The sequence below is a fragment of the Kluyvera sp. EC_51 genome (assembly GCF_019584505.1).
GTDB lineage: Bacteria > Pseudomonadota > Gammaproteobacteria > Enterobacterales > Enterobacteriaceae > Kluyvera > Kluyvera sichuanensis.
The window spans coordinates 56,043-99,341 of record NZ_VDAG01000097.1 but is presented as its reverse complement, the minus strand read 5'-3'; the positions used below and the strand labels follow the sequence as shown (position 1 = coordinate 99,341).

49 protein-coding genes (1 of these 49 cut by a window edge) are annotated in these 43,299 nt (G+C 54.3%); 4 read left to right on the top strand and 45 right to left on the bottom strand.

Features of this window, described 5'->3' with window-relative positions; genetic code table 11:
• Window positions 1-199: 199 nt before the first annotated feature.
• Window positions 200-727 carry a single-stranded DNA-binding protein SSB1 gene (gene ssb1, locus FHC49_RS18260; RefSeq protein ID WP_035896752.1) on the bottom strand — a complete coding sequence of 176 codons (528 nt, stop codon included), beginning with the start codon at window positions 725-727 and terminating at the stop codon, window positions 200-202.
• 254 nt (window positions 728-981) lie between these two features.
• Here ssb1 and uvrA point away from each other — a divergent pair, with 254 nt between their 5' ends.
• Window positions 982-3,807, top strand: coding sequence for an excinuclease ABC subunit UvrA (gene uvrA / locus FHC49_RS18255; RefSeq protein WP_185668459.1), 2,826 nt, complete (start codon window positions 982-984; stop codon window positions 3,805-3,807).
• Here the strand turns inward: uvrA and FHC49_RS18250 are convergent, their stop codons facing one another.
• The 5 genes from FHC49_RS18250 to dnaB form a co-directional block, all read right to left on the bottom strand.
• The gene (locus FHC49_RS18250; RefSeq protein WP_185668508.1) at window positions 3,808-4,161 is read right to left on the bottom strand and encodes an MmcQ/YjbR family DNA-binding protein; all 354 of its coding nucleotides are present in this window, start codon (window positions 4,159-4,161) and stop codon (window positions 3,808-3,810) included. It abuts the gene before it with no gap.
• Window positions 4,162-4,293: 132 nt separating this feature from the next.
• Window positions 4,294-5,007 (bottom strand): acid phosphatase AphA, encoded by a 714-nt coding sequence (gene aphA / locus FHC49_RS18245; protein WP_185668458.1) that lies wholly within the window; start codon window positions 5,005-5,007, stop codon window positions 4,294-4,296.
• 199 nt (window positions 5,008-5,206) lie between these two features.
• The gene (tyrB, locus tag FHC49_RS18240) at window positions 5,207-6,400 is read right to left on the bottom strand and encodes an aromatic amino acid transaminase (protein WP_220440510.1); all 1,194 of its coding nucleotides are present in this window, start codon (window positions 6,398-6,400) and stop codon (window positions 5,207-5,209) included.
• 170 nt (window positions 6,401-6,570) lie between these two features.
• Entirely contained in the window at window positions 6,571-7,650 is a 1,080-nt protein-coding gene (gene alr, locus FHC49_RS18235) for an alanine racemase (protein ID WP_185668456.1), read from the bottom strand.
• A gap of 37 nt (window positions 7,651-7,687) precedes the next feature.
• A complete protein-coding gene (gene dnaB, locus FHC49_RS18230) occupies window positions 7,688-9,103 on the bottom strand; it encodes a replicative DNA helicase (protein ID WP_035896759.1) in 1,416 nt (471 codons plus the stop codon).
• A gap of 66 nt (window positions 9,104-9,169) precedes the next feature.
• On the opposite strand from dnaB, the gene FHC49_RS18225 reads away from it, so the two are divergent.
• Window positions 9,170-10,153 carry a quinone oxidoreductase gene (locus FHC49_RS18225; protein WP_185668455.1) on the top strand — a complete coding sequence of 328 codons (984 nt, stop codon included), beginning with the start codon at window positions 9,170-9,172 and terminating at the stop codon, window positions 10,151-10,153.
• A 172-nt stretch (window positions 10,154-10,325) separates the two neighbouring features.
• Here FHC49_RS18225 and pspG read toward each other — a convergent pair whose 3' ends face one another.
• Both pspG and dusA read right to left on the bottom strand, forming a co-directional pair.
• Complete coding sequence (gene pspG, locus FHC49_RS18220) at window positions 10,326-10,565, bottom strand: envelope stress response protein PspG (protein WP_185668454.1); 240 nt, start codon at window positions 10,563-10,565, stop codon at window positions 10,326-10,328.
• 139 nt (window positions 10,566-10,704) lie between these two features.
• Window positions 10,705-11,742 carry a tRNA dihydrouridine(20/20a) synthase DusA gene (dusA, locus tag FHC49_RS18215; protein ID WP_220440509.1) on the bottom strand — a complete coding sequence of 346 codons (1,038 nt, stop codon included), beginning with the start codon at window positions 11,740-11,742 and terminating at the stop codon, window positions 10,705-10,707.
• Between the two features lie 87 nt (window positions 11,743-11,829).
• Between dusA and FHC49_RS18210 the strand changes: the two genes are divergently transcribed.
• Window positions 11,830-12,924 carry a site-specific integrase gene (locus tag FHC49_RS18210; RefSeq protein ID WP_149911819.1) on the top strand — a complete coding sequence of 365 codons (1,095 nt, stop codon included), beginning with the start codon at window positions 11,830-11,832 and terminating at the stop codon, window positions 12,922-12,924.
• Between the two features lie 32 nt (window positions 12,925-12,956).
• Here FHC49_RS18210 and FHC49_RS18205 read toward each other — a convergent pair whose 3' ends face one another.
• The 24 genes from FHC49_RS18205 to FHC49_RS18090 all read right to left on the bottom strand — a co-directional run bounded on the left by FHC49_RS18205 (window position 12,957) and on the right by FHC49_RS18090 (window position 34,339).
• Complete coding sequence (locus FHC49_RS18205) at window positions 12,957-13,346, bottom strand: S24 family peptidase (protein ID WP_118263062.1); 390 nt, start codon at window positions 13,344-13,346, stop codon at window positions 12,957-12,959.
• A gap of 215 nt (window positions 13,347-13,561) precedes the next feature.
• On the bottom strand, window positions 13,562-13,930 hold the full coding sequence (locus FHC49_RS18200) for a hypothetical protein (RefSeq protein ID WP_220440508.1): 369 nt from the start codon (window positions 13,928-13,930) through the stop codon (window positions 13,562-13,564).
• A gap of 20 nt (window positions 13,931-13,950) precedes the next feature.
• On the bottom strand, window positions 13,951-16,209 hold the full coding sequence (locus FHC49_RS18195; RefSeq protein WP_220440507.1) for a tail fiber domain-containing protein: 2,259 nt from the start codon (window positions 16,207-16,209) through the stop codon (window positions 13,951-13,953).
• 54 nt (window positions 16,210-16,263) lie between these two features.
• Window positions 16,264-19,356 carry a host specificity factor TipJ family phage tail protein gene (locus FHC49_RS18190; RefSeq protein ID WP_220440506.1) on the bottom strand — a complete coding sequence of 1,031 codons (3,093 nt, stop codon included), beginning with the start codon at window positions 19,354-19,356 and terminating at the stop codon, window positions 16,264-16,266.
• Window positions 19,353-19,907, bottom strand: a complete 555-nt coding sequence (locus tag FHC49_RS18185; RefSeq protein WP_370631773.1) for a hypothetical protein — start codon at window positions 19,905-19,907, stop codon at window positions 19,353-19,355. Before FHC49_RS18185 ends, FHC49_RS18190 begins: the two co-directional genes overlap by 4 nt.
• 9 nt (window positions 19,908-19,916) lie before the next feature.
• Complete coding sequence (locus FHC49_RS18180; RefSeq protein ID WP_137503528.1) at window positions 19,917-20,399, bottom strand: DUF1833 family protein; 483 nt, start codon at window positions 20,397-20,399, stop codon at window positions 19,917-19,919.
• Complete coding sequence (locus tag FHC49_RS18175; RefSeq protein WP_220440505.1) at window positions 20,396-20,863, bottom strand: hypothetical protein; 468 nt, start codon at window positions 20,861-20,863, stop codon at window positions 20,396-20,398. The genes FHC49_RS18180 and FHC49_RS18175 overlap by 4 nt, the downstream gene beginning before the upstream one ends.
• Window positions 20,863-24,144 (bottom strand): phage tail tape measure protein, encoded by a 3,282-nt coding sequence (locus FHC49_RS18170; protein WP_220440504.1) that lies wholly within the window; start codon window positions 24,142-24,144, stop codon window positions 20,863-20,865. Before FHC49_RS18170 ends, FHC49_RS18175 begins: the two co-directional genes overlap by 1 nt.
• 59 nt (window positions 24,145-24,203) lie before the next feature.
• Entirely contained in the window at window positions 24,204-24,806 is a 603-nt protein-coding gene (locus tag FHC49_RS18165; protein WP_220440503.1) for a hypothetical protein, read from the bottom strand.
• A 55-nt stretch (window positions 24,807-24,861) separates the two neighbouring features.
• Window positions 24,862-25,152 (bottom strand): DUF4035 domain-containing protein, encoded by a 291-nt coding sequence (locus FHC49_RS18160; RefSeq protein ID WP_220440502.1) that lies wholly within the window; start codon window positions 25,150-25,152, stop codon window positions 24,862-24,864.
• A gap of 11 nt (window positions 25,153-25,163) precedes the next feature.
• Window positions 25,164-25,529 (bottom strand): phage tail assembly chaperone, encoded by a 366-nt coding sequence (locus FHC49_RS18155; protein WP_220440501.1) that lies wholly within the window; start codon window positions 25,527-25,529, stop codon window positions 25,164-25,166.
• A 31-nt stretch (window positions 25,530-25,560) separates the two neighbouring features.
• Window positions 25,561-26,274: a phage tail protein gene (locus FHC49_RS18150; protein WP_220440500.1), complete on the bottom strand. Its 714-nt coding sequence runs from the start codon at window positions 26,272-26,274 to the stop codon at window positions 25,561-25,563.
• A gap of 57 nt (window positions 26,275-26,331) precedes the next feature.
• Window positions 26,332-26,661: a DUF3168 domain-containing protein gene (locus FHC49_RS18145; RefSeq protein ID WP_220440499.1), complete on the bottom strand. Its 330-nt coding sequence runs from the start codon at window positions 26,659-26,661 to the stop codon at window positions 26,332-26,334.
• Window positions 26,658-27,107 (bottom strand): HK97-gp10 family putative phage morphogenesis protein, encoded by a 450-nt coding sequence (locus FHC49_RS18140; RefSeq protein WP_097496087.1) that lies wholly within the window; start codon window positions 27,105-27,107, stop codon window positions 26,658-26,660. Before FHC49_RS18140 ends, FHC49_RS18145 begins: the two co-directional genes overlap by 4 nt.
• Window positions 27,104-27,445: a phage head closure protein gene (locus FHC49_RS18135; protein ID WP_220440498.1), complete on the bottom strand. Its 342-nt coding sequence runs from the start codon at window positions 27,443-27,445 to the stop codon at window positions 27,104-27,106. The genes FHC49_RS18140 and FHC49_RS18135 overlap by 4 nt, the downstream gene beginning before the upstream one ends.
• Entirely contained in the window at window positions 27,442-27,768 is a 327-nt protein-coding gene (locus FHC49_RS18130) for a head-tail connector protein (RefSeq protein ID WP_097455186.1), read from the bottom strand. Before FHC49_RS18130 ends, FHC49_RS18135 begins: the two co-directional genes overlap by 4 nt.
• A gap of 9 nt (window positions 27,769-27,777) precedes the next feature.
• Window positions 27,778-27,963 (bottom strand): hypothetical protein, encoded by a 186-nt coding sequence (locus tag FHC49_RS18125; protein ID WP_097455187.1) that lies wholly within the window; start codon window positions 27,961-27,963, stop codon window positions 27,778-27,780.
• Window positions 27,964-28,015: 52 nt separating this feature from the next.
• Window positions 28,016-29,236 (bottom strand): phage major capsid protein, encoded by a 1,221-nt coding sequence (locus tag FHC49_RS18120; protein WP_220440497.1) that lies wholly within the window; start codon window positions 29,234-29,236, stop codon window positions 28,016-28,018.
• A 12-nt stretch (window positions 29,237-29,248) separates the two neighbouring features.
• On the bottom strand, window positions 29,249-30,103 hold the full coding sequence (locus FHC49_RS18115; RefSeq protein WP_220440496.1) for a head maturation protease, ClpP-related: 855 nt from the start codon (window positions 30,101-30,103) through the stop codon (window positions 29,249-29,251).
• Window positions 30,104-30,111: 8 nt separating this feature from the next.
• The gene (locus FHC49_RS18110) at window positions 30,112-31,416 is read right to left on the bottom strand and encodes a phage portal protein (protein WP_220440495.1); all 1,305 of its coding nucleotides are present in this window, start codon (window positions 31,414-31,416) and stop codon (window positions 30,112-30,114) included.
• On the bottom strand, window positions 31,416-33,146 hold the full coding sequence (locus FHC49_RS18105) for a terminase large subunit (protein ID WP_220440494.1): 1,731 nt from the start codon (window positions 33,144-33,146) through the stop codon (window positions 31,416-31,418). The genes FHC49_RS18110 and FHC49_RS18105 overlap by 1 nt, the downstream gene beginning before the upstream one ends.
• Entirely contained in the window at window positions 33,143-33,613 is a 471-nt protein-coding gene (locus tag FHC49_RS18100) for a phage terminase small subunit P27 family (protein WP_220440493.1), read from the bottom strand. Before FHC49_RS18100 ends, FHC49_RS18105 begins: the two co-directional genes overlap by 4 nt.
• Window positions 33,614-33,776: 163 nt before the next feature.
• On the bottom strand, window positions 33,777-33,992 hold the full coding sequence (locus FHC49_RS18095) for a hypothetical protein (protein ID WP_097455193.1): 216 nt from the start codon (window positions 33,990-33,992) through the stop codon (window positions 33,777-33,779).
• Window positions 33,989-34,339 carry an HNH endonuclease gene (locus FHC49_RS18090; RefSeq protein WP_220440492.1) on the bottom strand — a complete coding sequence of 117 codons (351 nt, stop codon included), beginning with the start codon at window positions 34,337-34,339 and terminating at the stop codon, window positions 33,989-33,991. Before FHC49_RS18090 ends, FHC49_RS18095 begins: the two co-directional genes overlap by 4 nt.
• Window positions 34,340-34,749: 410 nt before the next feature.
• Here FHC49_RS18090 and FHC49_RS18085 point away from each other — a divergent pair, with 410 nt between their 5' ends.
• Window positions 34,750-35,295: a YkgJ family cysteine cluster protein gene (locus FHC49_RS18085; protein WP_220425242.1), complete on the top strand. Its 546-nt coding sequence runs from the start codon at window positions 34,750-34,752 to the stop codon at window positions 35,293-35,295.
• A gap of 342 nt (window positions 35,296-35,637) precedes the next feature.
• On the opposite strand, the gene FHC49_RS18080 is transcribed toward FHC49_RS18085, so the two are convergent.
• The 13 genes from FHC49_RS18080 to FHC49_RS24465 all read right to left on the bottom strand — a co-directional run.
• Entirely contained in the window at window positions 35,638-35,988 is a 351-nt protein-coding gene (locus FHC49_RS18080; RefSeq protein WP_220440491.1) for a hypothetical protein, read from the bottom strand.
• Window positions 35,985-36,599: a glycoside hydrolase family 19 protein gene (locus FHC49_RS18075; RefSeq protein ID WP_220440490.1), complete on the bottom strand. Its 615-nt coding sequence runs from the start codon at window positions 36,597-36,599 to the stop codon at window positions 35,985-35,987. The genes FHC49_RS18080 and FHC49_RS18075 overlap by 4 nt, the downstream gene beginning before the upstream one ends.
• Window positions 36,599-36,880 (bottom strand): phage holin family protein, encoded by a 282-nt coding sequence (locus tag FHC49_RS18070; RefSeq protein WP_220440489.1) that lies wholly within the window; start codon window positions 36,878-36,880, stop codon window positions 36,599-36,601. The genes FHC49_RS18075 and FHC49_RS18070 overlap by 1 nt, the downstream gene beginning before the upstream one ends.
• Window positions 36,867-37,253: a phage holin family protein gene (locus tag FHC49_RS18065; RefSeq protein WP_220440488.1), complete on the bottom strand. Its 387-nt coding sequence runs from the start codon at window positions 37,251-37,253 to the stop codon at window positions 36,867-36,869. Before FHC49_RS18065 ends, FHC49_RS18070 begins: the two co-directional genes overlap by 14 nt.
• A 146-nt stretch (window positions 37,254-37,399) precedes the next feature.
• A complete protein-coding gene (locus tag FHC49_RS18060) occupies window positions 37,400-38,452 on the bottom strand; it encodes a site-specific DNA-methyltransferase (RefSeq protein WP_069325202.1) in 1,053 nt (350 codons plus the stop codon).
• Window positions 38,453-38,602: 150 nt separating this feature from the next.
• Window positions 38,603-38,794: a TrmB family transcriptional regulator gene (locus FHC49_RS24780; RefSeq protein WP_049281727.1), complete on the bottom strand. Its 192-nt coding sequence runs from the start codon at window positions 38,792-38,794 to the stop codon at window positions 38,603-38,605.
• A complete protein-coding gene (locus tag FHC49_RS18050) occupies window positions 38,745-38,960 on the bottom strand; it encodes a hypothetical protein (protein WP_220440512.1) in 216 nt (71 codons plus the stop codon). The genes FHC49_RS24780 and FHC49_RS18050 overlap by 50 nt, the downstream gene beginning before the upstream one ends.
• 74 nt (window positions 38,961-39,034) lie before the next feature.
• Window positions 39,035-39,724 (bottom strand): bacteriophage antitermination protein Q, encoded by a 690-nt coding sequence (locus FHC49_RS18045; protein WP_220440487.1) that lies wholly within the window; start codon window positions 39,722-39,724, stop codon window positions 39,035-39,037.
• 21 nt (window positions 39,725-39,745) lie between these two features.
• The gene (locus FHC49_RS18040; RefSeq protein ID WP_220440486.1) at window positions 39,746-40,741 is read right to left on the bottom strand and encodes a DUF968 domain-containing protein; all 996 of its coding nucleotides are present in this window, start codon (window positions 40,739-40,741) and stop codon (window positions 39,746-39,748) included.
• A complete protein-coding gene (locus tag FHC49_RS18035) occupies window positions 40,738-41,424 on the bottom strand; it encodes a phage antirepressor KilAC domain-containing protein (protein ID WP_220440485.1) in 687 nt (228 codons plus the stop codon). The genes FHC49_RS18040 and FHC49_RS18035 overlap by 4 nt, the downstream gene beginning before the upstream one ends.
• A 13-nt stretch (window positions 41,425-41,437) precedes the next feature.
• A complete protein-coding gene (locus FHC49_RS18030; protein ID WP_000767088.1) occupies window positions 41,438-41,824 on the bottom strand; it encodes a RusA family crossover junction endodeoxyribonuclease in 387 nt (128 codons plus the stop codon).
• Window positions 41,821-43,140: a phage N-6-adenine-methyltransferase gene (locus FHC49_RS18025; RefSeq protein WP_220440484.1), complete on the bottom strand. Its 1,320-nt coding sequence runs from the start codon at window positions 43,138-43,140 to the stop codon at window positions 41,821-41,823. The genes FHC49_RS18030 and FHC49_RS18025 overlap by 4 nt, the downstream gene beginning before the upstream one ends.
• Window positions 43,137-43,299, bottom strand: partial view of a hypothetical protein gene (locus FHC49_RS24465; protein WP_255581406.1) — the end only. 860 nt of this gene lie beyond the right edge of the window; the window shows 163 of its 1,023 coding nt (coding positions 861-1,023); its start codon lies beyond the right edge, outside the window; the stop codon is at window positions 43,137-43,139. The genes FHC49_RS18025 and FHC49_RS24465 overlap by 4 nt, the downstream gene beginning before the upstream one ends.

Genomic DNA, 43,299 nt, shown 5'->3' with positions numbered 1-43,299 from the left:
CATAGGTCGGGTCTCAGTCCAGGGCATAGCGAGTCTCCTCTTCTATGCCAGTTATAACTGTTACCCATGTATCCGGTCTAAAGTGTTACCTATGTTTCCGGTTTGTACCGCAGCGCCGCCGGGATCGGCTCCGACCCAACAGACATAAAAAAACCCCGACGAATCGGGGCTTTTTTTTCAGACGGTTATCTGCCGTTTATCAGAACGGGATATCGTCATCGAAGTCCATTGGCGGTTCGTTAGACGGTGCCGGGGCGGACTGCTGCTGCGGGCGAGACTGTGCGCCGCCGCTGAACTGGTTGCCGCCCTGTGGCTGCTGAGGCTGACCCCAACCGCCCTGCTGCTGCTGGCCGCCACCTGCTGGTGCACCGCCGCCCTGGCGTCCACCCAGCATCTGCATGGTGCCGCCAACGTTAACCACGACTTCGGTGGTGTATTTTTCAGCGCCGGACTGATCGGTCCATTTGCGGGTACGCAGCTGGCCTTCAATGTAGACCTGAGAGCCTTTACGCAGGTATTCGCCTGCTACTTCCGCCAGCTTGCCGAACAGCACAACGCGGTGCCATTCAGTCTGCTCTTTCATTTCACCGGTCGCTTTGTCGCGCCAGGATTCGGAAGTCGCCAGCGTAATGTTGGCAACTGCGCCACCATTCGGCATGTAGCGTACTTCCGGGTCCTGGCCCAGGTTACCGACGAGAATCACCTTGTTTACGCCTCTGCTGGCCATGTTTGTCTCTCCTGAAATATGAATCTTGATTAAGTGTAAACGCGCCAGTGTATCATTTCCAGACGGTATTTTGGTAGCTGGGAGACAGATTCCACTAAACATCTTATCCCGCTGCAATTTTCATCAGCATCCGGAATCGGCATTCCAATACTGTATATTCATTCAGGTTAAGTTGTGTCATAATTAGCCGTTTCTGCCGTTTGTCCTTCTAACAAACCAGGCAATCCGTGTATCTCCTCTACCGGGAAAGGTGAATGGATAAGATCGAAGTTCGGGGCGCCCGCACCCATAATCTCAAAAATATCAACCTCGTCATCCCTCGCGACAAACTGATTGTTGTGACCGGGCTGTCCGGGTCTGGCAAATCCTCACTGGCTTTTGACACCCTCTACGCCGAGGGGCAGCGTCGCTATGTAGAATCGCTTTCTGCCTATGCGCGCCAGTTCCTGTCGCTGATGGAAAAGCCGGATGTCGATCATATTGAAGGGCTGTCGCCTGCGATTTCTATCGAGCAGAAGTCGACGTCACACAACCCGCGTTCGACGGTCGGTACCATTACCGAAATTCACGACTACCTGCGTCTGCTTTACGCTCGCGTAGGCGAGCCACGCTGCCCGGATCACGATGTGCCGCTGGCGGCGCAAACCGTCAGCCAGATGGTCGATAACGTGCTGTCGCAGCCGGAAGGTAAACGCCTGATGCTGCTGGCCCCGATCATTAAAGAACGTAAGGGCGAGCACACCAAAACGCTGGAAAACCTGGCAAGCCAGGGCTATATCCGCGCACGTATCGACGGTGAAGTCTGCGATCTGTCCGATCCGCCGAAGCTCGAACTGCAGAAGAAACACACCATCGAAGTGGTGATTGACCGCTTTAAAGTACGCGATGACCTGACGCAGCGTCTGGCGGAATCGTTTGAAACCGCGCTGGAGCTTTCCGGCGGCACGGCGGTAGTCGCCGATATGGATGACCCGAAAGCGGAAGAGCTGCTGTTCTCCGCCAACTTCGCCTGCCCAATCTGCGGCTACAGCATGCGCGAGCTTGAACCACGCCTGTTCTCGTTCAACAACCCGGCGGGCGCGTGCCCAACCTGTGACGGCCTGGGCGTGCAGCAGTATTTCGACCCTGACCGCGTGATCCAGAATCCAGAGCTGTCGCTGGCTGGCGGCGCGATTCGCGGCTGGGATCGTCGTAACTTCTATTACTTCCAGATGCTCAAATCGCTGGCAGAACACTACGAATTCGACGTTGAAGCGCCGTGGGAAAGCCTTGATGCCGCCGCGCAGAAAGCGATTCTCTACGGCTCCGGCAAAGAGTCGATTGAATTCAAATACATCAACGACCGTGGCGATACGTCCGTGCGTCGCCATCCGTTCGAAGGCGTGCTACACAACATGGAGCGCCGCTATAAAGAGACGGAATCCAGCGCGGTGCGCGAGGAGCTGGCGAAGTTCATCAGCAACCGTCCGTGCGCCAGCTGTGACGGCACCCGCCTGCGTCGCGAAGCGCGCCACGTCTACGTTGAAAATACACCGCTGCCGACGATCTCAGATATGAGCATCGGTCACGCGATGGACTTCTTCAATAACCTGAAGCTCTCCGGCCAGCGTGCGCAAATTGCGGAAAAAGTGCTGAAAGAGATCGGCGACCGTCTGAAGTTCCTGGTCAACGTCGGCCTGAACTACCTGACGCTTTCCCGCTCCGCAGAGACCCTCTCCGGCGGCGAGGCGCAGCGTATCCGTCTGGCAAGCCAGATTGGCGCGGGGCTGGTTGGCGTGATGTACGTGCTGGATGAGCCGTCTATCGGCCTGCACCAGCGCGACAACGAACGTCTACTCGGCACGCTGATTCACCTGCGTAACCTTGGCAATACGGTGATTGTGGTAGAGCACGACGAAGACGCGATTCGCGCCGCCGACCACGTTATCGACATTGGCCCTGGCGCCGGTGTCCACGGCGGTCAGGTAGTGGCTGAAGGGACGCTGGACGACATTATGGCGGTGCCAGAGTCGTTAACCGGGCAGTTCATGAGCGGAAAACGCAAAATTGAAGTGCCGAAAAACCGCGTGCCGGCAAACCCGGAAAAAGTCCTCAAGCTGACGGGCGCCACAGGTAACAACCTGAAAGACGTCACCCTGACGCTGCCGGTCGGCCTGTTTACCTGCATCACCGGCGTCTCCGGTTCTGGTAAATCGACGTTGATTAACGACACGCTGTTCCCGATTGCCCAGACCCAGTTAAACGGCGCCACCATCGCTGAACCGGCACCGTACCGCGACGTTCAGGGGCTGGAACATTTCGATAAAGTTATCGATATCGACCAGAGCCCGATTGGCCGTACCCCGCGTTCCAACCCGGCTACCTACACCGGCGTCTTTACGCCAGTACGTGAGCTGTTTGCCGGCGTGCCGGAATCGCGTTCACGCGGCTATACGCCAGGCCGTTTCAGCTTTAACGTCCGCGGCGGTCGCTGCGAAGCCTGTCAGGGCGATGGCGTCATCAAAGTCGAAATGCACTTCCTGCCGGATATCTACGTGCCGTGCGACCAGTGCAAAGGCAAACGCTATAACCGCGAAACGCTGGAGATTAAGTACAAGGGCAAGACTATCCACGAAGTGCTGGATATGACCATTGAAGAGGCACGTGAGTTCTTCGATGCCGTTCCGGCGCTGGCGCGTAAGCTGCAAACGCTGATGGACGTTGGCCTGACCTACATCCGTCTCGGCCAGTCGGCCACCACGCTCTCCGGCGGTGAAGCACAGCGCGTGAAGCTGGCGCGCGAGCTGTCAAAACGCGGCACCGGTCAAACGCTCTATATTCTGGACGAACCGACCACCGGCCTGCACTTTGCCGACATCCAGCAACTGCTGGAAGTGCTGCATCAGCTCAGAGATCAGGGCAACACCATTGTGGTTATCGAGCACAACCTGGACGTGATTAAGACCGCGGACTGGATTGTCGATCTCGGTCCGGAAGGCGGTAGCGGCGGCGGTGAAATCCTCGTTTCCGGTACGCCAGAAACGGTGGCGAACTGCGAAGCCTCGCATACGGCACGTTTCCTGAAGCCTCTGCTGGGTTAATCACGAGTACATCTGCTGTCGGAGCGTTTCCGGCAGCAGATCCACCGCCAGCTGATACGACGCATCCACCAGATAGTAAATTTGTGAGCTTGGCAGCGAACCGTCCAGGTAGATGGTGCTCCAGTGCGCTTTGTTGAGATGGCGACTTGGGCGAACGTCTTTATGCTGCTGGCGCAGCAGTTCTGCCAGTTCGGGGCTGGTTTTCAGCGACACCGCCGGGCGGTCTTCCACATCCTTCACCATCGCAAACAGCACGTCGGCCACTTTAATTTGTGTTGCTTTCCAGTCGCTGTGTACGCTCTGTTCCGCGCCACGCTTTGCCATGCAGTACTGCAGAAGATCCGAACTGGTCATCATTTTATACTCCTCAGTCTCGCAAACCACGTTGTGCAAAAAAGCATCACCTCAGTGTGCAACAAGACGCCGAAAGGATAAACCTTTCAGCGCCTGATTTTGACTAAAAAAGCATCATTTATTGGTAGGGCGTTAGTACTCGGAGTTAACAATCACTTCTTCGTTAAACGCACCGGCCTGCGGCAGCGGGCGGTAGGTCGAGTTAGAGGCGCGCAGGACGCGGATACCGCGGGCTCCCACTTCACGCGCGGCGGTGATGTCGTTATCGGAATCACCGTAGAACACCCTGATGTTCTTCTCTTTCAGCCACTGGGTCTTGGTGTTCTGGCCCGGTTCATCACCGGCAAAAATCACCGGGTTCATGTTCGCGCCAGGGATCAGGAAATCATCCTGCAGCGTTTTGGAGACGGTTTCGGTTTTGGTCTGGCTACGACCGGTGACGAAGTAAATGCTGTCGCCGCGCTTCACGTGCATCGCAATCAGCGAACGCGCCACTTCTTTCGGGATGCTGAACGCGTCCCAGCCGTTATTCATTTTCTCCCAGAACTCCGGGTTCTTCAGGTAGTCCTGGCTGTCCGGGGAGTAGGTTCTTTGCCCGCGCCAGAAGCCTGGGCTTGAGAACAGGACGGTGTCGTCGATATCAAAACCGACCGCCATTGGCGGATGGCCCATCAGGCTGTTTTCAATTTGCGCCACGGAAACCCAGTGGATAGGAGCCTGTTCGGCCAGCTTCGCAACGTCGGTGCCTGGATAGATTGGAGAAGGTGACGAGGCGTGAGCCGTCACCGAAGCATTCAGTGCAAATAACAAGCAGACGGCACTGAGAGCTTGCGTGATCTTGCGCATGTTTTCCCTTAATTCGTCGAGTCGTTATTGTAATAAAGTGAGTGTTGCTTCAAATAAAAGCACTGCGACCTTACCGTCTGAGGGATACGATTGAAAGGTTTATCTCAGAATAATCCTGAAAAAAGTAAGGGGATCACAGTTTAGTGCTTTGAAAGGACGCTGGCTCAGAATATACCTCCGAGCCAGCGTAAGCACTTACTTACATCACCGCAGCAAATGCTTTTGCCACACGCTGTACGTTACGGCTGTTAAGGCCCGCCACGCACATACGACCGCTGGCAATCAGGTAGACACCAAACTCATCGCGCAGACGATCGACCTGTGCAACGCTCAGGCCGGTGTAGCTGAACATCCCGCGTTGTTTGAGCAGATAGTCAAAGTTACCGTTCGGCATCTCTTCTTTCAGCACGTTCACCAGCGCCTGACGCATGTCCAGAATGCGGGTGCGCATCCCTTCCACTTCCGCCAGCCAGTTGGCTTTCAGCTCGGCATCACCGAGCACGGCAGCCACAATCTGCGCGCCGAAGTTCGGCGGACTGGAGTAGTTGCGGCGTACGGTCGCTTTCAACTGACCCAGTACGCGCAGCGCGGTGTCGTTATCTTCACAGATAATCGACAAGCCGCCGACGCGTTCACCGTACAGGGAGAAAATTTTGGAGAACGAGTTGCTGACCAGCGCCGGCAGGCCTGCGTCGGCAATCGCGCGGATCGCGTAGGCATCGTCGTCCATGCCCGCGCCAAAGCCCTGGTAGGCGATATCGAGGAACGGAATCAGATCGCGGGCTTTCAGCACTTCCACCACGCCGTCCCACTGATCATGCGTCAGATCTGCGCCGGTTGGGTTGTGGCAGCATGGATGCAGCAGCACGATACTGCGCGCTGGCAGCGTGTTCAGCGTTTCGAGCAGCGCGTCGTAGCGCACGCCGTTGGTGTCGTTGTCGAACCACGGATAAGTGCCGACCTTTAAGCCTGCGCCTTCAAAAATCGCGATATGGTTTTCCCAGGTTGGATCGCTGACCCAGACACCGGAATCCGGGAAGTAACGCTTGAGGAAATCTGCACCCACCTTCAGCGCGCCGGAGCCGCCCAGCGTCTGGATGGTTGCCACACGCTGCTGCTGGAGAACCGGGTGATCGGCGCCAAACAGCAGCGGAGCCACGGTATGGCGATAGCTGTTCAGCCCTTCCATCGGCAGATACAGCGACGCGCCGTGCGGCTGCGCGTTAAGGCGCGCTTCGGCCTCGGCCACCGCCTGAAGCTGCGGAATAATGCCGTCTTCGTTGTAGTACAGGCCGATGCTGAGGTTAACTTTGTCGCTGCGCGGATCTTCTTTAAAGCGTTCCATTAAAGAAAGGATAGGGTCGCCCGCATAGGCGTCAACTTTTTGAAACACGCGATGGTTCTCCAGGTTTACAGAAGGCAGGAAATAACACAATAAACCGGATGGGGAGGAAGGTCGAGCGGTAGTTGGTGGGTTTTTCCCGGCGTCACTGCGTTCGGCCGGGCTACGTTAGCATTGTAGCCCGGCCGAGCAACGCGACGCCGGGGAATAGCGGCGTAAAACTAATCGATATACTTCATCGCCACCCGCGACGTCAGGCGCGTAATAAGTTCGTAAGCACTCACTTTTGTGATTTCAGCAATGCGTTCAACCGGCAGGCCATCGCCCCACATAATCACTTCATCACCGGTTTTATCCTCGGCGTTCGGGCCCAGATCGACGCAGACCATATCCATCGCCACGCGGCCGACAATCGGCACTTCACGGCCGTTGACCAACACAGGCGTGCCGGACGGTGCCGCGCGCGGGTAACCATCGCCGTAGCCCATTGCCACCACACCGAGGCGGGTATCGCGTTCACTAACCCAGGTGCCGCCATAGCCAACCGGTTCACCGGCTTTATGCTCGCGCACGGCAATCAGGCTAGAGGTCAGCGACATCACCGGCTGCATGCCGAAGTCCGGGCCCCACGGTTTCTGCTCCAGCGGAGAGACGCCGTAGAGAATGATGCCAGGGCGCGCCCAGTCGAAGTGCGACTGCGGCCACAGCAGAATGCCGCCGGATGCCGCGATAGAACGCAGGCCCGGCTTGCCGTCGGTAAAGGCGGTGAAAATGGCGAGCTGTTTTTCCGTTGCGCCGCATTCCGGTTCATCGGCGCGGGCAAAGTGGCTGACCACGTTAACCGGCTGGCGCACGTTTTTGCACTGGCTCAGACGCTGATAGAACGCATCGGCATCTTCCGGGAGTACGCCCAGACGGTGCATGCCAGTGTCGAGCTTCATCCACACGGTGACCGGTTCGCTGATGTCGGCAGTTTCCAGCGCTTCAAGCTGTTCGATGTTATGTACGGCGGTATGCAGATGCTGCGCGGCAATCGTCGGCAGGTCGGTCGCATTGAAGAAGCCTTCCAACAGCAGGATCGGCTGGGTAATGCCGCCCTCGCGCAGGCGCAGCGCTTCTTCAAGACGGGCAACGCCAAAAGCATCGGCGTCGGGGAGCGTTCGCGCGGTCTCGAGGAGGCCGTGTCCGTAAGCGTTCGCTTTCACCACCGCAACCAGCTTGCTGGCAGGTGCCAGTTCACGCAGACGTTGCAGGTTGTGTCGCAGAGCGCGGCGGTTAATGACTACAGTTGCCGCTTGCATTTGTGTTCCTTGGTATGTGTTTGCTGATTCAGCGTTGTTATTCGTCGTCGTATTGCGGGCCAGCGTAGTTATCGAAGCGCGACCATTGACCGTTAAACGTCAGGCGTACCGTGCCGATGGGGCCGTTACGCTGTTTACCGATAATTATCTCGGCGATGCCTTTTAAGTCACTGTTTTCGTGATAAACCTCATCACGATAGATGAACATGATTAAGTCGGCATCCTGCTCGATGGAGCCGGATTCACGCAGGTCGGAGTTGACCGGGCGTTTATCCGCACGCTGTTCCAGAGAGCGGTTAAGCTGCGACAGCGCCACTACCGGCACGTGCAGCTCTTTGGCTAACGCTTTGAGCGAGCGGGAAATTTCGGCGATCTCCAGCGTACGGTTGTCGGAAAGCGACGGCACGCGCATCAGCTGAAGGTAGTCGATCATGATAAGGCCGATGCCGCCGTGTTCGCGGGCGATACGGCGCGCACGAGAGCGCACTTCCGTCGGCGTCAGGCCGGAGGAGTCATCGATATAGATGTTTCGTTTTTCCAGCAGAATGCCCATAGTGCCGGAGATACGTGCCCAGTCCTCGTCATCGAGCTGGCCGGTACGAATACGGGTCTGGTCAACGCGCGATAGCGATGCCAGAGAACGCATCATAATCTGTTCGGAGGGCATCTCGAGACTGAAGATCAGTACCGGTTTATCCTGCAACATCGCCGCGTTTTCGACGAGGTTCATCGCAAAGGTGGTTTTACCCATCGACGGACGCGCTGCCACGATGATCAGATCCGACGGCTGCAGGCCCGCTGTTTTCTTGTTGAGGTCGTCATAGCCGGTGTTCACCCCGGTGACGCCGTCATGCGGTTGCTGGAAAAGCTGTTCGATGCGCGCGACGGTAGCGTCGAGCACTTCGGTAATATTTTTTGGGCCTTCGTCTTTGTTGGCGCGGCTTTCGGCGATTTTAAAGACGCGGGACTCGGCGAGATCCAGCAAATCTTCACTGGTGCGCCCCTGCGGGTCAAAGCCGGCTTCGGCAATCTCGTTGGCCACCGCAATCATTTCACGGACAACGGCACGTTCGCGGACGATGTCAGCGTAAGCGCTAATGTTTGCCGCACTTGGCGTATTTTTGGAGAGTTCTGCCAGATAGGCAAACCCGCCGACGCTATCCAGTTGCCCCTGGCGCTCCAGCGATTCCGCGAGCGTAATCAGGTCAATCGGGCTACCGCCTTCCTGCAAACGCCCCATCTCCGTAAAGATGTGGCGGTGCGGACGGGTATAAAAATCTTCCGCCACTACGCGCTCGGCAACGTCGTCCCAGCGCTCGTTGTCCAGCATTAGACCGCCCAACACCGATTGTTCCGCTTCAATCGAGTGCGGCGGTACTTTCAGCCCGTCTACCTGAAAATCGCGGACGCGAGGTTCGGTTTGCGGTTTGTTGAAGGGTTTATTTGCTGCCATAGTGAATGGTATTACCGAGATAAAGAGTGGGTCGAAAGATTACCACATAATCGTTCTGGAGGAAGCATGGCAACCCGTATTGAATTTAGCAAACATGGCGGCCCGGAAGTGCTGAACGCCGTTGAATTCACCCCATCCGCCCCTGGCGAAAACGAAGTCCAGGTGGAAAACAAAGCCATCGGTATCAACTATATCGACACCTACATTCGCAGCGGGCTGTACCCACCGCCGTCAATGCCGAGCGGTTTAGGCACCGAAGCGGCGGGCGTGGTCAGCCAGGTCGGCAGCAACGTGAAGCACATCAAGGCGGGCGATCGCGTGGTCTATGCGCAGTCCGGGCTTGGCGCTTACAGTTCGGTGCATAACGTCCCGGCGGATAAGGTCGCCCTGCTTCCAGCGGCAATCTCCTATGAGCAGGCCGCCGCCTCGTTCCTCAAGGGCTTAACCGTCTTCTATCTGCTGCGCAAAACCTACGAAATCAAACCCGGCGAAGCGTTCCTGTTCCATGCCGCCGCAGGCGGCGTAGGGCTGATTGCCTGCCAGTGGGCGAAAGCATTAGGGGCGAAGCTTATCGGTACCGTCGGCAGCGCGGAGAAAGCACAGCGTGCGCTCGCGGCCGGTGCCTGGCAGGTGATTAACTATCGCGATGAGAATATTGCCGAGCGCGTCAAAGAGCTAACCGGTGGGAAAAAGCTGTCGGTGGTGTACGACTCGGTGGGGAAAGACACCTGGGAAGCGTCGCTGGACTGCCTGAAGCGCCGCGGGCTGATGGTCAGCTTCGGGAACTCTTCCGGCCCGGTCACCGGGGTTAACCTCGGCATTCTTAATCAAAAAGGCTCACTGTTCGCCACCCGCCCTTCCCTGAACGGCTACATCACCAACTATGACGAGCTGAAAGAGGCCAGCCACGAGCTGTTCTCGCTGATTGCGAGCGGCATTATCAAAGTGGACGTGGCGGAGAGTCAGAAGTACCCGCTGAAGGACGCGCGACGCGCGCATGAGATTCTGGAGAGCCGGGCAACGCAGGGTTCAAGCCTGCTGATTCCATAACGGTTGTATCGCACAAAAGACTAGGGCTTCCCGTAGGAAGCCCTTTCTTTTTTTAGTTCGGCTGTATGTAGGGTACAGCTCGATGAATTCGTTAACGACGGCAATAGTGACAGATTTATTACGCAAATCCTATGGGGTTTTATGCAAAATTATTGAGGTTGTGACGAGTACCTCAATACCTCCGATAATTGCCGCGATACGGCCGTTCTTTCGGTGAATTAATCGCCCGGATAATCCACACCACCGCGACGGCAAGGATTAGCCACGGCAGTAATTTAATCATAATCGCAAACAACCCGCCGACGAACATTAATACGGTGGCCACCACCAACGCGGCAATAATGCCGAGCAGTGAAATCCCGGTGACCAGCAGCATCACAAAAAATCCAATTACAAATAACAGTTCCAGCATGGTGGTTCTCCCAGAATTCATACCTATCTGTCTGAACTATTACAAAAATCGTGCCAAAACTAACTTATTGATTATCAATAAAAACGCCCCGCAACGTTGTGCAGGGCGTGGTGAATTTGACCAGAAATTAGCGAAACAATTAACGCTTATTGGCCACCAGCTGTAACGCGTGTTCCAGCACGTTGATATCGGCACCGGCTTTATGGGCGTTCTCACTCAGATAGCGACGCCACTGGCGCGCGCCCGGAATCCCCTGGAACAGGCCCAGCATATGACGGGTGATATGGCCCAGATAGGTGCCGTTACTCAGCTCACGCTCGATGTACGGATACATGGCGCGCACCACCGCGATAGGGTCAGCGTCAACGTCGGTAGCGCCAAAGATTTCGCGGTCAACCGAAGCCAGAATGCCAGGGTTCTGATAGGCTTCGCGGCCCACCATCACGCCGTCCATATGTTCCAGATGCGCTTTGGCTTCTTCCAGCGACTTAATGCCGCCGTTGATGGACATGGTCAGGTGTGGGAAATCACGCTTGAGCTGGTAGACGCGCGGGTAGTCCAGCGGCGGAATTTCGCGGTTCTCTTTCGGGCTTAAACCGGAGAGCCAGGCTTTGCGGGCATGAATAATAAACATCTCGCACTCGCCGCGGCCGGAGACCGTGTCGATAAAATCGCAGAGGAATTCGTAGCTGTCCTGGTCGTCGATGCCGATGCGGGTTTTCACCGTCACCGGAATGGAGACCACGTCACGCATCGCCTTGACGCAATCCGCCACCAGCTGCGCATTGCCCATCAGGCAGGCGCCAAACATGCCGTTCTGCACGCGGTCGGACGGGCAGCCAACGTTGAGGTTAATTTCATCGTAGCCGCGCTCCTGGGCAAGCGCGGCGCAGTGCGCCAGTGCCGCCGGGTCGCTGCCACCAAGCTGCAGCGCAATCGGATGCTCTTCTTCGCTATAGGCCAGATAGTCGCCCTTGCCATGAATAATCGCCCCGGTGGTCACCATTTCGGTATACAGCAGCGTGTGCTGCGACAGCAGGCGCAGGAAGTAGCGGCAGTGTCTGTCGGTCCAGTCGAGCATAGGAGCAACACTAAACCGACCATTCCAGTGATTGTCAGTATTTTCAGGCATTGCGCTGGTTTGGCTGGTTTTTATCATTTCAAGATTACCGTGCATTTTTTGACATTTAAGTATATTTTTCTCTTATCAGGTTCCCACTCAGGCCCCCATACGTATGGGAACCTGAAATGATGAGACAGAGTAATGGCATACTATAACATAGAGAAACGACTAAAATCTGATGGCACTCCACGCTACCGCTGTACTGTGCTAATTAAGGAAAAAGGCGTTATCACATTCAGAGAAAGTAAAACCTTCCCAAAACAGGCGCATGCTAAAACATGGGGATCCCAGAGGGTTATGGAACTGGATCTTTATGGTCTCCCATCATCTGATGATGCAACCGGAATAACAGTCCGTGATTTGTTGCAAAAATACATCAATGATCCAAACGCTGGTGGCAAAGCGGGGCGAACAAAAAGCTATGTTCTTAATATGCTAGTTGACTGCGACATTGCAGCTATCCCCCTGCTGTCTTTAACCGCAAATGACGTCATAGAGCACTGTCGATTGCGAAATAATGCAGGCGCCGGGCCAGCGACCGTAAGCCACGACGTCAGCTATCTTGGAAGCGTGCTTGATTGTGCAAAGCCAGTGTATGGCATCAACTATACTAGCAATCCGGCAAAAGAGGCACGCCCTCACCTCCTCAAATTGGGGCTAATTGGAAAATCAAATCGCCGTAGTCGTCGACCAGCATCTGAAGAATTAGACATGCTGATCGAAGGCCTGAAGCAACGTTCACAAAGGCGGGGATCAAAAATCCCATTCGTCGATATTCTGATGTTTTCGGTTTTATCGTGCATGCGCATTGGCGAGGTTTGTCGTCTGCGATGGGATGATATCGATGAAAAACAAAAATCAGTGCTGGTGAGAGATAGGAAGGATCCACGTAAAAAAGAAGGGAACCACATGAATGTAGCTTTACTCGGAGAAGCATGGGATATAGTCCAGCGCCAGCCGCGTAAGTCAGAGCTAATATTCCCTTATATAAGCAGTTCCGTAACGGCAGGATTCCAAAGGGTAAGAAGTGCTCTTGGAATTGAGGATCTAAGATATCATGACCTTAGAAGGGAAGGCGCAAGCAGACTTTTTGAAGCTGGATTCAGTATAGAGGAAGTGGCCCAAGTTACTGGCCACAGGTCGCTGAATGTACTGTGGCAAGTTTACACAGAGCTATTCCCTAAATCACTTCATGTAAGGCTTGAACAATTGCAAAAGTCCAGAAAAAATGACTAAACAAAAGCCCGTATAAACGGGCTTTTTTTTCATTACATAACTGGGCAATCGTCGAACTCTCCATTCCTGGCATCATTAATGATGTACGTGATCACCCCGAATATAGCGGGTGCAGAACTGTAAGCGTCATCATCTACCGGCAGCGCTTCCCTTCTCCCGTTCTCCAGATTTATCAGATGGGGCTGAGGGTGAGTTCGGTATCGTTTGATCCTGAATTCCCCGTCGATTGCACATATCAGCAGTGAACCATCGCAGGCAGTAAGTGACGCATCCACAACAAGCAACGCTCCCTGGATTATCCCTTCCCTGAAATGTGAACGCGATGCCCGCATGAAATAAGTCGCTGCAGGCTGGCTGATTAACTGCTGATCGAGGGAGATTCGTGTTTCAACATAATCTGCCGCAGGTGAAGGAAATCCCATGATCTGCACTCCTTTTACTGTTTTTATATACAGTAGTTTTAAAGGGCGTGCAGATCAAGTAGCAATGCAACTGTCATATCCGTGCACTACTTTGTACTGAGAAGGCCAACATCAGGAGAACGTATGTTAACTGCACTGTTGATAGGCGGCGTCCTTGCCGTGAGCGTTTTAAGCCTGATTATCCTTTCTGCTGTGCAGGATGTGGCGGATGATTATTAACGCGGGCCCCAGAGTTTCGTGAACAGTCCAGGAGTTCTCAGAGCTTCAAGGTCGCCTGTTTTGCAAATGGCAAATGCATGGCCTGGCATCGGCTTTATTGTAAAGCCAGGATTATCAGGCGACTGCCATTGGGGTTGAGCGGAATCTTGCTTTTCTCTGGCTTCTTTTGTCCCATTTCCGGATTTATACAGGATTAATTCTTTCAGTATCAAACCAAGTAAGTCACCCTCAATCTGGACATCGACTTTCTTTTCTTCTGCTACTGCTGCCAATCTTAATAGGTCGAGCAAAGCTGCTGTGGGGATTGGCTTGTCAGTATCAAAAATAATTGGCTTAGTCATTTTTCCATTGTCAGTAACATTCATATTCACTCCTGTTTAGTTTCTTAAATTGCAGCGATGATGAAGCACAGCAGCTCTTCATAGCGGATGCCATAGCGATTCCCGGCGACCAGTGTCTGAATGGTTTCCTCTGGCTTAACCACCTCTTCCCATGCCTCCCTGAGCACCAGAGGATTTCCATTCCCGTCAACGAGGGTGCTGTATTCTGCCGGGTGAGATATCGTTTCTGCCGGAATGGTCTCATACTGGTCATCCCACTCGTCATAGCAGAGGATGCCGTATTGCTCAGCAACCAGCCCCTCGGACTCGAACGCGGCTTTGACTTCCTGAGCAATTACGCCAAAGTGAAGGCGGGCATCCCCACCTTTTGTCTCAATAGCATCTTTATAACGGTAACGGCGAATGAGAGACTTTAGAGTAATAGCGACGCGCTTTTCCGCTGCATTAATACTAACGACCTTATCCTTCAGTCTTCCATCTGATGTATTGATTGCCCCGGTTCCGGCGTAAACGACAGACGCTCTGTTGGATGGTTTGCCTATTGATAATGTATTGTCGGTTGCCGGATAGAGCGCGGCACTGTCAATGTAAAACTTATCCGCTCCGCTTACACGAAAGTTCATTGTGTCAGTGGCGTGGTTGTAAATGATACCCGCACGGTTTTGCACTGCCGGATTTGCAAACAGTATCGACCCAAAGTTCCCGGCACCCGACCGAATCGTCATCCCCGCATTGCCGCTCATTTCTACAATGAGGTCATCACCATTAAAATGCGCAGGAGTTGCAGGACCAAAATCTGAGGTACGAATGTGGAACGTACCCATGAGATTATCTGGAACAGTGTTAACCCCCAGTCTGCGGGTGTCCATCTTGCCAGCAATAAGAGAGCCTGCAACACCTGAGATATCATGACCGATCGCCAGGCAGTAGCTCGGTGTAAGCGTTGTCGTCGAAATGTTATTCCCGGCCCCCACACCGAGGAATATGTTGAAGTTTGAATCGGTAAAGTTGCTCCCGGCAAACGCCCCAAGATGAATACTGCTATTACCCCGCACAACTTTTACAGCAGACTGGTTGCCTGCAACCAGATTTCGCTGACCTTCCTGCCAGTTTGTTGCAGCAAGATACCCAATCGCCTCCGAAGTATTGACGAATATGGCACTGCGGAAAGCATCCGCGCCATATGCTGTTAATCCATCAACGGCATATGCGCTTGCAGCGGCCCGATAACCTGCCGCCGTCGAGTTTGTTGCCAGAACGGTGCCGTTGAACGTATTTCGCCCGACGCCGACCACGCGCCCGCAATCGGTGGTTTTCGTTGCGAAGTTGTTGAAAGCTGCGATCTTCGCGCCGATCCCTGGGTTGGCCGTTTCAAACCCGCCGTAGTCCCAGCCAGGCTGGCCAGGAAAGAACCCGCCGCTTTCAACTGTGCCGAACCAGTTGTGCCCGTCGCCTTCGGGATCGTTTGTCCCGAGATATTGACAAGAAGTCGTTCCGATAGCAGTGGTTCGTTCACCGTAGCGCATGTGCTGTAGAGAGGTGTTACCGAAGGCCTCACAACGGTCGATTTGTATCGGGTGGACGAGGTTATTTGTGCCGAACAGCGTTGAGCGGTTAATGCTCGTGGCCGCTTCAGGATGCGAACCGATGGAGAGGATAACGTTGAAGTTGCCGTTCCCCCCAACAGGGAAGCCGAGCCCTGCGCCGTAGATCGCATCCTCAGGGGTCATGTAGATGCTGGAGTGGAGGATATCAAGCCCAGGGGTAAAATACGTAAACACCTTGCCACTGAGAGTTACCTTCCCTGGGCCATACACAAGCTCAGCAGGTGCGGTAAGCAGATTGTTCGAGCCAGTAATAAGCTGATATTTATCAGACGACATATCCGCGCGCAGGGCCGCGTCACCCACGCTGACAAAATGCGCCTTGTCATTACCCCAAGAGGTCGTGTCATTACCGGTTGTCGTGAACGGGAGAGCCGTTGCCGCGGTTAACTTCCAGAGCTCATTATCATAATGAATAATCTGGTTGTACTCGGTGATCGTAAGCGGGCCCGCACTGTATTCACCGATAACCTTGTAGCCTGAATCCTGAATAAAAAGGTTAAACCGCTGCTTCTGGGATAAAAGCTGGGTAATGAACTCCTGCTCCATGCCCCACAGGGTTTTCCTGTCACGCCCAAACCGGTCAGTCCATATAGCTGCGGTAATACTGTTTACGGCAAAGTCTGCGTTCTGCGCATTATCGAACAGGTCTTTGGGGTCGGTTGATCCCAGCGGATTTTTTGTGGCGTATTTAGTCATGCTCGCTCCGGGCATAAAAAAACCCGCCGAAGCGGGTTGAGTTTTTTTTGAGGGTTATGCGACATCGCCGGGATAACTGGCATCGTCGAACTGATATTTTCCGGGGTGATACTGGATGGCAGTCACGCTGCTGGTCCCGTCGCTGCCGGGGGTTATTTCCCCAATCAGCGCGTCATATCCCACCCGGGACGACGAACAGAACAGCAGGCGCGGTGGCTCAATGTACGGGCTGTTCATCTCCCATTCATCCGGGGCCAGCGCCGCGCTGTACGGAATGCTCAGGGTGTAATCATCGATGCGGGTCGGCACCTGCAGCGCGGAAGCCCGGCCATCCTGGTGACGGATTACCACACGGGGATTCTGGAAGCTCCAGTCCGGCGGCTCGCTGAGCGTCAGGGTGATGCTGCTGCTGTCATACGTCATATCGGTGATCAGGCAGCTCAGCGTCTGGCTGCCCGGGATGTCGTCGGCCAGAACAATGCGGTCCATATACTGGTAGCAGAGCGCATCCATTTCGGTTGAGGTGGTGTGCTGCAGGCGCTGCAGCTGGTAGCCCAGCAACCGGCGCATCCCGATACGATATGCCCGGTCCTGATCCACCACTCCTTCCAGTTTGTAATTTTCCACTTTCATGGGTGTGGGATTCCCGGCCTGGCGGCACTGAACCGTCTCCTCCGCCCAGGTCGTTCCGTTGACGTAGGTGACATCAACCCCGTCATAATCGTCCTGACTCGGGGCCTTAAACGCGGTCTGCAGCTCTTCGGTAGTCTCCTGGGGGGTGATCATCCCGGTCCAGTTCTTCACCCCCTCCCGTCCGGCAGAAACAAGTCCATCCGACAGCAGGAAGTACCCCATCCCCGCCCCGGTGATGATTTTCAGCACTTCGAGTGCCGACTTGCTGTCGCCTGTCGCCCAGTCGAAAGTCTCCCCGCGGGGCGTCCACCAGGTCTGCTCGAGCGTATCAATCGCGGCGTGGTCAATCTGATCTGAACGAAACCCAAGGGATTCAAGAACGTGATACAGCGCCCCGCTGATGCTGCGCGAAGGGTGTCCGTTATAGAGCCGGGTCGGGATGACGTTAACGCGGCGATCAGACTGGGCCGCCAGGCGGTTGCCGGTACGCACCGTCATCGCAAGGGTGGTTACACCTGCATAGCTGCCCGGGCGCTTACTCAGACGCGAGCGCATCGCCTGCCAGTAAAGGTTATTGACCGTTCTCGACCCGCCAATTTTCGTGGTGCGCCGCACGCGTACTTCATACTGGGCCGCCGCCAGCCCGCTGATACGCCGTGTATAACCGTGTCCGTCTGCGGTTTTGTTGGTGAAGTTATACACCACCTGCGACCAGGCGCCCGCTGAGGCGGCATTGCGGTACTGAACCAGAACCCGCACGGTGTGCGACTGCGGATCCCCGTTCTTTTTGTACTGGATGTGACCATTGGGGAAAATGAAGTTATTTTCGATGGCGGTCGTGGTCTCTCCGTCGGGGCAGGCAAGGAACGGGCCGAGCCAGGCGTAATCATCATTCACGCCGGTGACCTGGGCATCGAGTAGCGTACGCTCGCTAAACCCCGGCCATGCCGGATCCACGGTGACAATATCATCACCACTGGAGTCCTGGGTGACGACCACCCGCTCAATCGTGATGGTCTGATCATCGATATCCGTAATGCGGAACTGGTCGTCAGCGTAGCCGATACCGATCCGCTGGACTCCGTCCGGGATGCCCGTGAACGGCTTACCCGTGGCGCTGTCGTATGCCAGCGTGATATGTGCCTCCACCGCCGCGGTGCCGCCTGTCGATGCCACACCGGTCACATCAACCGGAGCGCTGCCGAAAACGGAGACCGGAAGCGCGCTGTGGCTGATAGTGCCCCCGGCAAACGGGCTGCTCTCCTCGGCAATCTGCAGCTGGCCACCAGTATCGCGCGCGATCAGACCGGAGCCGGTGAGCTGGTTTGAGATGGTGTTAAGCAACCCTGACATGGTGACGTAGTTAGTGATGAGTGACACCGCATAGGTGGTGCCTTTCCAGCCGATCGTGAACGTGACCGGCGTGGCAGTAAAATCATAGGTGATGGGCGCGGCGCTGGCGGTTATGCTTGCCGTCGAGCCACCCACACCCGGCACAGCCGGAACGCCGGGAGCGTAACTGGCAACGGTAAGGTCGTACCCTGACTCATTGAATGTCACCGAAACGGGCATGCCCACGACAGGCAGCAGCTCAGCGACATTGCCATAGATGACACTGTATCCCCCGGTATTGACCACCCGGAACGAATCCGGTGCGACAACCGTGATAACGGTACCCACAACCCAGGAAGCCGGGATCTCAGCCTCCCCGTCGCTGGCTGTAGCCGCAATCAGGGAGATGGTGTTACCGCTCACCAGAATGGCATCAGAGATGATGCTGACCGTCTGTGGGCCGGTTGACCCGAGGTCGAGGCCTGCGGTACCCGAAGTGGTGTTCCCGACCTCGCCGCTGTTGAACCAGTTCTCGGAGCGACTATCTGCCGCAACGCTGGCACCCGGTGGATAGATGGTGGCACTGACATCACTGCCGAACGCGGATGCTGGCGTGGAGCCAATGCGTATCGCCGACGCGGGAAGCGCCATGTCGCCCACGCCAACACATAAAAACATGCTGGTCACGTATTTTTTGGGATCGGCAGAATCGAAGCGAGAAACCGGCTGAACGACGTAATCCGGCCACACCTTATAGCGACCAAAAATCTCGCGGATGGGATCGCCCAGTTTTGCCATATTGGCTTTGGCCGGGTTCAGCTCCAGCTGGTCACCACTGGAAGGCTGGCTGGCACCGCCGGTCTGCATCGTGCTCATCATGTAGATAGAGTACGCTGCCGACGCGACGGCGATAGCTACTGCGGTCCATACCAGCCAGGCGGGAGCTGCCGGCCCGAACGGAACGGGATAAAGTCGCACGTCATCATCCGGGGCAATGATCTGCTTATCCCACTCTCCAGGAGGAATCGATACACCATTCAAATCGAGCGCCACCGGGTGAGTCATATCCGGGCGCCAGCCCTGCACGTTTCTGCAAAACCAGTCAGCTATGGTAGTGCGTGCGTGCTGATGAATCTCCAGCGGTTCGCCTTCAAGCCGGGATGGGTAAATTCGGATCGTCACTTATAGAACTCCACTTTGACGTACTGCCGGATAAAACGCGCCAGCGGCAGGATGGTCACGTTGCGTTTGGGGTTTGCCTCCAGGATATGCAACGCCCCGTTCACGTTGACAGCGATCCCCAGATGCGTGACTAGACCAGCGGTATAACAGGCCGCGACAGCACCCTCTTCCGGCTCGCATTTCTGAACCCTGCTTCGGAAGCTATTGCAGGTGTCATTCATCTGACAGCCTTCGTTAATAACACCCTCAAAAACAGGCCAGTCCGGCAGACCTAGATCGCGCCTCACCTCATGAATTACGCCATAACAGTCGAGAACCGGGTAAGCTCGGCCGCCCATCTGCCATGTAACCGAGAGGTATTTTTCAGGATTAAACCGACCTTCTCTGGAAGATGAATTCTTTTTTGAGGTGTTTGATAAGCTCATCATTAGGCCCCTTAATCTCTTTTCTTCCTCTGCTCGTGTGATTAGATCTGGCTGGTCGTGACATTCATGGTGGATATTACGAGGATTTTCTGACAGCAGCGGATTTCCGGTATTGTATTTAGCCATAATGGTTTCCTACTGGAGGTAACGGAGGCCCGGGAAGTCCGGCAGCGTATAGCGGTAGCGGGGCCACGCCGTATCCAGAATATTCATGTAGCCAGCGGTGATTTGCACCTCCGTCGCCGTCCAGTACCCCTCTTTTATCGCGAGAGCAAAGGGCGGTGTTGCCGGAGATGACAGGTCTGTAGATAAATAGCGCCGAAAGGTCAGCCGGGCATTGCTAAGATTATCCAGCGCATCGCGGATAGCTGTTGAAACAACTCCCTCAATATTGCTGATTGCGAATTTCAGATCCTGTGTGCCATCTGCATTGCGTGCCGGTAAAGCCACATCAATGGCTGATGCCAGGAATGTGGCCTGAGAACCATTCTCCAGGGTGACGGTTACATCATCCCATCCCCGCGTCAGCCAGTAGTCGTGGCCACCGACAGTTATCTGCAACGTATCAATGATGACCTCATCCCCACCACTGGCATAAAGCCGGTTAAGTATTGTCATGCTTCAGGCCACTCCTTATTCAATGCCAGATCGATAATATCCGACCCCGCCACCAGTTCAGGGAACAAACCCCATCCAGGCGGAAGCAGTGGCCGCTCCCACAATTCAAGCTGCGCGCTGTATCGCCAGTACTTAGGTGAAACCAGCGTTGGTCCCTCGTATATGTCGGTGAACCTGCATTTGTAAGATTGCTGACAACCCATCGGCGTTTGCAGCCTCATAAAAAACCAGGCTGCACCATCCGTAAGTGCATCACGAAACCAGGCTTCAAACAGCTGAGCCTGGTTGTGCTTCGTGAAAATCCAGTTCACAGTTGCGATAGTTGGTGTTGACGTATATTTGCGGCGTTGCCGGGCGCGGCCGGATGTAGTTTCAGTTCGCTGTAGGGGGCTGACAGGTTTGAAGCCATATCCATCCTGCAGCGGCATTGGCAGGTAATCATGTGGGTAGACAATAACTGCCATTATCCTCTTCTCCGGTTCGGGTAAACAGACTGCAGCGCCCTGCCGAAATCATTGTCGGGTTTAACAACCTGAGCGGCCATTTCTTTGCGAATCGAAACCACCAGTTGACGGTTTCGCTGGTCGATTGCCTCAAGCGTTGCATCATCAGGTTTTCCGGTAAATGAGTTCTGAATGTTGAAAGTGCCACCGGCATTGGCCTGCCGGGACTGTTGCACCCTCTCCAGGGTCGCATCAAGCTTGGCCGAGGTGCTGGCGGTAACCACTCGCTCTCCTTTTTGCAGCAGCCAGGTTCCTGTTTCCGGCACCCGGTCAATTCCATCGTGCGCCATCCCGGCGAGTGACTGACCTGCTATCAACGCCACTGACGCATAACCAACGGCGCGGATTGCTGTGGCTGCAGGGATCCCCATAATGAGCCCACCTTCCGCCATAGCCTTGGTTGCTGCAAGCTCAGTGTTGATCACTGCCTGCGCCATTGCTGCCGCCTTACTGGCAATAAATAGTGTCTTATAGGCAAGACTACCTTCCTGTCCGATACCCTGCAGCAGCTGCGCCGACTGCCCTGCAAGATCAGAGAACATGGCCAGGCTGGCAGATGTATATCCCGCCTGGATATCCTCTAATTGCGAAGCATTCGTCTTGTTGATTTCAGCAACACGATCCGCATAGGTTTGCTCGTTAATCTCCTTCTGATCGAGCAACTCCTTCTGCATTTCAAGCTGTGTTTCGTACCACTTTTCCAGTTCTTTTTGCGCATCAGCGACTCGAACAAGTTCGCCGCTGGCACCGCCGACGGATGAATCGATACCGCCAAATTTCGGGGCGTCCTGAACCGAAGCTTTCGATATGCGCTCCATCGTTTCGCGATATTGTTCAGTCGCAGGTGCTGCTTCGCGTAACAATTTAATGCGCTCGCGAGTGGTTTTTAGCAGAGCCTCCTCGGGCTTCAGCAGTTCTTGATTCAGGGATTTAAGGCGTTCGACAGCATTAAGATGATCAAGCGCGGCGGAGTTGCGCAGAAGCTCTGTCTTCTGAGTTTCAGATAAAGCCCCCAGTTCACCCTGGGTTACCTGATATTTGGTTTTAGCGAGCTCTGTACTCTGGCCAGCAAGCGCGAGCTGTTCCTGCTGCTGGCTGATGAGGCGCTTGTAAGACTCCTCGAGTTTCTCCGATGTCTTTTGCTCATCAGATTTGGGCGTTTTTTTCTGAGGCTTGCTGGCCTCGTTATTCCGCCAGGCTTCCAGGCTTGTGCCGATGTAATTCTGTCGAGCAGTCTGGAACTCGGGATCGTTGGTGAGGCCAAGAGCGTCAGCAGAAAAACCAAGACGCGCTCGCTCGCGCGCTTCGCCTTTTAGTTTTGATAGCTCCAAGTCCTGCCTTGCCTTCTCTAAAGCATCAGCCTGCTTGCCGCTAATTTCAGCCTGTGGCATTCGCATCGGAGCGGCGGCAAGCCCCTGTCGCGCTATCAGTAAACTATTGCCCAGCCCCAGCAGGCGGTTAAATTCCGTATGCTGGCCATTCATTATCAGCAGTGACTGATAGGCTGCATTCTGCTCGGCGGCCTGCTGGCGAATTAAAGCAACCCTGCGGTTTTCAAGACCCTCAAGCACACTTTGAATGTCCTGAGATTTTGCCTGCATCTGGCCCAGCCGCTCTTGCTCGACTGCCAAAGCCGCGGTGGCATTTTCTAACCCCCGTGTGGCTGTTTCTACAGAGGTTAAGTGGTTGATCATGAAACCACCGCTGGTTGTCGGCCCAGGGTTTGCTAGCACGTACTGATAACCAGCAATTTCTTCTTTAAGACGGTTTACCTTCGATGACTGAACATCCACTAACCGGTTTTGCTCATCAAGAGCCTGCCGGGTTTTAGCCTGATTGTCCGTGGTTTCAGAAAGGCTGAGGTTTTTTGTGCTGGAACGAACCTCTTCGATAGTGGACGCGTATTCCTGCGCGGATCGTCGAGCCTGCTCCTGATTTTGGTACATGGTGTACCATGCACCAGCGCCAAGCATGACCAGACCGGGCACTCCACCGATCAGCCCCAGCGCGCCACCCATCAGTCGCGACCCAACTGCCGTCACGTTATTCAAAGCTCCTTGGGCGGCTGTTCTGGCGGCAATATTACGCCCCAAAGATTGCTGGGCTGCTGAAAGACGCTTTTCCGCTGCAGCTTGAGCATCGGTGCCGCGCGCAGCAGCCACAGCCTGTTGTGCGCGATAGACCGCGGCACGAGCACGTGCTGTAGAGATCTGCGTGCCGCGTACTTGGGCTTCGGCCAAAGCTACTTCGCTTTTTGCCGCGTTCAACACGCCAGCTGTCGCTGACGCGGTACCGGATACTATGCCGCCAAGGTATCTCGCCAGACCAACGGCAACCAGAGCCCCAGCCGCCGATGCGACAGAATCAATATTTTCAGCCAATGAGTCGAGCCCGCCGGCAAGAGAACTGGTCGCACCGCTCGCCTGGTTGGCACCACCGACCCAGGCCATGAAGGCGTTTTCCACACGCTGCGCAGAAGCCGCGACGGTAGCGCCCATCTGGGCACCTTCAGCTCGGACCCTGGATAGCTGACCGAGCAAAGCCGGCATCACAGTGTTTGCCGTAAGCTGTCCGGCCTCCGCCATTGCGCGCAACTGCCCGACGTTAACGCCAAGGCCATCAGCCAGCGCCTGGGCGAACCGCCCACCATTTTCCATGATGGAGTTGAACTCATCGCCGCGCAAAACACCGGAAGCCATGGACTGGCCAAACTGAGTGATCACCGCGGAGGCCTCGCTCGCACCAGCGCCAGAGAGACGGAGCGTTGTGGCCACCAGCTCAGTTACTTTCGCTGTGTCCGCCGCTGTATAGCCCAGTTGCCGCAAAGACGATGACATACGCGAAAACATGTTGGTGTTCGCCTCAACGCTCGTTCCCGTGCGCTGGCTGATATCCATCAGGACCCGCTGGTTCTGAGTGAACTCATCGGCACTGCCCGAGGCAAGTTTCAGGCGGCTATTAAGTTGCGTCCAGGTATCGGCATAGTTGATCAGCTGTTGGGTTGCGAACGCACCAGCAAAAGCCCCACCCAGGCCCATCGCTGCAGATTTTGTTTCATTAAGCTGGGCTGATACTTCTGCCAGCGCACGACGGGTATCTCTCGAAGCTGACGCGGCCTGTCGCCCGCCATTTTGCATGGTTTTGTAGTAATCAGCCCCCATGCGCGAGGCGCGCGCAACCTCCGACTGGAATGACTGAGAGTTGGCAGAGATTTTAATTATTAGCTCACGCAGGGTTGCCATGCGGCCCTCCAATAAAAAAGCCACCTAATGAGGTGGCTTGATTTGCTATGTTGAGTAATTTATTTGATGCACTCGGAGATAGAGCTAACAATATTATCCAATGACATAATTGCTTGATATGGCCCCGCCCCCTCCCAAGTTCCTATATCAAAGAATCCTGTGTTGGGAAAAGCCCCTGTTTCAGTTTGTGCCTGCTGGATATTGCTGAATGTCAAATCAATCTGCTCTGATCGAGGTATTGCATCAAGAGTAAATCGAACAACTCTTTTTATTTGAACAATTCCCGAATCGAATGAGTAGGAAGTATTTCCTTGAACAATAATAGCGCCGGCATCACCCACAGATTCAACAACACCACCGCCATTAACAACTGTCTTACTACCAATATTGTAATAATTACCTGTATATGCGCCAACAAAACTTTTTGATGCATCAGATAAAATTACATCTCGATTAGATACATTCCGAAGAACACATATTTTTATTTTATCCATTGAGGCTTTATTAGTGTTTATTTTAGTGGTGTATTCCTTCAGAAATTCACGTTGCCCATTGTGTTGAGTTTTTAAACCAGTGACGCTGTTTAGCTTAGCATCTCTTTGCTGACCCGCAGAGCAGCCCGCCAAAAACAAAACGGCTATGATACATATGCATTTTTTCATTTAAAAATCCCTATCAATAAAAATGCAATAATAATTGGAACGTGAATTATTGTCACTAAGTAGCGCTTAGAAGTGCCTTTTCCAAAGCCTCAAATGGATCTTGTTTGTCATTTTCGTCCACCGAGCCTGACCACTGGATGACCGCCTCGTCTATCGGAACTTTAACGCCCTGCGCCCCATAGATTGCCGAAACGAGCTGGGCATTATGAATGTCGCCCCGGACATCCCCGACCGGGCTGGTACGATCGTATTCAGCCCACATAAGTAATTCACTTGGAGCCATGGTTTGGCGCAGCTCCGCCAGGGTACGCCCCATCCTCAGAGCCAGCGCCATCAGAAACTTCATGCCCGGCGTTGCTACTTTTTTTTGGCGTCGTCACTGCTGGTTATCAGATCCAGAGCCTGCTTCAGCAGTCTGGAGTGAACCGGACCGTATACGTCCTGCACCTCTTCGGCATCTTCAGGCGTAAAAACAGGCTCCTGATTTTCGTCACAGACCACATCGATAAACAGCGTCACGTCGGCGCGCAGGTTACGCATGGCCTTCTCGGAGACGGAAAGCTCTTCATCGCTCTCTTTAACGATCTCCTGCCAGCGCAGCCAGGCTTCTGCTGATGGTTCACGCAAAATTACCCCGACGCCGCCCCACTCTTTGACGACTTCAGTTTTGTTGCGGAACCCGGACAGTCTGGCCAGCGCCAGCTCGCGAATATTTTTACCCATGTAATTTATCGCCGGTTACCCGGCGCTCCGGTTAACTAATTTCGACGTCACAAACGGTAGACACGATGGTCGTGCCGACAGCATCGGTTACGATCACCTGTCGGTGTCCGCTTTCTTCCGCCTGAGCGTTATTAAAATCAATGGAGGTTGTGGTATTACCCAGACCGGAATGAGCGCCATTTTCATACCAGTCGAGTCGGTACGGCGGCACGCCCCCGGTAACCGCTACGCTAATAGAAAAGTTATCGCCAACCTCCGCAATTTTTGTCGCTGGAAGATCGGTAGTAAACGCCAGAGCAACAGCGGGCGGGGCCGTAATTCGGGTGAGTTTACCTTTCAGGCGTAGCGCGAATGTAGCGGCAACCACACCGTTGGTACCGGAAGACCACGTGTGCTGGCGAACCTCAGCAAAAAACTGAAAACCAACACCGGATGGAAAAATGATGCGAAAGCCATACACAGTGTCATTATCGTAAGCGTCACGCAGTGCTGCCTGCCCTGGACTTTCTTTGAAGTTCCCTGAGAGGGATATCTCGGAAGCTGCCGCCAGCCCGTTGATGTTCTCCTGCTCATCGGAACAAAGCACAGTAACATCAATATCCTGTTTCTGCCCCGCAGTGAACTGCGCCTCCTTAAGCGTGCATTCCAGCGGGAGGAAGGTGGCTGTGCCTACCGTAGTAGGAGTTGCAGGTACCGAAGTGATTTGTATCTTCGTGCCCTGCGATTTTTCGTACTGAGAGCTCATCAGCTTTCTCCTGAAATAAAAAATCCCGCCGTAGCGGGTGGGTATGTTTAGGTCCGATCAGACGGTGATCTGAAATTCAAGCGTGGCCCGATAAAGCGCCGCATCAGGTTCAAAACCGTTAATTTCGTTCAGCCCGACAGGATGCAGATCGGCAAGAGCTGCTTTAACCTGGTCGCGTAAAGTCCGGGCATCATCAATCGACCTGGCCCAGGCATCAATCTGTACCGTGCAGGCTGTCTCGGCCGGACCGGCAAATACGTCCTCACTGGCTGAAGAGGGCAGCAGGTAGATCACCCACGGTGCGGATGTTCCCTGCGGTGCCACGTATGGAAACACGTTGCCACCTGCCAGCGCGCTGAGGCGTGGATAGATATCGGCTTCGGTCATTTCGACAGTACCTCGTCGATAGCCTGATTCATTCGCGCCAGCGCCGCCTGCGTAGCTTCCTCCTGCCGGGTGTCAAACGCAGGACGAACAAAGGGGTGCGCTGGCATACTCGATGTCCCCAGCTCCACAAACCGCCAGTAAAACGCGTTGCGCGGATTGTCGGCCTTCATTGTATTATCGCTGTTGCCAGTGTCCGGATTGACTCCCCGGATATGTACGCCGGAAGTGATTTCGCCGCGGCGGCGTCCTTTCTGGGTCACCACCACCACGTTTTTTTTCATTTTGCCGGTTTTGACTGGCGCGAGATTTTCTACTTCTTCTTTCAGAACCTGAGCGCCCGCTCGGGTGGCATCACGCAAAACCTTGTTATTTTCTGCCCGGCTGAGCGTTTCCAGATCCTTAGCGATGTCGGCCAGGCCGGAGAAATCAAGACTTGTTGAGATCACTGCTTCACCCCCTTCTCACAAAGCAACTCCAGGCGTGTCCCGTTTTCGGCAGAAATAGCCGACTGAATGTCGTATATCTCGCCGTTACCGGTTGGTGGCAGATGAACGGCGCGCCAGCCTGTGGATACCGGAATGCCGGGATAGCGACGCATCCAGATCCGTGTTGTGGTGCTGCTTACCTCAGCCCCACCCTCTATCCTCTCTCGGCCGGACACGTCCGCGACCTCAGCACGTACTGAAGCCACATCCACCCAGCCAGTGGCAGGCTGCCCGGAAGGCAGGCGCCCAGACGCTGGCTTTTGTAACGTAACCCGGTGTCGTAGCCATCCCGCTTTCATACGCCATATATCCGGTAGGGTTGAAGAAGCGCTTCGGTGGAGAACGCAAGCGCAGAAGTTACGTTACCTACGTTTACAGCTTCACGGTTTGCGTACCAGTGACCGATAAGCAGCAGCATAGCCATTTCGATATCTTCGCCATAAAGCAACCGATCTGGGTCAGCAAGATAGTCAGGATCATCGGCAGTGTCATAAAGCCGGCGGCGGGTCCACGTTTCGACGTACCGCGCCGCAGCCTTAATACTGGTAGCGATCCAGATATCGTCTTCCGTGAAATCCTGCTCAATGTTGCAGTGGCGCTTAACCTGCTCTTTGGTCAGCATGCGCGCCCCTTACTTGCCTTTACCCTTGCCTTTCGGCTCAGGGTCTTTTTCCGGATCCGGCTTCCTGGCGCCGGGCTCTTCGGCGTAACCGCGGTTTACAAGCTCGCGGCCGTGCTGCTCCAGCGTCTCGAACTCGGTGCCTTCGGTAAGCACGTTGCCTTCAAAGTAGATGGGCTTGATAGCAATCAGCTTCATGGCTGTCTCCTTTAAGGAAAAAGAAAAGCGGCCCGCAGGCCGCCATTAAGGTTTACGCACCGCCACCAGCAGCAGGCGCAGTGAAGGATCCGTAGATGAACGCTTCCGGCCGTTTCACGGCCAGCGCCAGACGCTCTTCGCAACGAATCGAGATCATGTTTTTCTCGAAGTCGTCGGCGTTCTCAGTGGAGATCACAACGTTAGCATCCTCACGGTCGAACAGCTGGGCCGCGGCGTTAAACGCACCGGTCAGGAACTTGCCCTGGAATGCTGCGGCCTCAGTGGCCACAACCGGCAGGCCCCACAGGGTAGGACCGGTCAGCGCCGCCGGGTTCGCCAGAATGTAGCGACCCAGCGTGTCTTTGGTGAGCTCAATCTTCGCCCAGTCAATGAAGTGCAGGACGTGGCCGGAAGCCGGGAAGCGCGCCAGCTGCGCCTGAAGCATCGCGAGACGGAGATCATCAATACCGTTCTGCTGCTCAACCGTAAAGGCAGCGTCGTATGCAGAAGCCTGCGGCACGATGCCTTTCAAGTGCGCGCCGGTACCGTCGCCAAAGAGAATTTCCTGCTCTTCCACATATTTCAGGCCGTAACGCATCTCGGCATCGATGGTGGACTGCAGCTGTGCAAAATCATCCAGGATCTGCTTGGACGCTTTGAACATATGCGCGATGGTAGTCACCGGGGTGATCTGCGTGGCGAACTGGATGTCGCTGTATGGCTTAGCTGTGCCTTCAGGCACAACCTTCGCCGCATTGGTAAAGCCAGTCTGCTGCACCCAGAAGATAGCCGGTGCAGAGGTGCGGCCCGGGGCAATCAGATCCCGGATGAAGAGACGCTGCTTCGGCGCGGTATCAATACCCGGCAGGCGCTGAGGCTCAACCACACCGGTTGCCACGTCAGTGGAGATCAGCGCAGCATTCACCGGAACGCTGACGCGCTTCCCGCCTTCAACGCTTGCCGCGAACGCTTTCAGCGCTTCACTGCTGATAACGGTCTGGCCAACGGACTCGATCACCTTTGCAGCATTCGCCAGCGGCATCTGAGCAACCTGCTGCTCAAGTTCGCCGAGCGCCGCCTTAAGCGTTTTCTCAGCATCTTTAAGAGCATTAAATTCCACTGCCATTTTGTCGACGGTATCTTTGGTTGCCGCTGACAACTCGCCGTTTTTCTTTGCTTCTTTCAGGGCTTCTTCTGCCTTAGCATTGAATTTGCTGGTCGCATCTTCAATGCTAGCGCTAACTTTTTTCAGGATTTCATTTACATCAGACATAACATCTCCGTTTTACTGGGCAGCCGCTTTCAGGCCGCTGAGTGCGGCTTCCAGTCGGTCAATAGTTTCGTTTTCGATGGTGGTAGCGCTCGGCGTACCTTCAGGGGAGGCAGCAGCGCCTGGCTTGCTGCCGGATAAGGCTTTGAGGAGTTTTCGACGCTCCGATCGCGGCGTATTGGTTTTGGCCAGCAGGGCATCAAGCTTGCGCAGCGCAGCTGCCGGGCTGTCGTCGTCGTCGGCAATTTCATCAGCTGAGAGAAGGCTGTCAGCAAAGCCCTTCTCCACTGCTTCACTGCCGCCGATATAGGTTTCGCCGTCCATCATCGCATCGACGGTAGCGGCATCGAGACCGCTACGCGCCTGGTAGATATCGCTCATCGCTTTATCAAACGGCTCCATATCTACGGCTATCTGCGCCAGGTCGTGACGGTTACCCATCGCATATACCCAGCAGTTGTGGATCATCAGGAACGCGCCGCGGCCGATCTGGACATCGTCACCGGCCATCGCGATAACCGACGCAGCAGAGGCTGCCAGGCCGAGAACCTTAACGGTGACTCTGCCTTCGTACTCACGCAGCAGGTTGTAAATCGCCAGGCCTTCGAACATGTCGCCGCCCGGGCTGTTGATGTTAACCGTAACGTCAGCGCCGCCGAGCGAGCGCAGCGCACCAGCAATGCGGCTGGCTGTCACACCTTCACCCCAGTAATCAGCACCGATCACGTCGAAGATGGAAATGCTGTTATCACCTTCGCGGGCGGCGCGGATGCCACCGTTCCAGCGCTCCATTGCCGCAGCCGGCAGATCAGGTTTTTCGCGCGCAAAAGGTCGCCCCTCCGGCGCAGCCGGAAGGCTTTTAATCGTCATGGATGCTCCTAAGCCGCTTTTTTCAGCGGTGACTGTTCGAAGGGAATATCGGGGAATACGTGGTTATGGACCTGCCGCAGCGCGAATGCCTGTGCGGCCTGGCTGTTCTGCTTCAGATCTTCGAGTGGCGTCAGGTTGAGCTGCACTGTGTAAATATCACCGCCCTCGATAGGTGGCATATTTTCCAGGCGGCGCACGTCGTTGCGGGACATCCAGCCATTCTGCAGCGCACTGGTGTAGTAAGCCGCCCGGCCAGCGCTGTCAGCGCGCAGCAGCCCTTCTACTGAGAACTCGGCAAAGAGGTCCTCTTCACCGTTCAGCAGGCAGCGGGAGATCTCCTGTTCAATATTCACCAGCAGCGGGCGCAGCGTATGCGTCAGGAACTGGAGGTTCATTCCCTCGAGACTCGAAGCCCAGCTGCTTTGCTTTGACGTGTGCCCGACCATAAACGGCGGCACGCGGAACCAGCGGCAAATTTCCTCAATACTGAAGGAGCGGGACTCAAGCATCTGCGCAGCCTCGGGGTTCATCGTGACGTTCTGGTATTTCAGCCCGCCCTCAAGGACCATAATTTTCCCGGCATTCCGGGAGCCAGCAAAAGCCTTCATATAACCGCGAAGCCGCTCGCGCTGTTCGTCATTGAGCGCTTCATCAGCTGAAAGAAATCCTGAGCTTTGCAGTCCGTTCTCAAAAATCTTAGCCGCTGACTCTTCAACTGCCATCGCCGCGCCGATCACATCACGGCCCGTCATCATAGGCATCATGCCGCAGACACCATCAAGGCCGAACCCGCGAATATGCATCAGTTTTTTTTCAGGGATGATTCGCTTCTTGCCGTCTTCGGTGTATGTGTACTCAAGCCTGCCCGTTTCCAGCCGCTTCACTACCATATTCTGGGGCAGAAGCGGCACCAGAGACACCAGCTTGCTGCCGATAAAAAGCTTTTCAACGAATGCATTGCCGCGCAGGCAGATGCTCGCCACAACCATCAACATAAATCGGGATGGCGTCATCTCAAGGTTCGGACGGCGGCACAGAACCTGATACACAGGATGATCCTGCGCCAGCTTGCGCGAGCCGTCAGCCTGTCGGGTGTAGATCTTGACTGGCAATGTAGAAACAGACTCGCTCAGGAGCCGGACGCAGGACCAGACCGCTGAAAGCCGTATCGCTTTATCTGCTGTAACCGCTTTGCCGCTACTGCTCATGCCGTACCATTCCTGCCAGAACGTCCCAGTAGTCAGGCTGATGGGCACGCCCAGCCAGTTGAGCAAGGCGCTTTTCACCTTCCCCGGCTGCTTATTTTTATTCATCAGAAACCTACCATGATGGGGTTATCAAAGAAGCCTTTCAGACTCTGCCGCGTCTCCGGCAGCATGGCCCGGCCGATATCCATGATCAGGGCGGTGGCCCCGTCAATTTTGTTCTCGCTGTGCTCTTTGATAGGTCGCACAACATCATCGTTACCAGGCAGGTGCTTGCCCACCACGTTCGAAATACACCACGTCAGTATAGGGTGGCCGTCATGATGGAAGCGCCCGGCCTCTATCGCGGCCTCAAGCTCTTTCATCGGATCTGACATATTGGTGTAGTTCTGGACGATGGTTATTGGGCTGAGACCCTCATCGGCCAGATGGTGGGACAGGTTCGTGGCGCCGTGGGGGTCAATGGCTGATTCCTCTACCGGGTTCTGCCGGTTGACTGCCTTGGCCTCCTCCAGGATGACGCGGTAGTCGATCTCTGCACCTTCGGTTACCTCCAGGTGGCCGGAGTTCACCCACTTCTGGAAGCGTTCAGCAGTACGCTGATGATCGGTGTCGGTGCTGTATACCGTGTCATAGGGCACCCAGAACTTAGGCGCTATACAGTAATAGTGCCGCCTGCCATCAATATCACGTGTGAAGATCCGCACCATGCTGTTCATGTCGAGCTTTCGCGCCAGGTCGAACGAGAGGTAGCAAGGCTGACCTTCAAACTGCTCGATCGTCAGCGTCTCATCCTCGCAGTTGCGCCAGCTGACCAGGTTGAAGTAAGCCGCCCGGGCTGATACCCAGATGTTCAGATGCTTGGTTTTGAAAACGTTGGCCTGGCGGGCGTTGTTCATGGCCCGCTTCTGCTGGCTCAGCAGGAAATCGCTGTAGACTGAAATACCCATGTTGGGGTTCGCTTTGCGCAGCACCGCCGGATCGGTCCAGTCGTCACCCTCGTCAACCGTGTAAATCACACCGAAGAGCTCATCGTTAGGTACCGTGCCGTTCAGCATTTCAATTACTTCCCGGCGCTTGTCGTAGCACGGCCCCTCAATGTTGTAGCCAGCGGTGGTGATGGCCCACATCAGCGGCTGACGCCGGGCGCCCATACCTGTCAGCATGGTGGTGTAGAGCGCGTCGGTATCGTGTTCGTGGTATTCATCCACTATCGCGCAGCTCGGAGACGCGCCATCGCCGGGGTTGCCGATCAGGGGTTCAAGACGCGCGCCGTCTTCCGGCCGGTTCATGTTGGAGGCGTTCACCTCCACGCCAAAGGCATCACATAGCGCAGGGGTACGCTTACACATCAGGCGCGCCGGGCGGAACACCTCCCAGGCCTGCTTTTCCGTCGTGGCGCCGGAGTAAACTTCCGCGCCAAACTCGTCGTCACAGGTGAAGCAGAAGAGCGCCACCCCGGCGGAGATTGCTGACTTACCATTCTTGCGCGGGATCTCGGTATAGACCTCACGGAACCGCCGCAACTTTGTACCCTTCCGCACCCAGCCGAACGCCGAGCAGACGATAAACAACTGCCACGGCTCCAGGGTGATGGGCATGCGTTTGAAGGCCCATTCGCCTTTCGTATGCGGCAGGAGCTGGATAAACTTTGCCGCCTTTTCTGCCAGGTCTTTATCGAACCGGTAGAGAAACTTCTTCGTTTTCTCTTTCGCCAGATCATCGAGATGCCGCTGGCACGCATCGATGACGTAGCGGCACGCCACAGTTTTCCCCCGGACGATGTCGCGGGCATACTGATTTGCGGCGTTCACGTTGGGGTAGGCTTTGCGTGTCATAGATTTTTAAAGGGATTATCCGACTGTTTTTTATTAGCCCCAATCAGGCGCTGCCTGCTGCTGGGGTCCAGCCCGAGCATGCCTCCGAAGGAGGCCATCTGCCGCATTGCTTCATTCAGCACGGTCAGCGCCGGGTTCTTGATCACACCGCCCATAGCGCCGGTTACGGTGATTCCATTTTTAGCAACGTCTACCTGCGCAGCGCGGGCGTTGGCATAGGCCACACAAAACATTTCGAGGTTGTGTAAATCCGTGGCGCACAAAACCTCCTGCGCACACAGCTCTTTAGAGACCATTCTCCACATTGTCGCAGCAGATTCGCTGAGCCACTCGGGCGGGTCAACGCCAGTTATGGGTGTGAAGGAAGGCTCTTCTTTATTGAGGGCGCGCTTACCCGGATTACCTGCCAGCAACTTCCGGGCGGTCGGCTTGGCGCGGCGTCCGGATCGGCCCGTCGCTCCAGCCATAGACGCTCCAGTTAAATTTTATATTTCGCGGGTGTAAAAATCTGACTGAGGCGGCGGTCCTTAGCAGGCATGGCCCTGAACTTTAATCCCGCCCTCCCCATTGATGAGAATAGATATAATTAACATTGAAATGATTGCATTTAAATCATTTCTCATCATGCCGTTACGAATCGCTCTCACTCAGTTCTATCCTGATCGGGTTCTCGTTCATGTTGGCATCAAGGCTAAAGACGGCGGTGATACTGGGCATGCAGGCCGGCTCGGTGTTTACTGTTGTACTCAACTGCTGGCTGAGCAACACGCCATCTACTGCGACGCCATAGCCCATCAAGATCTGGCCGCGATAGATATGAGCCAGTTGCACTTTCTTCTGCTTCACCTGTTTCTCTCCGTTGCTGTCTTGCGCTTATGGCATGGCCAGCACAACGATTCGAGATTGCTGTCTTCGTCTGTGCCGCCGTGAGCTTTCGGGATGATGTGGTCGACGGTTTCAGCCGGGCGAGGTCTGCCGTTGCGCAGGCACTGCTGGCAGATGTGTCGATCACGCTTAAGGATGCGGACGCGGATGATATCCCACTTACTGCCGTAGCCACGCTGGTGGCGGCTCAGGCCGCGCTGATGCTGCTGCCATCCTTCATTACGGTGGGTTTCGCAGTAGCCAGAACGATCCGTAGTTGTGCCAGAGCAACCTCGCTTACGGCATGCTCTGGGAATAGCTGCGGGCATGGTTGTCGCTCCAATAAAAAAGCCACCAGCAGATGCCAGTGGCTTAGATGTGATGTGGTGGCCGGCACTGATCTCCGGCTTGCTTTGTCTACGCACCTAATGGTCGGTTCACCCTCAAAGCGCATCCCGCTCTGCTCCCATCAGTCTGGGTATTCACCACAATTCGGCATTATCACAGGCACTCAGTGAATGCCTGCTGTAATACCTTAACCCCTACAGGGGATATTTGTGATTTATCCCCTGTAGCCATTACGATGGGTCTGCAACGGTGATGGCAATAAAAAACCGCCCGAAGGCGGCAAAATTAGCGTTTCGCATTTGCGTCAGATTATTACCCACAGTTATTGTGTAGTTGCTTCATGTCGTAGTGATGTACGGCGAAAAAGCACTCAATAGAATAAAAGGAATTAATGATGAAAATCGAAAACATGCTGGTCAAAGACCGAACCTGTGGATCCTGCTCAGTTTGCTGCATTTCATTACTGATAGACCAGCCAACATTGAAAAAACAAGCAGGCGTTCCATGTGCAAACCTTAGGCCACAAGGAGGTTGTTCTATCTATCCTGATAGGCCGCCGGTATGCAAAACATGGCATTGTGGATGGAGGATGTTTCCACTTAGTCCGTCAATGAGACCAGATAGAAGCAATGTCCTCATAAAATATGAACAAGAAAATATAAATTTTGTTTCATTTTCTCCAGTGGATAACACCGAAGTTTCCGCCCTATTAAAAGATGAAGTTCTTGAAATAATTTGCGGATTTATAGCGCAGGGCGTTCAAGTTGCTTTATCAGTGCCTACTAGACAAGGGTATTGCAGCTTCAGAGATATCATTAATGAACACATGAAAGAGGCTGTAATGAGTCGAAGTAAAATTAAAGCGCACCAAACAATGGCCTATCTAATTGCCATTTTCTCTAATCAAAAAACAGATCCGATAAGGACGGTCGGCTAAGTGGTTATTATTTTTCAGCGCATAAGAATGAATAATTAAACTCTATCCGCTCTAATTTAATTATATCTTCGTGAGTAATATTAACGGGCTCCATAAGCCCGTTATCACTTCTATTGAGAATCATACAACCATCAGATTCCTTCACAATTAAATTATAATCTCCCTCTGTTTTTTCTATTCTCATCCCCTTTCTCCAATGTCATTGCTGGTATCGCGAGACTCTATGTTCATTTAACTGCTTTATACCAGGCCTGCCATCGGTACTTATCGAGGCGCAGCTGGCGCAGACATTCCGCAGTTTCGATATCTGCCTGCAGATCGTCATCGCTATTGGTGCCAGCGTTACTTCCCCTGCACGGCTCCTGCATCAAATCCGCTGATGGAGTTGGCAGCGTCGATTGCACGTTGGCGCAGCTGCACAGCAGCATCGTCAAACTGGCACACAGTACGATCCGGAGACTGAACATATTTCACCACGTCGCGGGTAATGGTTCGGTAGATCACTTTGCTCTCGGCGGTGGCCGCAGCGGCTTTCCCCTCTACCGGCTGAATAATCTTCTCGGCTTTTTCCTTCTTATTTGCCGCCTGCGCGTTGATATGGTCAGCGTGCGCACTCCAGCCAGAACGCCAGGCGATCGCCCCGGCAACCGAGACAGCGACCACCAGCGCCAGCAAAACGTAACGCAGCTTCATGACAGGGCCGCCTGCGCCCGGCTGTAACGCACCTTGCGGTCAGCCAGACCATTCTGCCCACCGTTGATGATCTGCGTGACCCGCACAATATCGCCGGAGTAAAGCAGGCAGCCGCGTAACGCATAGAACCAGGCCGCTGACCGGGCAGCGTGTCGTTCCTGCACCAGCAGCTCCGGCGTGCTCAACAGATCCAGCTTCAGCGCCGCCCCACATTTGGTGTAGTTCTCGCGCCCGGTGATCTGCAGCAGACCACGGCCACGATACTTCCAGCCGTCGCCCTCGGCAATGTTGCCCATGCGACCGCCGTATACCAGGTTAGCGATCTGCGGCTGGTGGGCAGTCTGCTTACCGTCAACCCGGCCCAGCATCTCGCACTGGTACGGCGTCAGGCGTTTACCGAAGGTTTTCTTCAGGCCGTCGACCGAGTAGTTGAAGTTCTCCACCAGCGAGGTGAAGCCTGCCGACTCGTGGCCCAGTTGCGCGATGAACATGGCCTGATCGTTAACTACGGTGATACCGAACTCTTTCATTGCCGCGTCGATATGTGGATGCCAGCGCGCAGCTAACCCGGCGCTGATACCAGCCGCCTTCTGAAATTGTGTTTGGTTCATTATTGCCTCAGATGATCAACCAGGCGCGCAACGTTGCCTCTGACGGCCACCAGCACGGAAAGGAAAAGAACGTTGGCCCCAATGGTGGCCCACGATGAATGAGGATAAATGCCGCAAAGGTAGGCCAGTGGCACGGCGCTGTACGAGACGGTAATCAGCCATGCCAGGCGGGAAACCCACGGGCGATGACGTGAATCACCCCGGCGGTAAAACATCAGAGTCAGCACTACGCCTGCGCAGAGTAGCGCGTTGATAGTTGCTGTAGGGTCATTTAGAACCACCTGAACCTCCCCGGCGCGTTATCAGCGCCACCAGCGAGCCGACATCCTGATTATTCAGGAACGTCAGGATTTTGACGGCTAAAGCAGAAACGATTACGGCGCCAATGGCATCCAGTGGTTTATCACTGTAGCCGGTAACCTGAGCCAGCTTTGAACCCACCAGCCCGGAACAAAGGATCCCCGCGATATACGACACCAGAAAATATGCCAGACGGCGCGCTGCACTCAGGTCCGCTGTGGTTGCAATGTAAAATACAGCTCCGGCAAACGCGCCAAACACCACGCCGTAATCGGTTCCGGAAAGAAATCCATAGACACTGGCTCCCGTCAGGACACCACCAGCCAGCCCAGTACCGGAAATCGGATCGGACATTTAGCCCCCTCTTAATTGCTGTGATTCCTCTCAGAAATGAGGGGATGTGGAATCAGGCAACCGGGCTCTTTTGTTCAAATAAAAGTAAGGATGATTCCCGGTGCCTTAAAATGGTGATCACCACATCCACAGGGGCGTGATGATCATTATGTTTTGCTCAGTTTTTCCACCTCTTCGGTGGTCTGAATAAATCTGTCAGCTTCCAGTTCTACCCCGATCGCCCGACGGCCAAGTTCTATTGCAGCTTTCACAGTTGAACCAGAGCCCATAAAAAAATCAGCAACGATATCCCCTGGTCTGCTGCTGGCGCTAATGATCTGCTTCAGCATGTCGGCAGGTTTTTCGCATGGATGTTTGCCCGGATAAAACTGAACAGGCTTATGCGTCCATACGTCGGTATACGGAACAAGAGCGGAAACAGAGAAGCAGCGCCGGAGGGTTTTGTATTCCTCCAGCAATTCTGAATACTTGCGGTTTAATGACTGATAGGTAGCTACCAGCTGGTGGTGAGGATGTTCAAGCTTCTGCTGAATGTGCTTATCGATAGCGATCCGCGTGAACAGTTCCTGCAATTTTCTATAGTCCACTTCATTTGGTAGTTGCCATTGGCTTGCACCAAACCAGTGTGATGCCATGTTTTTCTTTCCGGTTGCCTCAGCTATTTCTTTCGAGCTGACACCCAGTGATTCACGGGCATTACGGAAGTAATCAATCAGCGGCGTCATAATGTGCTGCTTTAGCTCTGTGCTTTTCCTTTCGTAAACATCCTCTTTACCTGTGTACGGCCCAAGATAGTGCTCAGCAAACAAAATCCGTTCCGTAGATGGAAAGTACGCGCGCAGGCTTTCTTTATTACATCCATTCCAGCGGCCCGATGGTTTTGCCCAAATGATGTGATTCAAAACTTTGAACCGGGTACGCATCATAATCTCTATGTCTGAGGCCAGTCGGTGACCGCAAAACAGGTAGATGCTGCCAGCAGGTTTAAGAACGCGAGCATACTCAGCCAGACAGCTATCAAGCCAGCGTAAGTAGTCCTCATCCCCCTTCCATTGGTTGTCCCAGCCGTTGGGCTTCACTTTGAAGTACGGCGGATCCGTAACTATCAGATCAATAGAGTTATCCGGGAGGGTGGCGACGTAATGCAGGCTATCAGCGTTGATTAATTCAACACTGTTTATTTTTACAGTATTTTTCATAGATCAGTAAGCGTAACTCTGATAGGCTCACGTTGCTTTTGCGCTAAAGCAGTGGGCCTTGGTTAGCTTGTGACCTGAAAGCATGAGCTGATGGCTGGCCGGGTGCGCTAACACCCACCAGCCGCCCATTTCCACAGCAGAAAGCCCCCATTACTGGAGGCGTTTATAACATCCGAACTGGTAATCAGATAACCCCGCCATCACCAGCTGCGTAAGTATGAGCTGGCAACGTTCGCGGCTGAGGTGGGTATTCTGTGCAATCTCCCCAGCCGTTGCGGGTTTATCGCTTAACTCATTGAAAACAGCCCTTGCCGTTTCTGTCATATCTTCCTGATTTAGCATGTCTTTTACCTAAAATTAGTTGCGTGACATACAGATAACTCTGGTTGGTGATACCAGCAAGAGAAGAATTCCATTCTGCGACCACCAGCGCCTTTATGCGCCGTGCATGGCTGATTTGCCATAAAAAAACCCGCTCATCGGCGGGTTTATAAAACTTTGGCAACATATCAAATATGCTTTAAATATGGCTTATTTTGTTGCATTTTGCAAGCGCGTTTGAAGGAGATAGTGAAATTTACTTCACATTTCTGCCACTTTGAGGGCTTCTTCTTCCTCATAGTATTCAAGAGCCATGGTCAACGCAGATTCATCAAGCTGCGTAAAAGCGGTCTTTAACCCAGCCCAGTGGCCTGAATAGACACGCAACCATGTCGAACGGTCAACGCTAACCATGCGGGCCAACGCTGCACCAGCATAGTCTTTATATGTTTCATTATTTCTGGTTGCGGCAATTTCCTGCCCTGCAAGCCATACTAGGCCTATCAGTTTCTTTACTACGCGCTCCTGAAGCGAGTTATCACCCAGGCATTTCTGATAAGTTTTCCAGACGTATTCACACATCATCACCTGGTGCTTATAGCTAAGGTCAAAACCGTAGCAGTACCGCAACCAGGCCTGCTGGTATCCACTAAGCGCGGACACTGCCCTACGCCACGGCGCTGACTCAAATTCCGCATCTTTTATCGGCGGCATTGGCCTGCGGCGGCTGCGTGTTTCCAGCACATACAGTGGCGCGGAAAGCGAGTTAACAAAGCGTGGCCCCTTCTCTCCTTCGAGTTCGACGAGATGAATTCCACGGCGCGGGGTGGCATTTTTGTCTGCTGGTGGGTGTTCACTGAAAGCCTCAAGCTGCCCTTTTGTTCCCCCAGAGAGGTCAGGTAGCGCGCGGCGCAATTCTATTCTTACAAAATTCAGATCTTGTTGATTCATGCTTCTTTGCGCTCCATACACTTAAGCTGTCGCAATTACGCCGATCGCCAGCGCCCGATCCATAAAACGCAGTAGCAGCTCAAGCTGCGTACCATGTTTCTGCTCGAATGCCAGTACATCCGCGTGTAACTCGTCGTGGCACTCTCTGCACAGAGGGATCACGAAGAGGTCATGGGCTTTTGTTGCTGTACCACCCATACCGTGCCCTACGATATGGTGCGGATCATCGGCTGGCCGTCGGCAACACTCACAGGGTTGTGTTTTAACCCAGCGGGTGTACGTCTCATTTACCCAGCGGCGTCGCTTTGGCCTGAGCATGAAAGATTCTGGAGACTCCGGATCAACAGAGAGCGTGATGATCTTCTTCGCCTTCTCCTGCACGAGGCTGGCTGCAGAAGCGGAAGGCACAATGTCGCTTTCCCTCATGACAGAACGGATCTTCTCATCCGGAAGGCGCAGCCCTTTGTGCGCAACGCTTTCCGGAATAACATCAGCCAGGTCGTTTCTGACCATCCACCAGCACAGTTCCGGAAGCGTCAGGATATGCGACTCGGGAAAACCAGAATCACGCCGAATGACTTCCAGAATCCAGGATACCAGGTTTCCCGCCGCTATACCTGCAAGCTGTTCGGTATGCTGCCCCAACAAAGTGTGATCGCAATGCCAGCACAGGCGAATACTTCCTGGTGGGTGCCGCATTGTTGTGAAGTTCTTGTCGTGCCACGTTGAATGTGGCCACTGGCATTCAAACCGATTACTCAACCATTGCTCAAGGGAAGGAAGCCCACCGGCACGCTGAATAACCCTCTCATTCTCGAAGACCTGACGCATTACCGGATCATCAGCCAGCGGCTGAATGGCTGCCGGAACAGCCCCGGTACTGAATGACGCCATTTCTTCTGGTTCAGGTTCGATAAGAACGCGACCGCGCATGAAGAGGTGCATTAGTTCCGCGCCTGGGCGAAACAACACAATTCCCATACGATGGGCGACTTCAGGAGTTAACAAAGCCCTCACGCCGCCTGCCCCCCTGCAATATGTTCAGCCCACAATCCACCAATCCAGCGTACCCCCTTGGCAGTGAAACGCGTCTGGCTGAATGCATGATTGGATGTGCTCGATGTTCCCGTCTTAACTTCAAATCTTCCCGCGGAAATGTGCTGCGCCATAGGGGTAAGTGTGCCGCCGAGGCGATACAGGATATTGCGTTCAATGAGGAACAGGCGGAACTCAGTTTCTTTTGCGTTAAGCAATTTGGCTACCTGCCGGAATGACATGGAGCCTTTTGCAGAGCAATAACGATCAACAAACTCCACTTTTGGCGCCGCGGCTGCCAGCTGGAACGTGAGTTGCTCTTTCTGCTCGGCTAAATCAGCAGCCAGACGAAGCGCTTCCGGCAATGAGCGGGGAACATTGACACTCTGCCCTTCTTCCAGTTCCTGCCAGCGATCGACGACCGCGGCGGTAAATTCAGGTGACAATCTGGCAACAATCACCAGAGAGTCGCGTTTGTTAAAACGATACTCCTGGTACACATTACCGTTATGCTCAAAATCGAACTGCGCCAACGGCGCGGTTAAAATTCCCGCAGCAACAAGACGCTCAGCCGAGCGTTTCACGTCACTGTGTTTACTCTGAACCAGATCCGCAATATCACGGCTGGACATTGTTACTACACCATTCACGATTAACTGGCTCATACTTTTCTCCATATCAGGCGGCTGCACCCGCCGGTTCATATCTGCTGATCGTTATCTCTACCCGACCTTTCGGCACTACGGGTCCCCATTCCACCAGCATGCGCTTAATCTGGCTGTCGTCTTCCCAGACACCCGCATGCGTCAGCGCGTCAAACAGGGCTTTGTTGTAATTATCGATATCCCGGCGGCGCGCATCCGGCGGGTACAGAGTGATTTCTACCGCTGCCAGTTCAGTCGATGGCTTCGGGAGACGTCGTAATTGCTCAATGATCGCCACGCAGGCAGCGCTTTGGTATTTACGACCATCAGCGCTAATGAGGTGACGACCGGCCAGCGGCCCCTTGTTAGGGGCGCGCCAGTAAGTGTTCACGCTCGGAGGAAAAGGTAGGATCAGTTTCACGCGGCCTCTCCCCGCATATTGCGAACAAGTTCAGAAGCTGCAGTAATGATTTCGCTGGTGGCCGTTCGTTCCAGCCAGAGTTGATTGATGTTGGCTTTCAGCTTGTTCTGCTGTGATTCATCCAGCATGTCAGCGCCGTCTACCTGGTCGAATACAATTCCAACCTCCAGTGGCCAGATACGTGACTCGGGAAGCGGAACCGCTACAGGTTTAGCCTTCTCATTGATATGCTTACGGATCTGGCGGATATTGGACCACTTAGAAACTTCCAGGTCTCCCATGGCAGCAATGAAATCAGTGCTGTTCATGCCATATTCACCGGACGCCTCAAGGGCAACAGTGCGAATACGTTCCGACATATCCATGCGCACAGCAGCGTCATCGAATTGGATCGACAATAGCCACTCATCCACACCGAACAAAATACTCTCACAAATAAGCAGCTTCGCTTTGTCGATCGTTAATGGTGATACCTGAGTGAATTCCGGTGCTTCGACAGAATCCGCCGCCCAGGTATGCCCAAACTTCGATTCACTGAATGTGTATTCTTCTTTATCGCCGAACGCAGCTCTAACGCATGCCCACGTCTCGACACCGCTGATATCAAAAATATCTTTCTGGGTAAGTGGCAACTCTGCTTCTGGCTTGTCAGCTACAGATGGTGTGGCAGTTGCGCGTTGAGACTTGCTGGCAGCAAATTGCGCCAAAGTCATAAACGCCCGCCATTTTGCCTCCAGTTCAGTACGGTTGATATAGCTGAACCGCTCACCACGCCACGACTTATCGAATACAGCTATAGCACCGGCAAAAAACGCGCTGGTGGGCTTCTGTTTTTCGTCAGCAGGTACAAACCACACAGGCAGATCGAACCCAATGCGCCCGCGAATGAATACAATGTGATCGGCATCTTCCGGCCACCACGTTTCACTCGGCGCGGCTTTTATCAGGAATACATAGCGACCGCCCTTCTCGCGCTGGGCTGCTGCGTACTTCATGATGTGCGTCATACCAGTGATCGCCTGTTTCTCGTGGTACTGCGAACGGCTATACGGAGGGTTGCCATAACCAGCGCCACCCAGTTCTGCCAGACGTTCAGACCAGTTCTGTGTCAGCGCGTTATCTTCGGCGGTGTACCATGCCGGGCACTTCGCGTTGTCGTCGTCAGCAAACAAGTCCAGAACTAATGGACCAAATAGCGCGTTGATACCCCAGAAAAGCAGATCCGGTGTCCGCCACTGATCGCCAACCTCTTTCAATTCATGGGCTGGTTTGCTGCGCAGTGCTGCCAGCGCCTGGCAATATTTGTTTGTCATCATGAACGAAACCCCGAATTTTCTGGCAGTGAGTAATCAACGCTCTGATAACTGGCCCGTGCTACTGGTGAATCACCTGTAGGCTGTTTCATGGACACGGAAAGCTTCAGACTTAATTCGTCCCACTTTTCGCGAAGTTTTGAAGGGCTGAGAACGTTTTTG

Bases quoted from the DNA above. Each gene is read 5' to 3' on its own strand.
- ssb1 (WP_035896752.1), bottom strand. From the start codon at position 727: ATGGCCAGCAGAGGCGTAAACAAGGTGATTCTCGTCGGTAACCTGGGC.
- uvrA (WP_185668459.1), top strand. From the start codon at position 982: ATGGATAAGATCGAAGTTCGGGGCGCCCGCACCCATAATCTCAAAAAT.
- FHC49_RS18250 (WP_185668508.1), bottom strand. From the start codon at position 4,161: ATGACCAGTTCGGATCTTCTGCAGTACTGCATGGCAAAGCGTGGCGCG.
- aphA (WP_185668458.1), bottom strand. From the start codon at position 5,007: ATGCGCAAGATCACGCAAGCTCTCAGTGCCGTCTGCTTGTTATTTGCA.
- alr (WP_185668456.1), bottom strand. From the start codon at position 7,650: ATGCAAGCGGCAACTGTAGTCATTAACCGCCGCGCTCTGCGACACAAC.
- dnaB (WP_035896759.1), bottom strand. From the start codon at position 9,103: ATGGCAGCAAATAAACCCTTCAACAAACCGCAAACCGAACCTCGCGTC.
- FHC49_RS18225 (WP_185668455.1), top strand. From the start codon at position 9,170: ATGGCAACCCGTATTGAATTTAGCAAACATGGCGGCCCGGAAGTGCTG.
- pspG (WP_185668454.1), bottom strand. From the start codon at position 10,565: ATGCTGGAACTGTTATTTGTAATTGGATTTTTTGTGATGCTGCTGGTC.
- dusA (WP_220440509.1), bottom strand. From the start codon at position 11,742: ATGCACGGTAATCTTGAAATGATAAAAACCAGCCAAACCAGCGCAATG.
- FHC49_RS18210 (WP_149911819.1), top strand. From the start codon at position 11,830: ATGGCATACTATAACATAGAGAAACGACTAAAATCTGATGGCACTCCA.
- FHC49_RS18205 (WP_118263062.1), bottom strand. From the start codon at position 13,346: ATGGGATTTCCTTCACCTGCGGCAGATTATGTTGAAACACGAATCTCC.
- FHC49_RS18200 (WP_220440508.1), bottom strand. From the start codon at position 13,930: ATGAATGTTACTGACAATGGAAAAATGACTAAGCCAATTATTTTTGAT.
- FHC49_RS18195 (WP_220440507.1), bottom strand. From the start codon at position 16,209: ATGACTAAATACGCCACAAAAAATCCGCTGGGATCAACCGACCCCAAA.
- FHC49_RS18185 (WP_370631773.1), bottom strand. From the start codon at position 19,907: ATGGCTAAATACAATACCGGAAATCCGCTGCTGTCAGAAAATCCTCGT.
- FHC49_RS18180 (WP_137503528.1), bottom strand. From the start codon at position 20,399: ATGACAATACTTAACCGGCTTTATGCCAGTGGTGGGGATGAGGTCATC.
- FHC49_RS18175 (WP_220440505.1), bottom strand. From the start codon at position 20,863: ATGGCAGTTATTGTCTACCCACATGATTACCTGCCAATGCCGCTGCAG.
- FHC49_RS18170 (WP_220440504.1), bottom strand. From the start codon at position 24,144: ATGGCAACCCTGCGTGAGCTAATAATTAAAATCTCTGCCAACTCTCAG.
- FHC49_RS18165 (WP_220440503.1), bottom strand. From the start codon at position 24,806: ATGAAAAAATGCATATGTATCATAGCCGTTTTGTTTTTGGCGGGCTGC.
- FHC49_RS18160 (WP_220440502.1), bottom strand. From the start codon at position 25,152: ATGAAGTTTCTGATGGCGCTGGCTCTGAGGATGGGGCGTACCCTGGCG.
- FHC49_RS18155 (WP_220440501.1), bottom strand. From the start codon at position 25,529: ATGGGTAAAAATATTCGCGAGCTGGCGCTGGCCAGACTGTCCGGGTTC.
- FHC49_RS18150 (WP_220440500.1), bottom strand. From the start codon at position 26,274: ATGAGCTCTCAGTACGAAAAATCGCAGGGCACGAAGATACAAATCACT.
- FHC49_RS18145 (WP_220440499.1), bottom strand. From the start codon at position 26,661: ATGACCGAAGCCGATATCTATCCACGCCTCAGCGCGCTGGCAGGTGGC.
- FHC49_RS18135 (WP_220440498.1), bottom strand. From the start codon at position 27,445: ATGAAAGCGGGATGGCTACGACACCGGGTTACGTTACAAAAGCCAGCG.
- FHC49_RS18130 (WP_097455186.1), bottom strand. From the start codon at position 27,768: ATGCTGACCAAAGAGCAGGTTAAGCGCCACTGCAACATTGAGCAGGAT.
- FHC49_RS18125 (WP_097455187.1), bottom strand. From the start codon at position 27,963: ATGAAGCTGATTGCTATCAAGCCCATCTACTTTGAAGGCAACGTGCTT.
- FHC49_RS18120 (WP_220440497.1), bottom strand. From the start codon at position 29,236: ATGTCTGATGTAAATGAAATCCTGAAAAAAGTTAGCGCTAGCATTGAA.
- FHC49_RS18115 (WP_220440496.1), bottom strand. From the start codon at position 30,103: ATGACGATTAAAAGCCTTCCGGCTGCGCCGGAGGGGCGACCTTTTGCG.
- FHC49_RS18110 (WP_220440495.1), bottom strand. From the start codon at position 31,416: ATGAATAAAAATAAGCAGCCGGGGAAGGTGAAAAGCGCCTTGCTCAAC.
- FHC49_RS18105 (WP_220440494.1), bottom strand. From the start codon at position 33,146: ATGACACGCAAAGCCTACCCCAACGTGAACGCCGCAAATCAGTATGCC.
- FHC49_RS18100 (WP_220440493.1), bottom strand. From the start codon at position 33,613: ATGGCTGGAGCGACGGGCCGATCCGGACGCCGCGCCAAGCCGACCGCC.
- FHC49_RS18090 (WP_220440492.1), bottom strand. From the start codon at position 34,339: ATGCCCGCAGCTATTCCCAGAGCATGCCGTAAGCGAGGTTGCTCTGGC.
- FHC49_RS18085 (WP_220425242.1), top strand. From the start codon at position 34,750: ATGATGAAAATCGAAAACATGCTGGTCAAAGACCGAACCTGTGGATCC.
- FHC49_RS18080 (WP_220440491.1), bottom strand. From the start codon at position 35,988: ATGAAGCTGCGTTACGTTTTGCTGGCGCTGGTGGTCGCTGTCTCGGTT.
- FHC49_RS18075 (WP_220440490.1), bottom strand. From the start codon at position 36,599: ATGAACCAAACACAATTTCAGAAGGCGGCTGGTATCAGCGCCGGGTTA.
- FHC49_RS18065 (WP_220440488.1), bottom strand. From the start codon at position 37,253: ATGTCCGATCCGATTTCCGGTACTGGGCTGGCTGGTGGTGTCCTGACG.
- FHC49_RS18060 (WP_069325202.1), bottom strand. From the start codon at position 38,452: ATGAAAAATACTGTAAAAATAAACAGTGTTGAATTAATCAACGCTGAT.
- FHC49_RS24780 (WP_049281727.1), bottom strand. From the start codon at position 38,794: ATGCTAAATCAGGAAGATATGACAGAAACGGCAAGGGCTGTTTTCAAT.
- FHC49_RS18050 (WP_220440512.1), bottom strand. From the start codon at position 38,960: ATGTTGCCAAAGTTTTATAAACCCGCCGATGAGCGGGTTTTTTTATGG.
- FHC49_RS18045 (WP_220440487.1), bottom strand. From the start codon at position 39,724: ATGAATCAACAAGATCTGAATTTTGTAAGAATAGAATTGCGCCGCGCG.
- FHC49_RS18035 (WP_220440485.1), bottom strand. From the start codon at position 41,424: ATGAGCCAGTTAATCGTGAATGGTGTAGTAACAATGTCCAGCCGTGAT.
- FHC49_RS18025 (WP_220440484.1), bottom strand. From the start codon at position 43,140: ATGATGACAAACAAATATTGCCAGGCGCTGGCAGCACTGCGCAGCAAA.